At 64.1% G+C, this 57,671-nt stretch carries 43 protein-coding genes and 2 pseudogenes (2 of these 45 only partly in view); 18 read left to right on the forward strand and 27 right to left on the reverse strand.

Annotated elements, in window-relative coordinates; genetic code table 11:
• The 4 genes from JOE67_RS15760 to JOE67_RS08525 form a co-directional block, all read right to left on the reverse strand.
• On the reverse strand, positions 1-1,815 hold the 5' portion of the coding sequence (locus JOE67_RS15760) for a hypothetical protein (protein WP_338041541.1). 1,170 nt of this gene lie to the left of the window's left edge; the window shows 1,815 of its 2,985 coding nt (coding positions 1-1,815); its start codon is at positions 1,813-1,815; its stop codon lies beyond the left edge, outside the window.
• 62 nt (positions 1,816-1,877) lie between these two features.
• On the reverse strand, positions 1,878-3,899 hold the full coding sequence (locus tag JOE67_RS08515) for a hypothetical protein (protein ID WP_204975068.1): 2,022 nt from the start codon (positions 3,897-3,899) through the stop codon (positions 1,878-1,880).
• A gap of 323 nt (positions 3,900-4,222) precedes the next feature.
• The gene (locus JOE67_RS08520) at positions 4,223-5,911 is read right to left on the reverse strand and encodes a hypothetical protein (protein ID WP_204975070.1); all 1,689 of its coding nucleotides are present in this window, start codon (positions 5,909-5,911) and stop codon (positions 4,223-4,225) included.
• Positions 5,908-6,780, reverse strand: a complete 873-nt coding sequence (locus tag JOE67_RS08525; protein ID WP_204975072.1) for a site-specific integrase — start codon at positions 6,778-6,780, stop codon at positions 5,908-5,910. The genes JOE67_RS08520 and JOE67_RS08525 overlap by 4 nt, the downstream gene beginning before the upstream one ends.
• Positions 6,781-6,897: 117 nt before the next feature.
• On the opposite strand from JOE67_RS08525, the gene JOE67_RS08530 reads away from it, so the two are divergent.
• Complete coding sequence (locus tag JOE67_RS08530; RefSeq protein WP_204975074.1) at positions 6,898-7,503, forward strand: hypothetical protein; 606 nt, start codon at positions 6,898-6,900, stop codon at positions 7,501-7,503.
• 249 nt (positions 7,504-7,752) lie between these two features.
• The gene (locus tag JOE67_RS15860; RefSeq protein WP_420827642.1) at positions 7,753-8,007 is read left to right on the forward strand and encodes a helix-turn-helix domain-containing protein; all 255 of its coding nucleotides are present in this window, start codon (positions 7,753-7,755) and stop codon (positions 8,005-8,007) included.
• Between the two features lie 1,906 nt (positions 8,008-9,913).
• Here the strand turns inward: JOE67_RS15860 and JOE67_RS08540 are convergent.
• Entirely contained in the window at positions 9,914-10,264 is a 351-nt protein-coding gene (locus JOE67_RS08540) for a histone-like nucleoid-structuring protein Lsr2 (RefSeq protein WP_204975078.1), read from the reverse strand.
• A 513-nt stretch (positions 10,265-10,777) separates the two neighbouring features.
• On the opposite strand from JOE67_RS08540, the pseudogene JOE67_RS15870 reads away from it, so the two are divergent.
• Together JOE67_RS15870 and JOE67_RS08545 are read left to right on the forward strand one after the other, a co-directional pair.
• Positions 10,778-10,942, forward strand: a pseudogene (locus JOE67_RS15870) (DUF7882 family protein); the annotation flags it as partial.
• Between the two features lie 1,975 nt (positions 10,943-12,917).
• On the forward strand, positions 12,918-13,247 hold the full coding sequence (locus JOE67_RS08545) for a hypothetical protein (protein WP_239528053.1): 330 nt from the start codon (positions 12,918-12,920) through the stop codon (positions 13,245-13,247).
• Between the two features lie 4 nt (positions 13,248-13,251).
• On the opposite strand, the gene JOE67_RS08550 is transcribed toward JOE67_RS08545, so the two are convergent.
• The 3 genes from JOE67_RS08550 to JOE67_RS08560 form a co-directional block, all read right to left on the reverse strand.
• Positions 13,252-13,890 carry a hypothetical protein gene (locus tag JOE67_RS08550; RefSeq protein ID WP_204975080.1) on the reverse strand — a complete coding sequence of 213 codons (639 nt, stop codon included), beginning with the start codon at positions 13,888-13,890 and terminating at the stop codon, positions 13,252-13,254.
• Positions 13,891-14,955: 1,065 nt separating this feature from the next.
• Positions 14,956-15,234: an arginine repressor gene (locus tag JOE67_RS08555; protein WP_204975083.1), complete on the reverse strand. Its 279-nt coding sequence runs from the start codon at positions 15,232-15,234 to the stop codon at positions 14,956-14,958.
• Positions 15,235-16,632: 1,398 nt separating this feature from the next.
• Positions 16,633-17,697, reverse strand: a complete 1,065-nt coding sequence (locus JOE67_RS08560; protein ID WP_204975085.1) for a GGDEF domain-containing protein — start codon at positions 17,695-17,697, stop codon at positions 16,633-16,635.
• Positions 17,698-18,340: 643 nt separating this feature from the next.
• Here JOE67_RS08560 and JOE67_RS15515 point away from each other — a divergent pair.
• Positions 18,341-18,655, forward strand: a pseudogene (locus JOE67_RS15515) (VOC family protein); the annotation flags it as partial.
• A gap of 201 nt (positions 18,656-18,856) precedes the next feature.
• Here the strand turns inward: JOE67_RS15515 and JOE67_RS08565 are convergent.
• Genes JOE67_RS08565 through JOE67_RS08590 form a run of 6 tightly spaced genes read right to left on the reverse strand, consistent with a single transcriptional unit; the run spans position 18,857 to position 26,605 of the window.
• Complete coding sequence (locus JOE67_RS08565) at positions 18,857-19,546, reverse strand: response regulator (RefSeq protein ID WP_204975088.1); 690 nt, start codon at positions 19,544-19,546, stop codon at positions 18,857-18,859.
• Positions 19,543-22,050, reverse strand: coding sequence for a DUF4118 domain-containing protein (locus JOE67_RS08570; protein WP_204975090.1), 2,508 nt, complete (start codon positions 22,048-22,050; stop codon positions 19,543-19,545). Before JOE67_RS08570 ends, JOE67_RS08565 begins: the two co-directional genes overlap by 4 nt.
• A 2-nt stretch (positions 22,051-22,052) precedes the next feature.
• On the reverse strand, positions 22,053-22,667 hold the full coding sequence (gene kdpC, locus JOE67_RS08575) for a K(+)-transporting ATPase subunit C (RefSeq protein ID WP_204975092.1): 615 nt from the start codon (positions 22,665-22,667) through the stop codon (positions 22,053-22,055).
• A gap of 22 nt (positions 22,668-22,689) precedes the next feature.
• Positions 22,690-24,837: a potassium-transporting ATPase subunit KdpB gene (gene kdpB / locus JOE67_RS08580; protein WP_204975094.1), complete on the reverse strand. Its 2,148-nt coding sequence runs from the start codon at positions 24,835-24,837 to the stop codon at positions 22,690-22,692.
• Between the two features lie 5 nt (positions 24,838-24,842).
• Positions 24,843-26,516 carry a potassium-transporting ATPase subunit KdpA gene (gene kdpA, locus JOE67_RS08585; protein WP_204975096.1) on the reverse strand — a complete coding sequence of 558 codons (1,674 nt, stop codon included), beginning with the start codon at positions 26,514-26,516 and terminating at the stop codon, positions 24,843-24,845.
• A complete protein-coding gene (locus tag JOE67_RS08590; protein WP_204975099.1) occupies positions 26,516-26,605 on the reverse strand; it encodes a potassium-transporting ATPase subunit F in 90 nt (29 codons plus the stop codon). The genes kdpA and JOE67_RS08590 overlap by 1 nt, the downstream gene beginning before the upstream one ends.
• A 955-nt stretch (positions 26,606-27,560) precedes the next feature.
• Here JOE67_RS08590 and JOE67_RS08595 point away from each other — a divergent pair.
• Complete coding sequence (locus JOE67_RS08595; RefSeq protein WP_204975101.1) at positions 27,561-27,989, forward strand: hypothetical protein; 429 nt, start codon at positions 27,561-27,563, stop codon at positions 27,987-27,989.
• Between the two features lie 675 nt (positions 27,990-28,664).
• Here JOE67_RS08595 and JOE67_RS08600 read toward each other — a convergent pair.
• Both JOE67_RS08600 and JOE67_RS08605 read right to left on the reverse strand, forming a co-directional pair.
• Complete coding sequence (locus JOE67_RS08600; RefSeq protein WP_204975103.1) at positions 28,665-29,066, reverse strand: hypothetical protein; 402 nt, start codon at positions 29,064-29,066, stop codon at positions 28,665-28,667.
• Positions 29,060-29,875: a metallophosphoesterase family protein gene (locus JOE67_RS08605; protein WP_338041542.1), complete on the reverse strand. Its 816-nt coding sequence runs from the start codon at positions 29,873-29,875 to the stop codon at positions 29,060-29,062. The genes JOE67_RS08600 and JOE67_RS08605 overlap by 7 nt, the downstream gene beginning before the upstream one ends.
• 500 nt (positions 29,876-30,375) lie before the next feature.
• Between JOE67_RS08605 and JOE67_RS15765 the strand changes: the two genes are divergently transcribed.
• From JOE67_RS15765 to JOE67_RS08640, 7 genes are all read left to right on the forward strand, one after another.
• On the forward strand, positions 30,376-33,123 hold the full coding sequence (locus JOE67_RS15765; protein WP_204975105.1) for a LamG-like jellyroll fold domain-containing protein: 2,748 nt from the start codon (positions 30,376-30,378) through the stop codon (positions 33,121-33,123).
• A gap of 15 nt (positions 33,124-33,138) precedes the next feature.
• The gene (locus tag JOE67_RS08615) at positions 33,139-36,087 is read left to right on the forward strand and encodes a hypothetical protein (RefSeq protein ID WP_204975107.1); all 2,949 of its coding nucleotides are present in this window, start codon (positions 33,139-33,141) and stop codon (positions 36,085-36,087) included.
• Between the two features lie 261 nt (positions 36,088-36,348).
• Complete coding sequence (locus JOE67_RS08620) at positions 36,349-39,399, forward strand: RHS repeat-associated core domain-containing protein (RefSeq protein ID WP_204975109.1); 3,051 nt, start codon at positions 36,349-36,351, stop codon at positions 39,397-39,399.
• A 32-nt stretch (positions 39,400-39,431) separates the two neighbouring features.
• On the forward strand, positions 39,432-39,845 hold the full coding sequence (locus JOE67_RS08625) for a hypothetical protein (RefSeq protein WP_204975111.1): 414 nt from the start codon (positions 39,432-39,434) through the stop codon (positions 39,843-39,845).
• 1,159 nt (positions 39,846-41,004) lie between these two features.
• Positions 41,005-41,514 (forward strand): hypothetical protein, encoded by a 510-nt coding sequence (locus JOE67_RS08630; RefSeq protein ID WP_204975113.1) that lies wholly within the window; start codon positions 41,005-41,007, stop codon positions 41,512-41,514.
• Between the two features lie 94 nt (positions 41,515-41,608).
• Positions 41,609-42,019: a hypothetical protein gene (locus JOE67_RS08635; protein ID WP_204975115.1), complete on the forward strand. Its 411-nt coding sequence runs from the start codon at positions 41,609-41,611 to the stop codon at positions 42,017-42,019.
• Between the two features lie 35 nt (positions 42,020-42,054).
• Positions 42,055-43,179 (forward strand): hypothetical protein, encoded by a 1,125-nt coding sequence (locus JOE67_RS08640; RefSeq protein ID WP_204975116.1) that lies wholly within the window; start codon positions 42,055-42,057, stop codon positions 43,177-43,179.
• 219 nt (positions 43,180-43,398) lie between these two features.
• Here JOE67_RS08640 and JOE67_RS08645 read toward each other — a convergent pair whose 3' ends face one another.
• The 4 genes from JOE67_RS08645 to JOE67_RS08660 form a co-directional block, all read right to left on the reverse strand.
• The gene (locus JOE67_RS08645; RefSeq protein ID WP_204975117.1) at positions 43,399-43,833 is read right to left on the reverse strand and encodes a hypothetical protein; all 435 of its coding nucleotides are present in this window, start codon (positions 43,831-43,833) and stop codon (positions 43,399-43,401) included.
• Positions 43,833-44,339: a hypothetical protein gene (locus JOE67_RS08650; protein ID WP_204975118.1), complete on the reverse strand. Its 507-nt coding sequence runs from the start codon at positions 44,337-44,339 to the stop codon at positions 43,833-43,835. Before JOE67_RS08650 ends, JOE67_RS08645 begins: the two co-directional genes overlap by 1 nt.
• A 198-nt stretch (positions 44,340-44,537) precedes the next feature.
• Positions 44,538-46,700, reverse strand: a complete 2,163-nt coding sequence (locus JOE67_RS08655) for a P-loop NTPase fold protein (RefSeq protein ID WP_204975119.1) — start codon at positions 46,698-46,700, stop codon at positions 44,538-44,540.
• A gap of 229 nt (positions 46,701-46,929) precedes the next feature.
• Positions 46,930-47,928, reverse strand: coding sequence for a hypothetical protein (locus JOE67_RS08660; protein WP_204975120.1), 999 nt, complete (start codon positions 47,926-47,928; stop codon positions 46,930-46,932).
• Positions 47,929-48,458: 530 nt separating this feature from the next.
• Here JOE67_RS08660 and JOE67_RS08665 point away from each other — a divergent pair.
• The 4 genes from JOE67_RS08665 (at position 48,459) to JOE67_RS08680 (ending at position 51,153) form a co-directional block, all read left to right on the forward strand.
• Positions 48,459-48,863, forward strand: coding sequence for a hypothetical protein (locus tag JOE67_RS08665; RefSeq protein ID WP_204975121.1), 405 nt, complete (start codon positions 48,459-48,461; stop codon positions 48,861-48,863).
• Positions 48,860-49,933 carry a hypothetical protein gene (locus tag JOE67_RS08670; protein ID WP_204975122.1) on the forward strand — a complete coding sequence of 358 codons (1,074 nt, stop codon included), beginning with the start codon at positions 48,860-48,862 and terminating at the stop codon, positions 49,931-49,933. Before JOE67_RS08665 ends, JOE67_RS08670 begins: the two co-directional genes overlap by 4 nt.
• Positions 49,934-50,041: 108 nt before the next feature.
• Positions 50,042-50,632 carry a hypothetical protein gene (locus JOE67_RS08675; RefSeq protein ID WP_204975123.1) on the forward strand — a complete coding sequence of 197 codons (591 nt, stop codon included), beginning with the start codon at positions 50,042-50,044 and terminating at the stop codon, positions 50,630-50,632.
• A complete protein-coding gene (locus JOE67_RS08680; protein WP_204975125.1) occupies positions 50,629-51,153 on the forward strand; it encodes a hypothetical protein in 525 nt (174 codons plus the stop codon). The genes JOE67_RS08675 and JOE67_RS08680 overlap by 4 nt, the downstream gene beginning before the upstream one ends.
• 324 nt (positions 51,154-51,477) lie before the next feature.
• On the opposite strand, the gene JOE67_RS08685 is transcribed toward JOE67_RS08680, so the two are convergent.
• The 5 genes from JOE67_RS08685 to JOE67_RS08705 all read right to left on the reverse strand — a co-directional run bounded on the left by JOE67_RS08685 (position 51,478) and on the right by JOE67_RS08705 (position 55,728).
• Positions 51,478-51,795: a DUF7882 family protein gene (locus JOE67_RS08685; protein ID WP_204975127.1), complete on the reverse strand. Its 318-nt coding sequence runs from the start codon at positions 51,793-51,795 to the stop codon at positions 51,478-51,480.
• 42 nt (positions 51,796-51,837) lie between these two features.
• A complete protein-coding gene (locus JOE67_RS08690) occupies positions 51,838-52,896 on the reverse strand; it encodes a carboxylate-amine ligase (RefSeq protein ID WP_338041543.1) in 1,059 nt (352 codons plus the stop codon).
• A 102-nt stretch (positions 52,897-52,998) separates the two neighbouring features.
• Positions 52,999-53,172 carry a CsbD family protein gene (locus JOE67_RS08695; protein ID WP_204975129.1) on the reverse strand — a complete coding sequence of 58 codons (174 nt, stop codon included), beginning with the start codon at positions 53,170-53,172 and terminating at the stop codon, positions 52,999-53,001.
• Between the two features lie 151 nt (positions 53,173-53,323).
• Positions 53,324-54,772, reverse strand: a complete 1,449-nt coding sequence (locus JOE67_RS08700; protein ID WP_204975131.1) for a hypothetical protein — start codon at positions 54,770-54,772, stop codon at positions 53,324-53,326.
• Complete coding sequence (locus JOE67_RS08705; protein WP_204975133.1) at positions 54,769-55,728, reverse strand: hypothetical protein; 960 nt, start codon at positions 55,726-55,728, stop codon at positions 54,769-54,771. Before JOE67_RS08705 ends, JOE67_RS08700 begins: the two co-directional genes overlap by 4 nt.
• Before the next feature lie 550 nt (positions 55,729-56,278).
• Between JOE67_RS08705 and JOE67_RS08710 the strand changes: the two genes are divergently transcribed.
• Positions 56,279-56,485, forward strand: a complete 207-nt coding sequence (locus tag JOE67_RS08710; RefSeq protein ID WP_204975136.1) for a cold-shock protein — start codon at positions 56,279-56,281, stop codon at positions 56,483-56,485.
• Positions 56,486-56,545: 60 nt separating this feature from the next.
• Here the strand turns inward: JOE67_RS08710 and JOE67_RS08715 are convergent, their stop codons facing one another.
• Together JOE67_RS08715 and JOE67_RS08720 are read right to left on the reverse strand one after the other, a co-directional pair.
• Positions 56,546-57,214, reverse strand: a complete 669-nt coding sequence (locus JOE67_RS08715; RefSeq protein ID WP_204975139.1) for an HAD hydrolase-like protein — start codon at positions 57,212-57,214, stop codon at positions 56,546-56,548.
• 126 nt (positions 57,215-57,340) lie between these two features.
• Positions 57,341-57,671 carry the 3' portion of a hypothetical protein gene (locus JOE67_RS08720; protein ID WP_204975142.1) on the reverse strand. 116 nt of this gene lie beyond the right edge of the window, so the window shows 331 of its 447 coding nt (coding positions 117-447); its start codon lies off the right edge, out of view; its stop codon occupies positions 57,341-57,343.

Consider the following 57,671-nt stretch of genomic DNA (forward strand, 5'->3'; position numbering starts at 1 on the left):
GCGCTCAGGGGGGATCTGGTCGGTGAACGGGTCCTCCCAGAACATCGGCACGTTGTACGGGTACTGACTGTTCGGGTCCTGCAATTCCCGGGCTACGCCGAGCAGCGTGTACGTATGGGCGAGGTCCAGGGCGAGCGTTGCTTTCGCCGCATTCCTGACGATGCTGACGGCGGGCGCCTCTGTCAGGGCAGGGCTGTCAAGAACCTCCGTCGGCGGGAACAGCCATACCAGCCGCTGCAGACGACCGCTCGCGAGGATGCGGGCGAGGTGGCGTCCGACCACTCGCGTCATGTGTTCGAACGTGACGGTGTCCCAGACATAGACCTGCATCGACTGCGTGCGGTCGTGAGCGGTGCACTCGTCAATGAGTGCCGCCAGGTCGTCGAGCAGGCCGGCCAATGCGTCCCACTCTGCATCGGCGGACTTCTGATCCGTGTGGTGCACCCGAGTCCGGGAGATGCTGGAAGGTTGCCAACCTCTTTGCAGCCATGACCAGGAGAGGCCGAAAGAGAGACTGAGGGCGCTGCCTGGGTCGAAGTCTGCGGTGATGTAAATGCGAAGACGCGCCCAGGAGGGGATCGCTGCGGTCGTGTACAGAGAGGTGTCCAGGGGCACGACGCTCGTCCCGTCCAGTGCCTGCGCGCGTCGGCTGACGATCTGTCTCTGGCCTCGGAGCCGGTGATGAAGGTCGAAGGTCCCGTCAGCGGTGTCGAGGCCTGCGAGGTCGGTGACGGTGGACGTCCCGTGGGCGCGGAGCACCTGGAATGCGCCTCTTGTGAGGAAAGGGATCCGGGAGAGGTGCTGCTCTGCTTCGGCCTGCGGCAGGCAGTGCCGGGCGTCCCAGGCAGAACCGCTGGTGCCGGGGGTGGTTGAGAACTTCTGGCCGAGGTTCTCACATCCTTGGCAGGCAGGCGTGACCGACCACGGAAGATCGGCGAGTCGTTCGCCGAGTACATGCGGGATGTCGACGCGGAGCACTCTGCGGACCTGTGCGAGGAACGTCCGCATCGGAACCGTCTCCAGGTCCTCGTGGAATCCGGCGTACCGGTCCGTGGCCGCCGCCCCTGCGGCGGTCGCCGCGTGCAACGCCGATTCTGATTCGCTGCCAGGCCAAATCGCCGGGTACGCGCTCACAAAGTAGCGGTCGTCCAGGCCGATGTCCTCGAGGAAGGCAGCGAGCGTCAGTGCGTAATAGGCGAGCTCGGCGAAGTACCGCGGCCCCGGTTCGCTGGTGAGCTTCACGTCGATAACCCTCAGGCCCAGCCGCGGATCGGATGCGTCAATCGGGACGATGTCGCCGTTCACGGCGACGCCCTTGTCTCCGAGCACGGTGTCGCCGGCTTGGAGTACCTCGATGACGTCGGGGCGGACTCTCGTGAACTGCAACGGTCCGCTCGTCTCGGCGAACGTGATGGTGTCCAGTTTGTGGGCGAGGCGGAACGTGGGCGTGTCTGCGCGGAACTCCGTCTCGATGAGGAACTGCCCGGGGGTCACCCCAGCGACGAGAAACGGTTCCAGCGGTGTCGCAGAGTAGTTCAGTCCAGGCTGCGTCGTGCTGCCGGTGACGGTGAACGACCCACCTACGAGATTGCCGGCGCCGAAGGCTTCCCGCAGGTCATGAACTTTCGCCTGGCCCCACTCGTCGCCGGCGTCCTGAATACCTCGGAGCGCGGGTCGGACCTGCCGGTGTGGGAGATTCAACGCTTGACGTTCGTGGATGAACGTTCCACTCTCTGGGTGCATTGACAGTCGGAGCTGTCGTTCACAGCTTGAACCGACGAACTGAGTGATGGTCGTCTTCTCAACGCGGGGCATAGTCGTACCTTGTGGCCGGCGCAGGGCTCGTCCCCCGCGAGTGGCTCCACTCTATGCGCGCGCTATGACACGTCGACGACAGCGTGCTCGAGGGTTATCACTTCGTCATCTGTCGACGTATCGTCATCCAGAAAGGCGGCGACGGCCAGCGCGCGCCGGAAATTCGCCGTGTCCGGATCAGCGAGCTGGAGAGCTTTCGCCCATCGGCTGGATTCGGCGTGAACTGTGTCGAGTACAGATGGCGAGCGGGTGGCGTCGTGGCGAACGGGCGGTGCACCGTCTTTGGCGAGAACGAACACGGCGTCCCAGACGCTGGAGCCCTGGTGGCGGTGAAGGCTCATGTCGCTGTCTCCGCGAAGGGGGAAGACTGTAATGAAGCGCAGGCCGGTCTCTCTGAGTGCTCCACCAAGCGCGGACCAGGCGCCAGGTGCCTTGTGCTGGAAGGTAAAGATCAGGCGTCCGCCGGGCTTGAGAATACGTGCGGCTTCGCGGAAGCAATCACGCAACCCTGCCTCGAACAGCGGGGCATGGTCGGCACCGCGGCCCTTGGTCGCCAGGCTGGCTGCCGACGGGCCGCCAGGGTCGATGATAGCGCCGGCGGCAGCGAGCCAGGGAACGAAGAAGTCCGCCAGCTCCGAGTAGTCGATGTTGTCGAGGTATGGCGGGTCGGTGAGCACGATGTCCACACTCGCGTCAGGGATCTGCGTGAGAGCGCGGCTGTCGTCGTTGTGGATGTGGACTGTTCGCTCGCCGGCCGGAAGCGGGGAATCGACGAAGCCCGTCGTTGAGTACTCTCGGGGAGCCTTGGCGTAGGAGATCGCGTTGGCGACTTTTCGAAGGGCGTTCGGAAACGTGCCGCGCCCTGTGCCCCGAAGCCAAGGGTTGAGCTCCACCGGCCTTGTCGAATGGGCGAACGCCCGGAGGGAGAACAGAGGCGTCACTTGACGCCACCGTTCGGTGTAGCGGGTGAGGTTGCAGTTGGACGTGAGGTGATTGGAGAAAGCCAGAGCGTACGGCAGCCGATGCTGCTCGGGAAGGGAACCGATGGCAGCGAGGAGCCGGTTGGCGTGGAGTAGTTGACGGTCGTTGAACAATTGGGTGTACGTCGTATACCCGTAGGCGGTCAGGCGGTTGTCGCTGCGTCGGAGGTGCGGGATGGTGCGGGTCGGGAGGAGGTCTCGTTCGTTGGCGAGCTCCGCTTGCGCCGTGGCCAGATTCTCGAAGTCGAGGTCGCTCGGGCGATGGATTACGCGGTCCCGAATCGGGACCGCTCGGGTGGACGAGGAGCCTGCGGCGATGGACTCGATGGCGAACAAGCGGAATGCCGGGCGCTTGCCGGTGCGGCGGGCGTGCTCGATGAGCGCCTCGGAGTGCTGGCACTCAGGGCAGGTCGCGATTCCGCGATACACGTTGCCCTCCGCGATGACTGTGCGTTCGCCGCACGCACAGTCGAGAGTCGTGACATCGGTGCCGGCGCGGTGAATGTCACCGCAGCCCCGGCAGAGCACGACCTGGTCGTCACCGTCGAGAGCAATCCGATGGTGCGGGTGAGCGTCGAACGTGATGTCACATCTCGCACAGGTCACTTCCTGCACCCAGAAGTAGTGCAAGCCGAGGCGGTTGTCACCATCGGGCCCGATGGTGGAGTACAGAGACTGCTGCGCGTTGAGCGCACTGTTGACTTCGTCGAAAGCATCCCAAGGGTCAGGATATTTGTGTGCCGTCAGCTCGAACTCGGTGACGGCACATGCCACCGGGTCGATATCCGCTCCCACCACGTGCGCGCCCAGGCGAGACGCCTCATAGAGACTGGTGCCGCCCCCGATGAAGAGATCGGCGACGGTTGCGCCGGTCAATGGGCCGCCCTTCTCGAACATCGACCAGAACTCCTTCTCCGTGGACGTCTGAGACCCCACGAGCAGCGCCCGCATCGCGGTGCCGAACCGCCTGGCGAACCACTTGTGCGCGAGGTACACCGGGCGGGGACGGTGCGCTTCACGGCGGGCGAGCTCAGCGAGCGCGACCAGTGGCAGCGCAGCGTCGTCGAGGAGGCTCGTTGAAAAGTCGGGGGGAACAGGATTCATGGGCTACTCCATTGTGGGGGGTCTGCTCCTCCATGCGCGGCCTGCCGGAGATTCCCAGCCCTCACCGCATGAGCCCAGCATGAGGGCGCCGAGCTTTTCCTGCTCACTCGGAAATGGCCCGTAGAACTGGTCGCAGCGGAACTGTCGCAGAAGGCATCGTCGACCGAGATGGGGAAGTCGAGCAGGTCGCACAGCTGACCTTCGAGGTGCTCGGTGTCCACCTCGAGGCCGCGTAGCCGGTCTACCGCCTCGGTGAGTGCGGGACAAGCTCCGCGATGGCAGCTGGCCATACTCCTTCGGATGTGGGTTGTGCGCAGGTGGTATTACGCCGCGATGGCGTTGTGGTGTTTGAGCGGGTTGCCGTCGATGTCCACCCGCCGCCGGGTGCGTAGCGAGGACCTGCCGGCCACGGATTCTGCCTCCCCCTCAAGGTGGCTGACGATGCGACGCATGTTCGACACTGACGCGGCGGCGCCCGCTACAAGGAAGTTGTACGCGTACCCGCGAGCACGCCGCTTCTCGGGGTTACCGATGTCTGTTGCCGAGTCGCTCTTGAACCACAGGTTGTTCTCTTCGACGCGGTTGCGGAGACCGAACCAGGCGTGCCACTCCTCGGTGTAGTACTGCACGGCCGAGAGCTTCCTGATGATGCGCATGCTCTCGTCGCTGTCCGGACCAATGGTCAGCGTCTTCTTCGCAATCACTGGTGGGCGCCTCAGGCGCTTGTCGGTCACCGGGTCGAACAGCATCATGTCTTTCGTGATGCAAGGGTAGGTGAAGCGCTGGAAGCCGTCCTCGTCCGGGCGCCCCTTCTCGATGAGGGCGTACTTACGGCGGGCTTCGATTTTGGCGATGTACTCCTTCTTCGTAATCTCGTCCGCCTGGTACTGCTCCGTCGCGGTGAGGAGGTCGCGAGGCGTCCATTTCAGGTAGAGGTGCCCGTCAGCGCACACGGCGTCCTCGATGGTGCCGTGGATACCGGCGCGGCCTTTGCCGGAGAAGTTCCAGACGCCCCTGAACCCGAGCTTGCGAATCTCGTTCTGGAACCGATGAGGCTTGAAATGGTTGTACATCTGGTCCGCGATAAGCCGGTATCGCGTGTCGCGAGCGAATATCGCGCAGTGCTGTTTGACGGCGCGGAGCGGGCCGTACTTGTTGCGCCCGGGGTGCTGGAAAGAGGCCCCCGTCATGAGGACCGGAAAGCTCAGGTTGTCTCCGGGTTTGTTGGCGACGGTGACGACGGTCTCCATCTCCCACGCCGCCTCATCCGTCTGGTGTCCTTGCCCTTCGTGGTTGCCTTCGCGCGTGTAGCGCGTGCTCATCGCATCCAGGTTCTTGCGCTTCTCTTCGACGGCATGCCACTTCCAGTTCGGTCGGCCGACGAGCTTGATGGGCGTGGCGTCGATGGCGACGTTTCCCTTGTAGCGACTGTGAATATCGGCGGGGAGGCGGCGCACGGTTGCGTGCAGCAGCATGTTGACGACGTCTTCGGCGCGGTCGCGTTTCTCCTGCGAATAGGTGTCCTTGGCCTTGACGAACTCCTCGGCACTGACGTGGTGCCGCTTCGAGACTTCCCACGGCTCGAGAAGGTCGAGGATGCGGTTGAGTGAGCGGTGATAGCGCAGGTACCACTGCTTCTCGTTGCTGAGCAACGCAGGCAGCCCGAGGTACTCCCGCGTCTGAGGGGTGGTGCGGGCGAACAGGGTTTTGGCGATGGTTCCGTAACGCGCGTCGCCCCCGTCGATGTGCATCATCAGGAGGATGAGAACGGCTCGGAAGCTCAGTTGCGGCTTCCGCCCCGCTGCGGACTTCCGGTCCTCCAACTGACACTTCTCGAGGAAGTCTACGACCCCAGACTCGTCCACAAGGCGGCCGTACAGTTCCACGTGTTCCAGGCAGGAGGGGCCCGCGGCGCGGATGTACGTGTACTCGTCGAAGGTGTGTCCGGTCGCTTCACGCATGTGCTTATCGAACTGTTCGAGTGCAGCATCGACCTTCTGCTGACGGTTCATCGCTGGACCTCCGAACGGAGGATGCGGCGGTACTCGGCGTCGTCGCGGAGCTCGACGAACTCGAGCATGAGATGCAGGTGCTGCAGTTTGGATACGCCGGCCGCGCGGAAGAGGTCCTTGATGGGCACACCCTGGGTGAGGTGGTGGGTGAACCAGGTCTGGCGTAGACGGTCCGCTCGGGGAGGGTTACCGAAAGAGTTCTCGGTGAAGCTTGAGGTGAGGTTGGAGGTGTTGCGTCGGTTGATGGGTCCCCAGAGCACTTCGTCCGTCGGCCGACGCTCAAGCAGGACGAGCATCCACTCTTCCCATTCGGCAAGAAGCGGCACCTGGCGCTCCGCCACCGTTATCAGGACGCCCTCGGGGTCGACGCACACGTCGCGGTGACGCAGGAACGGCATCTCGCTCGGGCGGAGCCCAGCGCCGGCGCAGAGCGCCAACATCAGCATCGCGCGGTCGCGCTTCAGGGCGGTCACCTGGCTGCCCGCCCAATCGCGGAACTGTGCCATCTCCGGCGCGCTGTACGGCGCCGCGGTAGACCGCCGCGACAGCGGCGTGGGCCTCTCCGGGTGCTCATCGGGAACGAGAACCTCGCTGATGCGCATCAGCATCGAGCGATAGTTGCGCCGCGTGCCTTCGCTCCGGTCCTGGTTAGCGGTAGTGGAGTAGATGTCGATGGCCCGCACAGACCAGATGGTCTGAGCATCCAGTGGCCAGCCCTGCTCCAAGCACCACACGACGTAACGGGCGGTGTGCGACATCAGGAGCTTGGCTGCGTATGCAGTGCTTGGAGCGGCAAGGGTCACCGAGTCGCGGATGAACCTGTCCATCGGGGAGCCGGGCACGACTCCGCGGAGCTCATCATCCGTCACGACGCTCCTCACCTCCTCGAGGAGGCTGGGGTAGGTGTGGGCGTCGAGAACTCGAGACACACGCCGTGAAGCGGTAGCGAATCGGTAGTTGCCGAGGTGCTCGGAGAGGACGTCCGCGTGAGCGCTGGCGCCACTGTTGTCATCGAATCGGGTGATGCGGTTGAGGTACGAAAATGTCTGCACTCTCCGTCCATTAACAGCGCGCGTACCGAGCCGGTCTCATTGAGTAGGATTTTCAGTATCCGCGGAAATTGCCGAATCACTATCCATCGTGAGCAAGTCAGGCTGACCATCCGCGGCAACGAGGAGGGCACCGTCATGGCAGAGAAGCGACTCGGGATGGCGTTCGAGCCGCGGAGCGTGGTGGCTGTTCCCTTAGCGTTCGGCCGCGTGGGGACCCTCTTGCCACCAGCGGACGGAGTCGGCGCGAACGACCATCGATACCGCTCGGCAATGGTGCAGCATCTGATCGCAGACATGGTTCATGACGGGTTGCGGCTCAGGGGTGTGACGTTGCCGCAGTTCCTCGACGCAGCTCCGGATCTGCCGGGCCTCAGTCCTGACAGGCAGCGCCGACTCTTGCGCGGGGAAACCGGTGCACAGTTTGCCGACCTCGCCTTCTGGGCCTCGCAGTTCCCGGCCATCGCCACGGCGGTCGCCCGGTATATGGAGACATGGGTGCCCTCTCGTGCCGCAGGCCAGGAGGACCGGTTACCCCGTTGAAGGCGTTCGGCGCGCGCAGCGACGAGGGAGCCGGTTTCCGAGGTCATGGGCACTTCCCTTCCTGCTCGAGCGTCAATTAGCCGTGAGCATAGGGCATTTATAGATGGCCGTATACACCTTGTTTTGTCCGATCAGTGGTCAACTCGCCGCCGCTCCTGCATTGGACATGTCCAATGTAGAATAGGACATGTATAACGGGCCGGGCCCATAGGGTGTGGTTTTGCGGGTCCGTTGCACATGCTGAGAGAGATGTGGAACGAAGAAAGCGCTGCCCGGTTGGGGACCACTCTTCGGCGCATGCGCAACGACCGAGGGCTCTCACAGGAGTCACTCGCCTACCAAGCGGGGATCACGAAGAATCAGCTGCAACTGATCGAGGCAGGGCGATCCACGGGGCGACGAGAAGCCGCGGGCCCTTCAAACCCGAGGATGGCCACCCTTGTCGGGCTCGCTGACGTTCTGGGCGTCTCCGTGGCAGCGATGCTGACGGAAGCCGGCGTTTGAGGCCGGAACAGCCTCCGGCGTCGACGGGATTAGACGAGTTCCACGCCGCCGGGAAACGACCTTAGACGCGCTCGCTGAAATGAGTTCAGATGAGCGCTCCGTTGCTGTTCGATCCACTGCGTGATTTGTGGGGTTACGCCAGGGTCGCCGGATCTCGGTAATCCACCGAGCATGTGTGAGAGACGTGCGACGGTGGTGGCCATGGTGCACCAGCGCCTGGGCGCCGAGTCGGCCGGAAGGCCCTCGGTCAGGTTGACTGACGCGTAGTAAAAGTCCAACGACTCGCGTTCGTCAGTATCGAGGTCGGATAGCTCACGGTTGGCGAGTTCGGCAAAACGGATGGCGAATGGCTCCATGATTCACCTATGCGCGGTCGTCATCGATAGAAGCGTCACGCTCCAACCATGCACCGGGCGTTACCGCGCAGGACCTCGCGACCTCAGTCGACCGTTGACGTTGACGTTGACGTTGACGCGGACCGTCTGTGCTTTCTGTACGTCTACGGGTTGTTCGGGTTCTCGCCATCCAGGCGAACTAGGTACGCCTCACTGAGATCCCCTGACGTCTCCACGAAAAGCTCGTAGGTACGTCCGTGTCGATTCTCCGCTACCCACTCAATCGCTTCTCGAACGCTGGCGACATCGGACAGTAGCCAAGCATCTAGGTTCCACGCGTAGCCCGGTCCTGGCCGCTCCCAAAAATGAACCCGAAACCGAACCGGATCATCTTGGTCCAAAGAGTAGTAATCAAGTACAGGCTCTGCTTTCATAGGTTCCAATATAAGCGCTCGAACCCTAACGTCGGGATAGGAACATATGAAAACCAAGCGTTGTATCGCCATCCTCGCAATCGCATTCGTTGGGGCCATCACGGCATCATCCGCGAGCGCATCCGTAGTAGACACCATTCCACCGCCCGAATCCCAGCAATTCACTTACGGCAATCTGTCGATGGTGGTTAATGAGCCCGAGCAGGTTACCGCTCTATCTCGAGCAGATGTCGCTCTACTGGCGCCGACGATGACATGCAAACTCAACGTCCAGAACCCGCACGGCTCGACTCACGTCCAGGGCACGATAAACGTGGTCGCGGTTGTAAGTTGCGATGTTCCGGCGGGACGCATCCGACTGCAGCTATCACTGTTCCGGGTAAGCCCTTACGCGTCTTGGGCCGCACCGACACTTCAGAAGGATGGAGTCAAGGTGCTGCAGAACAACAAGGCAGTGTCGTGCTCCGAGGGCCCCGGCGACTTCAGGGGGTGGGCGGCTGGAACTCTCACGCCGCCCCCGGGCTATCAGCTCTCGGGCTCGCCCACCTATGAGAGGTACGGGAACCTAGCGTCGGTAGCGTGCGGTCTTGCGTTTTCCGCTGACACCAGCGACTATTCGGAGACGCTGACTTTCAAGTTCGTACGCACAGACTGACACTGTCTCCTCAACTGGCCAGGTTGGAGGGTCGCCCAGAAGTGGGTGGCCCTCCAACGCGCGCTGGTGGTCATCACGTGGTACGGCGCACGATGAGGCCGCGTGAGAGGTTCGTGCCCACTTGCAATACGCGAAGGTATAAGCGAGGAGAGCGTTGCAGTCAGCAGCGTCAGTACCGCCAGCGCGTCACGGAGAAGCATCACGTTGATACTCTCGTGCAGTCCGGTAGGGCTCGCTGGCGCGGCGGCACCACTAAATGGGGCGCCGCCACGCCACACGGTGTTCGGCATCAATGCTGGGACGTCGGGAAAGGTTCCATGATTGGCGCAACGAACACCTAGTACGCACAGATCGGAGTCTTCTTGCGCAAGGATCGACGACGGCACGGTTTGCGTCTTCTGGGATCTCGAACAACGACGACGCTTGCGCTGCGGTGGCGGCGCCTCGGATAAGACGGTGCTTTCGCCGCAGTGCGGCCGTGGCTACTTGGTCTTCGCGGCGTCGTAGGCGGCGACGACTGGAGCCGCAATCCGGCCGCGCGTGCTCACCTCGTGCCCGTTCGCCTGCGCCCATGCCCGAATCTCGTTGAGGTCTGAGCGAGAAGCTCGCCCGCGGCCTCCCGCGCGTGCAGCGGATGCCGCACCGTTGCGTCCCATCTTGCGGCCAGCCTCAATGAACGGCGCCAGCGCATCACGGAGCTTCGTCGCGTTCTCCGGAGACAGATCGATCTCGTAGGACTGCGCGTCCAGCGCAAATGTCAGCGACTCCCCGGCGTCCCCCAGCGGAGTACCGTCCAGGTCGTCTACGAGCTCGATGATGTGGCGCTTCGCCATGGGTAAATCCATTCGTTGAGGGGCAACGCGGATCGGACGATCCATGCACCATTATTCACCGTGCGACCCAAGATTGGTCAGATACGACGTCGGGCTGGCCTACCGTTTCGTCGGCGACCTCACGGGACTGATGCGCATTTCGCGGATGAGACCCGAAAGGACGACGCGTCTATCGCAATACACAACCTTCGCTCTCATCCGTCGACGGAAAGTTTGGCGGGCGCGGTATGTACCGGTGCTTGCGCGTATTCGCCGTCCCGGCCGCGGTGCGATCCGCTTCCCCGTCGCCAATGTCGCCCGACGTCGTCGCGTTGCCAGACTCAATCAAAGGAACGACGGCTGCCGAACGGACCTGATCGAACGGCCACATCCGCGGCTATTTCGAGCTAATTTTGGCCCCGAGACCCGTTCGTGCGACAGGGTGAGCCGGCCCGTGTGAAGGTCGCTCGGGTTCAACTGAAGCCAAGGCGATGAAGAGTAGCCCTTGCTGCGCGCCGTATCGAGCCCAATCCGATGAGCGGTCCTCTTCTGTGCGAGGATCCGCCTGGGCGCTCGACTATCTGGATCCACCCGTCGATTCCGCTCCGGTTCACCTTCGACGAGCCAGAACCCCCGCAGTTGAACATGAAGTGGATCGAGTCTCTCATGCACTCAGCGAACTCGACCGGGTGCATCATGCTCGTCGACGAGGTCATCGAAACGCCTACGGATTGTCTCTCGACCCGCGGCAGAGCTCGGGGCCGGATGGTCTGTCCCACCATTAGCCGAGGTAGTTGCGCGGTCCGACGCCGCGAAGGCACAGCGGACGCCACTGTGATGCGAAGATCGTGAGCGACGTCGTGGAGAGCGCCGCGCCGCCCGTGAGGAGGGACTCCATGGTGAGACGGCACGTTCACGTGATGGCGGAGTACGGGGATACGTTTCCTGTATGGGATCGCACTCCCGGCTCGGATGGTGGGCCCATCGACCCCGACAAGGCAGGACTGTCTCAGCAACTGGTTGGGGACCTCGTTGCTTGGAACGCGCAGTGGGAAGTCCTCGTAGTGGAATCGAGCGGCACAGTCCAGGAGCGGTCTGAGTGGGAGCGGGAAGGCAGATCGCTTGCGAAACGAGTCGCTCACGAAGTCGGTGGCGGAGTTCGTGTCACGTACCAGCCGTAGCAGTCGCGCTCGCGCGGCCAGCTACGGGCCACACTGCGGTCGACGCTTGCCACGCGAGCCACCTGTGCGGTTGTCGGCGTGAGTTCGGTGTGACGACGTCACGGATGCGGCCACATTAACTGCACCGACCACCCCAGGATTGAGGAGGCGGGGGCCTTGGTGTGAGGCTAGCGAGGCTTGAACGCGAGATTCGACGCCGGCTCGCGACGAGTGAACGCGGACCCTCCAGGGCTGACCTTGCATGCCACAGCAACACGCTTGGAGTGGCTCATTGAAGGGATGCTGGGCGAGGCTGCCTTAAGTTCAGGACTGGGAGCGAGTGTCAATCGAAGACTGGTCCGACCTTGACATCAAACCGAGTCGTCGGCACAACCACCACCCGGACATATGGGACGTTCATCGTTCTCGAGAATGGTTTGTGACGAGCCTGGCTCGACTGAATCAACTTGAGTACCTGCAAGGAGAAATGCGATCTACCTCGAGCGAGATACCCTCAGCGTTGGGTCGCAAGGATACGTTGCGGCGGCGACGCATGCCGATAATCTGAAGCGCGAGCTAGGGGGTGAGTAATGGCAGGTGGCGACCGTGTCATAGTTCGTTGGAAGCGCCTATGGTTGGCGCTCGTTCTCGCGAACTTCGGCACAGGTGCGTGTTTCGTACTTCTATACGCAGGGTATCCCTTCGAGTTGTGGGGGCGTCTGCAGTTCTTCGAAGATCCCGCCTGGCCGGTCGAGCTGGTCGCGGGCATGCTCGTCGGGGGCCTCATCGCGATTCCGCTGCCTACAGCTCTAAGCGCGTCGGCAGTTTCGAAATTGAAGGGTGTGCTCCCCTGGCCCGCATCAGTGGCTGTCGGTCCAATATTTTCGTCACTTCTCATACCGGTGTACGTGTGGTCTAGCCCGAGCAATGTGATTATGCTGGTGGCCATTCTCGTCATCGGAGTCGCTGCAAATATCGGGATGGTGAGGGCGTTGCATGCCGTCGCCGTAAGTGACGCACGCCACGTGAGAAGCTGACATCGCGCCGCATGGCGTCGCAGCCGGCGCTGCGAGCAGGCTAATGTGACGACCGCCTGAGACGGCAATGAACGCTCGTCGACATCTAGCTCGAAGGCCTCACGGTTGGCGAGCTGTGACGCGTAAAAGAGGCTGTCGAGCGTGCGGCGGACCAGCGGTCGGAGCTGTCAGCTCCCTGATGCCGGTGCCTCGACCTATTGGATTGCGCCGCTGACGCGGGTTGATCGCATGAGGCTCGGGCCTCCGAGGCCCAGCTGCCCGAGGTGCTTTGGTCGAAGGCGAACCTCAAGGGGAAGGCTGAGTACGCCCAGACGGTGAACTGACAGGTGCACTTGAACTGCGGTGACGCCCCGAAACGGAGAACCCTTGTCGCAGCGCGCCCTCGCTTCGCCGCCCGCGGGCACATGAGACCGGAGTCGCCGGTCGGCTGTCGGACGTAGAATCTACGCTCTCGGCCGGAGGAAGGACACGCCGGCCATGGGACGACCATCAGCGTTGCGCGAGGCGGCGACCGAGAAGCGCATGCAAGATCAAGCGATTGTCGCGGCCGCGAAGCATGGACCGCTGCAGTCGCTCACCGAGCGCGCGCTCGAAGAACGTACCCAACCCGTCACGATTTACCCCTGGGATGCACAACGGCGTGTACGCGCGTGGGTGCGGTTCGGGCCCGAGTCGGTGCGCGTGGACGCGAGGATTGTTCGGTCCACCGCTCTCGCGGCTGGGATCGAGTTTAAGGCTGCAGGGCAGACCTACCGCTGCTGGGTATGGGGCAACGCGGTGCAACTCGACGAAAGGTTCTTCGAGTAGGAGTTCATATTCGCGACTCGTCCATGGCCGCGAGGCGAACGTCGCCGAACATGAGGTATTCGAGCGGGCTGCCATCGATCAAGCGTAGGTCGCGCTCAACTTCGCGAGCAGTCTGAATCGGATCCAGGCCCCAGAACCGGATACGCGTCGTGGTGCGCTCGATACGCCGCTCAAGCATGTTCGCGCGGGCTGCGTTCGTCTCATCGGAGTCCTTCGTCTGTTGGGCGATGTAGAGATGAAGGTTCTCCAGGTCGAAGGTGGTGATGCGCAGCAGATCGTCCGCGCCGGGAACGAGGCTTTGCGTCAAAGCCACGCGTGCATTGATCTTGGCTTGTTCGACCGCGGACCGCTGTGAGGGGTGGTTGCGATTCCGGTTGAGCTGCGACCAGAAGAGTCCGGGCCGGGTCTGCTCGATCACCCACCGCTGGAGAACTCGTGCCTCGCCAATCGCCATCTCTATGAGGCGGCGACGCAGCTCGTCCGCTGTTCGCTCAACTTCGGCCGCTTGACGCTGTTCCTCGACCTTCTCCGCCATCCTTGTCGCTCGATGGGACACCCATAACGCGATACCGGACACGACCAGCGTCGCGGTTCCTGTGCCGGCCGGAATCCATATCTCGGCCCACCATTGGAAGTCAGTCATCGCAACATCATCGATGCGGCCTCCGACATCCGAGGACAGACCAACTTGCTTACCGCCAAGCCGCTGTTCACGCGCCACCCCATGCCAACGATCAAGCAGCGGCGGCGTAGCACCATACCGATGCGCTTCGACGAACACGGCCGAGGAGCGGTGAACCGGGGGAACTCCTCGCGTGGCCGCGAGCCGGATGACCGCCCACCCTGTTCATCAAAGACGTTGTGACGCTCTTAAATTTCCCGGATTCTGCACATTGTTGACGCGAATGCTCGAAGCTTCAATCTCGGGTTGAAGTCAATTTGTGTCCACACCTGGCGGGTGCACGGTTCTGCGCGGAACTACAGGGATGTGAGTCCTTCTTCACACCCTGTGCACAACCTTATCCACAGTTCTTCTCCACTCAACACGCGGCGTTGTTCGCAGGTTGTCCACACCATTCTCCACAGGGTCGGTTGCGTGATGCCGCGACAGGTCCCACTCTGGGACTGTCGGGGAGGTCCCCCGCAGCCGGTACAACAAAGGGGCGGCTCCGAGAGTCCAATCACGGGAGCCGCCCCAACACCACCCGGCCCGAGGAGGAAACAGATGGACAATACCCAGCCTAACGAGAGGCAGGCAGGAGCGCTGGCACTCGCTGAAGCTGTGCGGAGACGGGGAAGGGAACATCGCCTTGGACAGGCGCGATACGCACGCCTCCTGGCTGATACCTACGGGCGACCCATCGCTCGGATTGCCGAGATGCTAGATGTGGCGCTCGACGCCCTCGAGCGGATTCTTGCGGTCGATGGGGTGTTCCGATGCGTCGAGTGCTGCCACCGCTTTCACCGCTCCTGCATGCGCGAGCTGACCTTCGAGCCGCAGGGGATCCCCATCCCGTGCGAGTGCAGCTGCCCTGATCCTACCGACCGTCGCGCACCTGCCTGACAACATGCGGGTCCCCATCCTTCGGGCGGCCGGCAGATCCCGAACCGTTCACCCGCCTGAGTCACGGTTGCGGCGGCGCACGGCGTCGATCATCTCGCGTATTGCGCTGTTGGTGCGCTCGGCGCCTCATGCAACCTCCACTGGTCAGTCGTCGCAGTTCTTCCAGCACACTTTCGCTGGCCCCCATCCCACGCAGACCGTGATGCATCCCTTGCCGTCGCCTGGGCGCTTCTTCAAGGTGCCAACCTCATCGACATCGGTGACGAACTCGATGGTCACTGCGTCCGCGCCCGTGAGGTCGACTCCTGCCTCTGCGAGCATCGCATTGAAGTCGACCCGTTCCAGGATGAGCCTGGCGGCTCGTTCCACAGCGGGTGCCTGGCCGTTCGCGAACGTGTTGATCTGATCGGTTGAAGCGGACATGACAGTTCCTTTCCCCAGCGGATACTTCCGATGCGCGAATTTTCGTCCCGCCGCGGTCGTGCGTCAATAGGAATGTCTCTCCTCGTGAACCGGGCGGAGACCTTGGTGATGCTCGAGCACACCTCACCGGATGTCGCAGCCAGCCCGGAAGCCTCAGCCGACCGCAAGCTCAACAACTCCCGCCCTGTCGACGCCACTGACTCAACGCGCCTGCAGCGAACCTCCCGAGCGACTGTTGCTTGGTCGGGCTGGCCGGGGAACTCAGTCCCCGGCTCGACCGCGTGAAGTTGTTGAGGAGGCCTCCGGCGGTCCCATGAGGGGCTGTGAGGGCCCGGTTTCTGCCAAGTGCGGCAAGGTTTGCCAAGGTGGCCTTGGCTGGAGGGAGCCTTACTCTCGCTTGGGATTGGGGGCCTCTGCCAAGGTTGCCAAGTAGTAGATCTGTTGTATGAGAAGAAAAAGAGAGAAGTAAGAGAGATAGGCCTAACTTCACTCTGAAATCACCTATATAGGACATCCCGCACTTGGCAACCTTGGCTGGAGGGGTGTTTTCTCGCCCCTGGCCTGGGAAAAGTCATGCTTTTCGGACTTGGCTGGAGCTTGGCAGCTGCCAGATTCCGGCGGATCTATGTTTGAGGGTGCTGATGTGCCGCAGGGTATCCGGTGAGAGAGTGTCGCGGAGAGTACATCCCCGGTCGAGCAGTCAGTGAGCTGCCGAGCGTGCCGCGGCCGTTGCAGGGAGGCGAAGCCTTCTGCCGGGGCCAGTACCCACCCATGGCAACTCCACAGCGATACACATGAGGTGCGGCTCGAGCATCGGCAGCAAGCCTACGCGGCCCACACACCCCGAGCGCGCGACCACGTAAGTCGCCGCCTGCGCAGGCGCGCGATGCACCGGGGCGCAGGACGTGGCCCGCGCCGGTGCTCCGGACCATCCGGCGTCAGCCTCACGCCTATGAGGGCGACGGCGTGGGGCAGCGGATGTCACGGGTGAGGCGGCCGTCATTTCTCCAACGATGCGTTGGAGAATTCGGATTCGGGCAGTCCCACGCGCCCGGCCAGACCTCCGCTCGCCACGTTGCGGTGTCGTTGGCGGGTCATGGGAACATCGGCGTGCAGGCGAAGCGGCCATCTTCGGAGGCCGCGCCGTCAGGCTCCAGGTTGCGGTTTCGCTTTCGGGTTCACCGAGAACGCCGGCGAGCAAGCCGAGCGGAGACCTGTGGAGACGGGGTGGTTGGTTCGCCAACGGTCCGTTGCCGAACTGACGATGAGTGCTTTGGGCGGGCTGCTCTGAATCGTGCAACGAGCTACTGCAGAATTTGGGCGAGGTATCAGCGCCGGTCCTGTGTCGTTGCTTGTGCCGTGGACGCCGGAAGCCGCATGTCTTGGCGGCGAGCTCGTTTACGCGGAGAGGAGCGTGACCGTCTCGGATTCCTGCCGCCGACTCTGCGTATCGGTCGCCGAGCCCTTTTCGGCGTACATGGCTCTGTCGGCGCGGTCGAGCGCGCCCTCGATGGTGTCGCCGGGGTGCACCTGCGTGACGCCCCACGACCACGAGTGGCTCGCGTACTCACGCAGCCGGGCCATCACGACCCGCGCCTCGTCCTCATCGGTCTCGGGCATCAGCATGGCGAACTCGTCACCACCGAGACGGCCGACGATGTCGGTCTGGCGCGACAGCGACATCCACTGCGCGGTGAGCGACCGCAGCACGTAGTCGCCGGCGGCGTGACCTCCGCCGTCGTTGATCGACTTGAACTTGTCGAGGTCGAGCACGGCGATGGCGAGCGGCCGCTGATGGCGGGTCGCGCGGCGCATCTCGAGCTCGGCCTTGGCGATGAACCCTCGACGGTTCAGCGCACCGGTCAGAGGGTCGGAGTGCGATTCCAGCCGGATGCGGTGCCGCACGAAGAGCCCCGCTTCGAGGCACAGCCAGGTGAACAGAGCCGCACCGATGATGTTCGCGGGGCCGAGCACGCTGCCCGCCCCCGGCGCGAACGGGCCGAAAGCCATCGCGGCGCCGAGGGCGACGAGGATGGCGAACTCACCCGCGCGGGCGACCCTCGCGCCGTAGAACCAGGAGAAGAACATGGCGATGAGCGGCAGCTCCTGCAGCACCGCGATGGCGTTCTGCCGCTCGTCGGAGAAACCGAGGTAGTACACCGAGACAAGGGCGTGCGCGACGACGAGCGCCATGCCGACCCAGCGCGGCAGTTCGATGCCGACGAGCGCGACGAGCGCGAAGACCCCCAGGCCGACCAGCGCCGTCCCACCCGAGAGCACCTGCTCCCACAGAGTGATGTCGGTCTCGAAGAGCTCGATGATGCCGAGCACGCCGAACAGCAGGAAGATGCTCGCGGTGACGACAGAGTATGTCGACGTGCGCTCGCGGACGTGCTTCAGCCAGCCGGCACGCAGCCAGCGCAGCTCTTCCGCATCCTCGACATGGATCGCTTGAGTGACCATGGTTCCCTCCCGTTCGTCCCGCCGTCGGTCCCGGGCGCGTTCGACGCTCCGGGTTCCGATGAAGGTGGCTGTGCTTGACTGCGCCGCCGGGGCGGCGCTCATTTCCGTTCACAACGACCGCCCCCAGGGACGCGGTTTCCCCAAGCCGCATCCCCGAGGCGGTGACATCACTGGGGGGAGTGATGTCCTGTCCTCAGCTCGTCGCGGTCCCCCATGTCCCGTCGAGCCGAGTTCCCCAGGTACCTAAGCAATATATCAGGATTCCGTCCCTTTTGTCCCCCTTTTGGGGGACAAGATTGTGGACAGGATTCCGGTGTCGCTCAGCGCGTGCGCCCGGCCGACAAGAAGTGTCGGGAACGGAGCCCAGTGACACTGAATGTCGCCCAAGAACCGCGGTCCCGGGCGAGACGGCGCGTCTTTGACACGACACTTTTCCGAGCGGGCTCAGGGGCCGCGGTGGACTCTACTCTCGGCGCCCTGGAGCATCCTCGCCTGCTGTCGGGTCCCGAAGCCCGTTCGGAAGGTGTTGTGACGCGCGCAGCATTACCGCGGGTCAGGACCGGCGCCTCAGTCTGATGGCGAGTAGGCGGGACTAGGACGTGTCGCCCAATGCGCTGTCGGCGGTATTGAGAGACTGTAGGTCGTGGCGGGGTTTCATCATGTCGAGGTGTGGATCGTGAATCTTGCGGAGGCTCCAGCTGAATCGGGCTGGCTGCTTCGCGAGCTCGGCTTCGAGCGCGAGGGCGAGTGGCCCGAGGGCGAGTCGTGGGCCGCTGGCGGAGCGTATCTGACGCTCACAATCTCCCCAAACCTGTCCACCGCCTCGCATGATCGCAGGGCACCAGGCGTGAACCATCTCGCGTGCAAGGCGGGTGCGCCCTCCCGTGTCGACGCGATCATGGCTCGGGCGGACCAGCACGGCTGGCAACCGTTGTATCGGGAGCGGTATCCGCAGGCGCGACGGTCGCGACCATGCCTGCACCAGCGTCGCGGCTCTGAATCCGCTGGATAGCCCTCGGATAGGTTTGGGATGACGCCCGAGCTGGCGCGCGCAGCTCGGGCCGCGAGCCCGTACGGGCTGGACCGGCGCTCTATGCGGTCGAGTTGTGCCGGGTTGGGTAGATCGCGGATCAGTCCCCATGGAGTACGGCCGCCATCCTTACGAGGCGCCGTCCAATCGGTAGCCCATTCCCGGCTCGGTGATGAGGTGGGTTGGCTGGGACGGATCAGATTCCAGCTTCCGGCGCAGCTGTGAGAGGTACAGCCGCAGGTAGCCGGTGTCCTCAACGTGCTCTGAACCCCAGATGGTGGTCAGCATCGTCTGCCGCGTGACGAGCCTGCCGGGGTTGCGCACCAGGATCTCGAGCACCTGCCATTCGGTGGGGGTGAGACGCACCTGCCGCGTGCCTTCCGCCGTCGAGCGGGTGACGCTGCGAGCGACGAGATCCACGGTCACATCTCCGAAGCGCACGCTCGGCTGCGAGTCGTCCTGCCCAGCGCGGCGAGTGAGCGCACGGATCCGCGCGAGCAGTTCTTCGACAGCGAAAGGCTTCGTCAGGTAGTCGTCGGCACCCGCGTCGAGCGCTTCGACTTTGTCGCTTGCTCCGGCGCGGCCGGAGACGACGAGGATCGGGGACTGAGACCATCCCCGGACCGCGGTGATCACCTCGAGGCCGTCGAGCTGAGGCATTCCGAGGTCGAGCAGGAAGAGGTCGGGGCGTTGGTCGACCGCTGCAGCAATCGCCTGTGAGCCGTCCGCAGCCGTGACAATCTGGTATCCCTTAGCTATCAGCGTGATACGCAGCGCCCGCACGATCTGCGAATCGTCGTCGGCGATGAGGATCTTCACGGCGTCTCCTGTTCGGTTGCCTGTTTCGCCACGATGGCTGCGAGCGAGATCACCATCGTGAGACCGCCCGCGGGAGTGACCTCGGGAGTGAGAGTACCGTGCATGGCCTCGACGAAGCCTCGCGAGAGGGCGAGCCCGAGGCCGAGACCGGTGGTGTTGTCGGTGTCGCCGAGTCGCTGGAAGGGCAAGAACATCTCCTGCCGCTTCTCTTGGGGAATGCCGGGTCCGCGGTCGATGATTCGGATCTCGAGCGCGTCGGCGAAGGTGCTCGTACTGATATGCACGGGCACCCCCGCTGGACTGTATCGCAGCGCATTGGTGAGCAGGTTCACGATCACCCGCTGGAGCAGCACTGGATCGGCGCGGGCGAGTACGTCCTCGTGGTTTAAGGCGAGCGTGACATCGCCGGGGCCGAGGTCCAGTTCGTCGAGGGCTGCGGCGACCGCGCCGCCGGGGTCGGTCGGGATGTCGTTGATGCTGATCGCCCCTGCCTGCAGTCGGCTGACGTCGAGCAGGTCGGTGACCAGGGCGGACAGCGCGGTCAGGCTTTCGTCGGCCGTGTCGAGCAGCTCTTCGCGATCCGCTGCGGCCATCTCCGCGCCGGCGGTTTTCAGCCCGCCGACAGCAGCGGCCGCAGCGGCAAGAGGGCGCCGTAGGTCGTGGCTGAGCGCCGAGAGAAGGGCACCGCGGACGCGGTCGGATGCGGCGATGGGCTCCATCTCCTTCGCAGCGCGCTCGAGATGCTCGTGCTCGAGGGCCGCCTGCAGTTGCGCCGTGACGACAGCGAGCAGCCTACGCTCCGAGGCGGCGAGATCGGTGCCGTGCAGTTCGAGGACGACATCGTCGATGATGGTGATCACGGTGTGCCGGTTGTCAGCCAGAGGCTCACCCGAGCGGGCGAGCACGTCCTCGCCGGCGAGCAGGCGGACGCCTGACAGGTGGAACGCCTCTCGCGTGCGGTCGACGAGCGCCTGAATCGCGCTCTCGCCGCGCAGCACGCTGCCAGCGATGGTCTGGATCAGCTCGGCCTCGGCCGCCGAGCGGCGTGCGGCGCGCGTGTACCGGGCGGCGCGGTCGACGATGAAGCTGACGAGACCGGCGATCACGACGTACAGCACGAGTGCGAGGAGGTGGTGTGGCTCGTGGATGTGCACGGTGAAGAGCGGTTCGATGAACAGGAAGTCGAGGGTGATCCCAGACAGGACGGCGGCGAACAGCGCCGGCCAGAACCCGCCAACGAGGGCGACGATCACGACGAGCAGCTGGAAGCTCAGCACGTCCGTGGTGATGGAGTCGTCGCTGCGGGTGAGGAAGAGTGCCCCGGTCAGGATGGGGCCGGCGATGAGCGCGAGCGAGAGACCGAGGATTCGCCTCTTGAGGCTGAGCGCGCCGGTGAGGGGTGGGAGCGTCATCCGGCGTCCGGCCGCGGCGTGATTCACCATGTGCACGTCGATGTCGCCGGACTCCCGCACCACGGTGGCCCCGATGCCGGGGCCGGTCAGCGCGGACGCGAAGCGGCCCCTGCGGCTCGCACCGAGCACCAGCTGCGTCGCGTTCACCGAGCGGGCGAACTCGACGAGAGCGGTGGGGATGTCCTCTCCGACGACCTGGTGGTACGCGCCGTTGAGCTTCTCGACCAGCGCCCGCTGCTGCGCGAGCGCGCCCGGGTCTGCGCTCTTCAGGCCATCTTGACTGGTGACGTGCACCGCGACGAGCTCGCCGCCCGCGGATCGCGCCGCGATGCGCGCACCGCGCCGGAGAAGCGTTTCACCCTCCGGCCCCCCGGTGAGGGCGACCACGACCCGTTCCCGTGCCTCCCACGTCGAGTCGATGCCGTGGGCCTTCCGGTATCCGTTCAGTGCCTGATCTACTTCGTCTGCGAGCCAGATGAGGGCCAGCTCCCTCAGCGCGGTCAGGTTGCCGAGCCGGAAGTAGTTCGACAGGGCTGCGTCGATGCGCTCTGCCGGATAGACCAGGCCGGTGCTGAGACGGTCGCGCAGGGCCTGCGGCGCCAGGTCGACCAGCTCGATCTGATCCGCACTGCGCAGGAAGTTGTCCGGCACGGTCTCGCGCTGCGGTGCTCCGGTGATTTGCTCGACCACGTCGTGCAGTGATTCCACGTGCTGGATGTTCACTGTCGAGATCACGTCAATGCCCGAAGCGAGAAGCTCCTGTACGTCCTGCCAGCGCTTGTCGTTCACCGAGCCCGCCGCGTTCGTATGCGCCAGCTCATCGACCAGCGCCACCGCAGGTCGGCGAGCGAGAACCGCGTGGAGGTCCATCTCCTCCAGGGCGACGCCGCGGTGGGTGACTCGAGCGCGCGGAACCGACGGCAGGTTCTCAGTCAGGGCGGCGGTCGCCCGTCGGCCGTGGGTCTCGACGACCGCGATGACGACGTCGATGCCCTCGGCCTGCAGTCGTCGCCCCTCCTCCAGCATCGCGAATGTCTTGCCGACGCCGGGGGCGGCGCCGAGCAGCACTCTGAGCCGCCCTCGTCGTGACATGGTCATCCCCTCGCAGAATCCAGTGCGACGTTCAACTCCAGCACGTTGACCGTCGGCGAGCCCAGGAAGCCGAACTCGCGACCCCTAGTGTGGGCGTCCAGCAGGGTGCGTACATCCGTGACCGACAGGCTACGCGCATCCGCGATCCGCGCCACCTGGATGGCTGCGTACTCCGGGCTGATGTGCGGGTCGAGGCCGGACGACGACGCGGTGACCGCGTCGGCAGGGACAGCTGACTCCGCCACACCGTTGAACCGGGAGATTTGCGTCCTGCGCTCGGTGATCATCGCGATCAGCTCCTCGTTCTCGGGTCCGTAGTTGGAACCCGACGACGCGCCGCCGTCGTAGCCGTCGCCGGCTGCGGAGGGACGCGGCTGGAAGTACTCCGGCAGCGGAGCGCCATCGGCGTCCGCGAAGTTCTGGCCGATCAGCGCCGAGCCTGCGACCTGACCGTCGTCGTCGCGCACGAGGGACCCGTTCGCCTGGGCGGGGAGCAAGAGCTGCCCGATCAGGGTGATCGTCACGGTGTACACGACGCCGAGCAGGATGGTCAGCAGGGCCATCGAGCGCAGCGCGACCCAGGTGGTGCGCGCGGATTGGCGGGTGAGGGTGCTCATTCTGCAGTCTTCTTTCGTCAGCTCAGAAGCCCGGGATGAGGCGCACGACGAGGTCGATCAGCCAGATCCCGATGAAGGGGGTGATGACGCCGCCGAGGCCGTAGACGGCGAGGTTGCGGCCAAGGATCTGCGAGGCGCCACCAGGGCGGTACCGCACACCGCGCAGCGCGAGCGGGATGAGAAACACGATCACAATCGCGTTGAAGATCACTGCCGACAGCACGGCGGATGAGGGCGAGTGCAACCCCATCACATTCAGCGCACCGAGCTGTGGGAAGACCCCCATGAACATCGCAGGAATGATCGCGAAGTACTTCGCGATGTCGTTCGAGATCGAGAACGTCGTCAGCGCTCCTCTGGTGATAAGCAGCTGCTTGCCGACCCGGACGATGTCGATGAGCTTCGACGGGTCGGAGTCGAGGTCGACCATGTTGCCGGCCTCCTTCGCCGCCGACGTGCCCGAGTTCATCGCGACACCGACATCCGCCTGGGCGAGAGCGGGCGCATCGTTCGTGCCGTCGCCGGTCATGGCAACGAGGTTGCCGCCCTCCTGCTCCTTGCGGATGTAAGCGAGCTTGTCCTCCGGGGTGGCCTCCGCGAGGAAGTCATCGACGCCGGCCTCGGCGGCAATTGCCGCAGCGGTGAGGGGGTTGTCGCCCGTGATCATCACGGTGCGGATGCCCATGGCGCGCATCTCCGAGAACTTCGCGGGCAGGCCTTCCTTGACGATGTCCTTCAGATGCACTACTCCGAGCACCCGCCCCGTGCCCTGGGCGTCGCGGACGGCGACGACGAGGGGAGTGCCACCGGTCTGCGAGATCTGCTCGACCGCAGCCTCGACCTCGGCGAGCCGATCCGGCGTCAGAGCTGAGCCGGTGTCTGCAAGCCAGGCCACGATTGCCGAGGTCGCTCCTTTGCGGATGCTCACCCCGTCCGCGCCGTCCAGCCCGGACATGCGGGTTTGCGCGGTGAACGGCACGATCTCGCCGGGGATCGCCGATCCCACCTCCACGCCCTTATCGAGCGCGAGTTCGACGATGGATGAGCCTTCCGGCGTGGGGTCGGCGAGCGACGACATGGCTGCGCAGCGCATGAGTTCGTCGTGGTGTGCCCCGGTGACCGGGATGAATGCGGTGGCGCGCCGGTTGCCGTACGTGATCGTTCCGGTTTTGTCGAGCAGAAGCGTGGTCACATCTCCCGCCGCCTCGACGGCCCGCCCCGACATCGCGAGCACGTTGCGCTGCACGAGCCTGTCCATCCCGGCGATGCCGATTGCACTGAGCAGCGCCCCGATGGTTGTCGGGATCAGGCAAACGAGCAAGGCGACGAGCACGGCGACACTCACCGGCGCTGCCGCATACGACGCGATGGGGTTGAGGGTGAGGCCGACGACGACGAAGACGATTGACAGGCTGGCGAGCAGGATGTTAAGGGCGACCTCGTTGGGTGTCTTCTGCCGGGCCGCGCCCTCGACGAGCGCGATCATACGGTCGACGAACGTTTCGCCCGGCCGGGACGTCACGCGCACGACGATCCGGTCGCTGAGCACCCGGGTACCACCTGTCACCGCCGAGCGGTCACCGCCGGACTCGCGCACCACAGGCGCCGACTCCCCCGTAATCGCGGACTCGTCCACGGACGCGATGCCGGCGACGATATCGCCGTCGGCGGGGATGAGCTCGCCGGCGCTGACGATCACAATGTCGCCGAGGGTGAGTTGCGACGACGCCATCGCTGACACTGTGGCGCGTTCGGCTGCCGGATCGCCATCCGCGTCGTAGCGGTCGACTCGGTGCGCGGTGGTGCTTTGCCGCGTTCTCCGCAGCGTCTCCGCCTGCGCCTTTCCGCGACCCTCGGCGACCGACTCCGCGAAGTTCGCAAAGAGCACGGTCAGCCAGAGGCAGAGCGTGATCGCGCCGGTAAACGACCAGGGCACCTCAGTGCCGCCGGACGCGGCCGGGCCGCCGATGAGCGGCTCCGCCACGGCGAGAACGGTGGTGAGGAGCGCGCCGACCCAGACGATGAACATCACCGGGTTTCGCCACTGTTCGCGCGGGTGGAGCTTGCGCAGCGCCTCGGGAAGGGCGGCGCGCACCTGCTGCCCCGAGAACGAGCTGCGTGTCGGGGGTGTGCTCGTCGGTTCGGGACGAGGAGTAGTGAGTGCAGACATCGTGGTTACATCAGCCCTTCCGCCAGGGGACCCAGCGCGAGAACGGGGAAGAAGGTCAGCGCCGTCACCAGCACGGTGACCGCTGCGAGCAGTCCGACGAACAGCGGACGATGAGTCGGGAGCGTGCCCACGGTCGCGGGCACCTTGCCCTGCGCCGCGAGAGATCCAGCTAGCGCCAGGACGAACACGATTGGAACGAACCGTCCGAGCAGGATGGTGAGGCCGAGCGCGGTGTTCAGCCAGGGGGTGTTCGCCGTGAGGCCCGCGAAGGCGGAGCCATTGTTGTTGGCTGCCGACGTGAACGCATAGAGCACCTCCGACATGCCGTGGATGCCCGGGTTCCAGATCGAGGTGTTCTCCACGTCCTCCCGGATGCCGGGGATGGCAAAGCTCAGCGCCGTCCCGGTGAGCACGAGGGTGGGCATCACGAGAATGTACAGCGCGGCGAGTTTGATCTCGCGGGGGCCGATCTTCTTCCCCAGGTATTCGGGGGTGCGACCGATCAGCAGCCCTGAAATGAAGACCGCGATGATCGCGAGCACGAGCATCGCGTACACGCCCGACCCGACTCCGCCCGGGGTCACCTCGCCGAGCATCATGTTGATCATCGGCATCATTCCGCCGAGGGCGGTGTACGAGTCGTGCATCGAGTTCACCGCGCCGGTCGAGGTGCCGGTGCTGGTCGTGGCGAACAGCGTGGATCCGATGATCCCGAACCGCTGCTCCTTGCCTTCCATCGCGCCGCCGGCGAGCTCGGGCGCGGTGCCGCGCCCCGCGGTGTCGAGGGCGGTGAGGATGGCGAAGGAAGCCGTGTACAGCCCGCCCATGACGGCGAGGATCGCGTACCCCTGGCGGTTGTCGCCGACGATGCGGCCGAAGACGCGAGGCAGTGCGAACGGGATGATCAGCATGAGCAGGATCTCGAAGAGGTTCGTCCACGCCGTGGGGTTCTCGAACGGGTGCGACGAGTTGGCGTTGAAGAACCCGCCGCCGTTGGTGCCGAGCAGCTTGATGACCTCCTGAGAGGCGGTCGGGCCGCCGGGGATGCTCTGCGCTGCTCCGGCGACGGTGTTGATCTCGGTGAACCCGTTGAAGTTCTGAATTACGCCGCCGATCATCAGCACGACCGCGCCGAGCACGGAGAGCGGCAGCAGGATGCGCAGGATGCCGCGGGTCAGATCCACCCAGAAGTTGCCGATGGTCCCGGAGTGCCGGTATGCGAATCCGCGGATGAGGGCCACGGCGACGGCCATGCCGACTGCGGCTGAGACGAAGTTCTGCACCGCGAGGCCTGCCAGCTGCACGGTGTACCCGAGGGTGAGCTCGGGCGAGTACGACTGCCAGTTCGTGTTGCCGACGAAGGACGCGGCCGTGTTGAAGGAAAGGTGCTCTGACGGCGCGGGGAGCCCAAGCGAGTACGGCAGCCACTGCTGAAGCCGCTGGAAGCCGTAGACCATCAGCAGACCGACGGCTGACACGGCGAGAACCGAGCCGACGTAGGAGCGCCAGGTCTGCTCGGAGCGAGAATCGACGCCGATGAGGCGGTAGAAGCCGCGCTCGATCCTCCAGTCCTTGCCGGTCGTGTAGACCCAAGCCATGTAGTCGCCGAACGGTCGGTAGAGCACGGCGATGACGGCGGCGACGGTGAGCAGGGCGAGCCCCGCGTACAGCCAGGTCATCAGAAATGCTCCGGTTTCACGAGGGCGAACACGAGATACGCAATCGCCACGACGGCCAGAACGGCGGCGAGGAGCTCGAAGACGATCACAGCTTCTCCACCGCCTTTCCCAGCAGTCCGACGGCGACGAACAGGGCGATCACACCCAGTACGTAGACGAGGTCAAGCACAACAGGCTCCATTCGGGTGATAGCGGCAGCATGAGCTGTCCACGCGCCGTGAGCCGGCGCAACACCTGATCCAACACCGGCCATGAGGGCGGCCCCCGCCGTTCTAACGAAACCCATACGAGACCAGCGGTACTCCTGACGTAGTTCTGACACCTATCGGGTTCGTGTCCGCACACGACCGCCCAAAGGTACGCACACTGACAGGGCCCGCGCCGCCGCACAGTGGTGCTTGCACAACTGAGTGCTCGAGGCGGTCCGCCATCGCACCTGTGGCCGCTTGGGCGTGGAGACGGACCTCGGATACCCACGATCTGCTGTGGCGTCCAGGTGATGCGATGTTCCGCCAGCAGAGTGACCGGTGGAACATCGCGGGTGCTAGAACTGCGCGACCTCCTCAGCTGGAACGTCCGTCGCTGCGCCTCCTTCCTGCCGATGGGTTGTGCTGGGTGCCTCCTCCACGTAGGTGCTCGGGTGGTCGTCGCCCCATAGCTCGTACTTGGCTTCATCTCGGCCGGGCAGGGAGTATGACCAGTCCAACCATCGCCGCGGGCGTGCGCCCACACGGCCGAATGCAGTGCGGCGCGCGCGTAGCCAACGGCAGCGATGACGGAGGCGACGAAGCACCTCCAATATCGCCGGTCGGAGGTGAAACCACCCCCTCGTCCCACTTGCGGTCGTCGTCGATGCAGGCGACTCGTTGCGTTGGGAATGCTTGCGGAGGTCCTTACGAGCCGGTCCGCTTCGACAAGGTGGGGGAAGGTCGCGAAGCGTCCCTCGTCTGTGCCGTTTGGTCACCAAGCCCGACCGACCCTCCATTGGTAACGATGTCTGCGGCGGGCAATACGCTCTTGCCACTATCTCGAAAGGACACCTAGATGAATTTTGATGAGAGCGACCTCGTCACATCGGCCTATGGCCAGTACGGCGACTTCGCCGGCACAGCTGCATCGGACACGCACGGCGGCGGTACCCGGGAACTGGCCGCCAAGATCGGGCTGGACGATGATCGGTACTGGATCGTTGGGATCGATGTGTGGGGAAACGACCTCGCCACCGCGCGGTTGAACATCCTCGCGGTTGACCGCCAGGAGACGGGCATCGACAGTTACAAGACGCTCGAGGCCCATCATCGAGAGAGCGGCGCTATCCCCGTGGTGGAGTTCCTCGTGCACGAGATGTCCGCAGTCGATGTGCTTCGAGTGGGGCTCAAGCGCCTGAACTTTCAGCTGCTGTCGCGAAGCCTTCCTGACGGCGCTCATCTCTACGTACACGAGCGCAGCGACTTGAACTACCAGGGCGACTGAGTGTGTCGCTGAGCATCAGCACATGCGCGCCCAACTGATGTGATCGCCTTCGCGGGGTATTGTGAAGGCCCAGATTGGCGGGCTTTCCACCGCGCTTCTGCCAAGTCGGGCAAGGCCTGCCAAAGGCGACCTTGGCTGGAGAGATTCCAGTGGTAGAGCGGATTTTCAGGGGGTTGCCAAGGTTGCCAAGTAGTAGATCTCTTACGTCAGAGAAAAGCGGGGCCGGCGGCCTACGCCTGTGGACGGAACATGAGACTAGAGCTTGCTGCAGCCGTTCCGGATGAAGCAGGAAGCCACCGATCCGAGGCTATTCCTCGCCGACGGAAGCGTGCCGCCAGTCGGCGCGTGCAGGCAAGTTCAGATCCCCGGCAACTCAAGGGTTCTCGGGAACTCGTGGAATATCGGAGCGCTTAGCGTGGAAAGCGCTGAAGCCCCCCTTCTGCGAGCCATGCTCCCGACTGGGATCAGGGAAAAGCGGAACCACCCACACCGCCGATGTTCCTCGACAAGGGCCTGCTGCTGCGCGACCGCGACATCCGCATCCTGTGAGCGACGAACTGTGGCTCGGGCCGCAGTGCTGAGGCGCCGGTCCGTTGATGCACCCTCACCTCCGTTTGCACCTCAGGCGCCACCCCTCAACTATCCGAAGATTTCGGTGAGTTGACGGTCAGCCGATCAGCTGCGCCATACAGCGGCGTCGTGCTTCGCTTCGCGCAGCACATCGGCTAGCTGCCCCTCGCGGAGCCGCTGGACGTTGGTCGGCTGCTCAACGCCGTCCTCATCGGTAAGCGGCGTATTCAACCACTGAGCCCACGTCCACGGGGCATCGGCGCCGGAGCGCAGCGTTCGGAGGACGTCAGCAAGACCGACCACCGGTTTGCCGTCCAACAACTGGAACGCCGGGTACAGCTCGACCCCATCAGAAGTGGTCACCCTGAGTAGCGAGAGCGAATCTGCGGCCTCGCTCACCATCGCCTCCGTCCACCCGAGCGTGCGTGCGAGAGACGCGGTGGTGTAACAGGGGCCGACGATATCGGCCCAGGGGCTGTTGGGGTTTGGAGTCTTCCAGTTCACCATCGTCGCGCTGCGTTCCGGATCGCGTTGAGGCTTGGGGTTTCCAGGGTCAGCGTGGTCATGTCCAGGATGGCGAGATTGTCCTCTTGAACGTCGCGCCCGAGGCTCACGACCCGTCGCCCGTCCTCAGCCGTCCCCCCGCCCGGCGTGTGCATATGCCCGTGCATCAACAGCTCCGGGCGAACGGCGTCCCACACCTCGCTGACTCGCGCTCGTGACTTCGCCGATTCCTCGAGCGCTTCCGTGGGAAACCGATTTGGGTTAGTGCCCAGCAGCTCACGCACCGCTCGAACCGGGGTGGCGGCCGGCGACTCGTGCGTCAGCATCACGTCCGCGGGCCCACCGGCGATAGCCGCCGCGACCTGCGCGTCGGTGATGGCCTCGTCGGGCCACCAGCCGCGCCCTTCGGTGCGCCAGATTCTGTCCACGGAGGCGGCGCCGCCGAGCGAGAGGACGGTTCTACCGCCGATGGTGAGGCGAGCCGGCCGAGGAAGAATCCAAGTGATGTCGGAGACTCGCACCGCAGCGCCGGGATGCTCCGCAAGCAACGGGCTGATCAGATCAAAGGCCTCGTGATTCCCAACCGAGACGAGGACGCGCTCGATGCCTGCAGCGGCGAAGAGAGGTTCTGTCTCAAGTGGGTCCATCCCCCAATCACCAAGTTGCAGGATGGTCGTCACGTCGTATGCGAGATTCGGCAGCGCTCGGGTGAGCATCCGCAGCCAACCGAGATTGCCATGCCAGTCTCCGCAGACAGCCACGCGTTCGTCTGTCAGCGCGATGCGGGTCGCATGTTCGAGTGCTTTCACCACGGTCCCTTCCAACGCGGAGCATGTGGCGGACACCTGCACCTGCACCTGCACCTGTAGACACCGTCTACACGGCCCTTTCGCAGGGCTCGAGGATTCTTTTCGTGAATTCGCCAGCTCTGAGTCTTAGACCATGTATATATGGTTTCTGGTCCAAATGCGATGGGGAAACCGTGGTCGATTCGCACGGCGATCCCCCGCTGTTCTCCCCCTGCTCTGCAGGACCGTGCGACGATGCTGATCAAGATCGGGGTCTTGCGGCCCCCAGGCGGAAGTTCCCCGCGTAGATTTTTCTTGCCTGAGAGTTTCCTGAACAGTAGTGTGCGGCTATGCCCATTGTTTTCGCGCACATCTCCGCGCGTAGATCCATGCTTGAATCCTCTGTCAAAGCGCGCGCCGGTCTCGCCCCTATGCGTTCCGCCTTGCGTGTCGCGTTAGGCATGACCTGCGTCACCGCATTGCTCTGTGGCGGCGCCTCTGCTGCGAACGCGAGCACATCGGCGGTGGCAAGCACCCGCACGTCACTACTCTCGGTGCCTGAGCCAGACGAATCGGCGGCTGACGCAGCCATAGAGGCTGCGCAGACGTCGGCGGCCGAGACGGGCCAAGCGGTTGTGGTTGAAGACCTGACCACGCCGACCGAACAGTACAGGGCGCTGCCCGATGGCTCGATTGAGCGTGAGGTATCGAGTCGACCAGTGCGCGTTGAGAAGTCAGGCGCCTGGGTCCCCGTCGACCTGACTCTGTCGCGAGAAGGCGATTGGGTCACGCCTGTCGCGTCGGCGGTTCCGGTGCGGTTCGCAGCTGGAGGATCCAGTGAGCTGGCGCAGGTGCAGACGGAGTCGGGTGAGTGGGTCACCGAGGTCTGGCCTCACGGGGATCTCCCCGCCGCACTGATTGAAAAGGACACTGCGACCTATCCGGATGTCTTCCCCGGAGTGGATCTCAAGCTTGTGGCGACGAAGACCGGCATGGCGTCCGTGTACGTGGTCGAATCGGAAAAGGCGGCTCAGTCGCTTGCACTTTCGGACCTTCACATCTTGGTGGAGGGCGCGGAACTCAGCAGCACAAGCGTCGGCGGTGTCGTCGCTGAGACCAGCGATGGAGCTGAGCTCGTGGCTGGCCAGCCGCTGTGGTGGGATTCGTCGCAAGGAGGCACCTTCCGGGAGCCGGGTGGCGATGAAGCGCCCGTACCCGTTGCGCATGACGTTGCCGTAGACCGCATCACTCTTGACGTTGGCGAATCCGTTGATGTTGAGGAGCGACGGTCGGGGGAGGACGTGGAGTATCCGATCTTCGTCGACCCGGACTGGAGCAAGGGAGAAGCCGCTGCTTGGTACACGGATGCGGCCTTCCCGAACGTTTCATACCTGAGCGCAGGGGCGTCAAATGTTCTGCGCGTGGGTATCTCAGAGCCGTACCGCTCGGACATGTTCTTCCAGTTCCCGCTCAGCGAACTGAAGGGCAAGCAGATAACTGCCGCGCGCTTGAACACCACGCTCGTGAAGGTGATGTCGTGTAACCCGCAACCCATCGGTGTTCACACCTTCGGGCCCAAGACTGCTGGTTTCACCTGGGCACAGGAGCAGTCCTGGAACAGCGCCGGCACTGCAGGGTGGAGCGGACTCCTGCAGTCCGCCTGGACCGGTCCCAACTGCGGAGCGCCTGCAACGACTGTCGGGTGGAACGTCACCTCAGGTGTGAAAGCCAAACTGGCTGCCGGGTTGGTGCAGTTCGCGTTCACATATGAGAATCCTTCAGCTGAGTCGCGCCGCCACTTCAGCCGCGACGCTTCGCTGATTGTCACCTACAACTCCTATCCCGACACGCCCACTGATCTTAAGATCACGTCGCCCCCGCGCACCTGTGGGAGCGCGACCGCACCTGCAGTGCTCGGGTCCAGCACCGTGGCAGTGAGCGTCGACCAGAGAGACCCTGACCCCGGAAACGTCGGCACGGCCTTTTATCTGGCGAAGGCCGACGCTCTGGGCACCGTGGTTTCTAGCCAATCTTCTGGACTCGGAGCGAAGGGCACGAAGACGGCGCAATTCACCGGCTTGGCGGAAGGAAAGTACGCGTGGCGCGCTCGTGGATATGACGGTGTTGCCAACAGCTTGGCCTACTCCGCATGGTGCTATTTCACCGTGGACACAACCGACCCCGTAGTGCCTACACTTTCGAGCGCAGCATCGACCTTCACCGTGGGGCATCCGGTGAGCGTGAATGCAGCTGGCGCGGCGGATGTCGCCGGGTACGTCTACTGGATCACGCCGGTCGCGACTCAGGGTGCGACTCCGCCCCCGGTTCCGGTCGACGGTGTCGTGAGCACCTCAGGACAGCTTCCGACGTGCAGCGCTACGACGAAGAGCGTCCGCTGGGCTTGCGCAACAGCGGGGTCCGCAACCGCTCTGACGGTCGCACCCGTTGATTCGCTCTCGACGCTGTGGGTTTCCGCTTATGACAAGGCGGGTAACCAGTCCCTGGCGAAGGGGTTCCCCCTTTACGCCAATGGCAACACCGGCACCCCTGCGTCCGCGGCCAACGTTGACTCCGGTCATGGTTGGCACGTGACATCTCTGATGTCTCCGCTACCAGCGACGGTGCCCGACTCGAACCCCTGGATTGGCGCGAACGGCATCGCCCTCGTCATTCCGGAGAACGCATCAACCACAACTGTGGATCTCCCGGACGCGCCGTTCGAAAGCCCGGTACTGGACACCAATGTGGGGACTGCGGAGGAGGTCCACACGGAGTCCGCACCGATTGACGTCACAAAGAGCTTCACGCTGAGCATGTGGGTGAAGGCCGGACACGTTCCCACGACGAACAGTGAGGTCATCGCCATGCAGGACGGGAGCACATTGGGGCATATCCAGCTTCAGGTCACCAGCACGGGCAAGTTCGCCTTCTGCCTGGGCGACGCGTTCGCCAACATGAGCTCGACTGCCTTGACCAGCAACTGCGCGACGGGTGGGACTGTCACGCCCGGAACCTGGCAGATGGTCACAGGGATCTGGGACGCGGTGAACCAGCAGCTGCGGATTCATGTGGGGAACGACATCACCCCGGTCGGGTCGGTGAGCCACGTGCCTGGGGCCGGAGTCGCGTCAGGAGGGTCGGCGTTGTACTTCGGTCCCAATCCTGACACGGGGAGATTCCGGGGTCTGATTGCTAACCCCATGGCTCTTCCGGGAGTGGCCAACAGCAACCAGCTCGGCCAGATGGCCGGCTTCTTCTTGCCTTTCAGCTGACGAGAGACCTCGACTATGCGTACCGCTACCCGTTTTCTGGCTGCCTTCACCGCGATCACAGCCCTCGTCCTCACATGCAGCATGTCGGTGGCTTCGGCCGAGGCCAGCACGAGCGAGGATGCGCCGACCGTTGAGGTGCCGGTTTTCGAGGATCCGGTTCCCGGTGACGTCTTAGCCGAGCTACCGAAGCAGCGCTCGACTCCGTCATCTCGCACGGCACCGCTGGTGGCTCCGACGACCATCGATACAGCAAGTATCGAGCTGGATCTGTCGGACACTTCGTCAAAGCCTGGTGGTCGCACGAAGGGCAACGACAAGACCACCCCGGCAAAGATCATCGGTGAATGGCGCGAAGTTGGAGACTCCGGCGTCAAGTTGGCGCAGGCATCTCCCACAGAGAAGAAGCGCGGCGGTGAGCAACCGACAGAGGCGGTGGTGCGCGTCGCTACTGGCAAGGCGGCGCTGAAAGTGGGCGCCGACAGCATCGCTATAACGCTGACGTCGGCTGAGGACGGTGCGACCGGCCCGGTCGGCGTCACCGTCCCGGACGCCGTTCTCAACGGCTTCGGTGGGGACTACGCGGCGCGGTTGCGGTGGGTCCAAGTCCCAGCGGCTGGGACGCTTGATGACGCGAAGGCAATCCCGGTCGCGTCCGCGAGAACGAAGGACGCGACCCTGCTCAGCCCAACCATCACTGCTGAGCCGACCACTCTGATGGCGCTCGCAGGAACGTCGTCTACCAGCGGGACGGGGTCGTACTCCGCCACGCCGTTGAAGTCGGCCTCGACGTGGGACGTGACGGAGCAGACTGGAGCGTTCGGCTGGAGCTACGACATGGCTGTGCCCGATCCGGGTGTGGGGCCGACGCCCGACATCGGGCTCTCTTACAACTCACAGGTTGTCGACGGGGCTACAGCCTCAACGAACAACCAGCCATCCGCAGTGGGCGAAGGATGGAGCCTGAACGCCACGGGGTTCATCGAGCGCAGCTTTATCCCTTGCGCGAAGGACGATGGGGCAAGCGGTGCAGTCACGACCTCGGGCGACCTGTGCTGGCGCACCGACAACGCGACGGTGTCCCTCGCCGGGCACTCGGGCGCGCTCATCAAGGACACCGCTTCTGGGAAGTGGCGGTTGCAGGACGACGACGGCACACGCTTTGAGCACCTCACGGGAACAGCACAGGGCTGCGCTGCAAACGGCACGGCCTCCACCGACTGCTGGCGCATGACAACCACGGACGGAACCCAGTATTACTTTGGGCTGAACCGCCTTCCCGGGTGGGCATCCGGCAAAGCGGAGACAAAGTCCACCTGGACCGTTCCGGTCTTCGGCAACGACGTCGGTGAACCGTGCCACGCTTCTACGTTCGCGACGTCCTCGTGCATGCAGGCCTGGAGATGGAATCTCGACTATGTCGTAGACGTCAAGGGCAACGCGCAGGCCCTGTACTACACCGCAGAGACGAACAAGTACGCGAAGAACCGGACGGGCGCGACCGCCTACCAGCGCGGCGGAGTGCTCTCCCGCATCGAATACGGGCTTCGGTCGAACCAGGTCTACGCGTCCAACGCAGCCGGCTACCGTGTGGAGTTCACCTACGACGCCCGCGGGCGATGCAGCGATTCCACAGGTGCGCAATGCACGACAGGCACTCTGGACAGCGCAGTCGTCCCTGCGCACCCGACCGCTTATCCTGACGTGCCATTTGACCAGCTATGCACCGGGACGTCGTGCACCGCGGCGCAGATCGCTCCCTCCTTCTTCACCAACGCGCGCCTGTCGAAGGTGACAGCGAAAGTGCTCGTCGCGGGAGCGTACAGCGCCGCGGATTCATGGACACTGTCACATTCGTTCCCTGCGCCGGGCGACGGGACGTCACCTGCCCTGTGGATGACGAAGGTGCAGCGCACAGGCTCGGCGGCAGGCCAAACCGCCATCACTGAACCGGCGACGATCTTCAACGGCGTCACCATGCAGAACCGCGTGTGGGAAGTCGACGGGCTGGCGCCCCTCGACAAGTGGCGGCTGAGCTCCATCAAGACGAGTCTCGGCGGTGTGATCAGCGTCAACTACCAAGGTCAGCAGTGCACAGCTGCCGAGGCGGAGACGATCCTGGCAAACCTCAACACGAACACCAAGTGGTGCTTCCCGGAATGGTGGGTTCCCGAGGCTTCGGTGCCGCTCGGCGGAAGATGGGATCTCTTCCACAAGTACCCCGTCAAGTCGATCATCGTCGACGGCGCCACGGATGGGCCCCTGAGCGCCACCCAGCAGACGCAATACATCTACGGCACACCACGGTGGCGCTACAACGATTCGCCACTCACCGTGGCCGGCTCCCGCTCCTGGAACATCTTCGCGGGCGTCAACACCGTCGAGGTTCGTGAGGGCGACCCCGCAGCCAGCGCGGCGCAGAAGGTCACTCAGTACACCTATTACCAAGGCATGAACGGCGACCGCGCGAACTCTTCCGGCGGCACCAAGGCGATCAACGTGACTGGGACGACCATCCCCGATGATCGCTGGTTCGCAGGCCAGCTGTACCGACAGCGCACCATCAATGGGGTCGGCGGTGCCCAGATCTCCGACGAGGTCCGGACTCCGTGGGCATCCGCCATCACGGCGAACGACGGTACCCGTCAGGCGCGCTTCACCGACATCCAGAAGACCGTAGTCACCGAGCCGCTCTCCGTGGGCGGCAACCGTACGCTCGAGACGAGGACGACCTTCCACGCCACCTATGGCTACCCGCTGACTGTCTCAACGATTCCGTCCGACGCCGCCGGAACCTGCCTAACGACCGACTACGCAGCGCCGAACACCACAGCGTGGATCAGTGGTCTGCCCAGCCGAGTTCGCACCGTGGCGAAGGCCTGCGCGGATCTGAGCACGGCACAGTATCCCGCCGACCTCGTCAGCGACGCGAAGACTCTTTACGACAATGCGTCGTGGGGGGCGTAAGCGACCAAGGGACTAGCAACATCCACCCAGGCAGTTGACGGGTACGACGCTGGCGTGGCGCATTGGGTGACGACAGGATCGGTCACATACGACGCCCTCGGCCGTCCGTTGACAACCACTGATGCCCTCGGGCGCACGAGCTCGACCGCGTACTCGCCCGCGGCGACGCTTCCGGCCCTGAGCGCCGTCTCTACGAATCCCGCGCCGTTTTCGTGGCAGACCACGACGACCTACGAGCCGACGACAGGTAGCGTCGCGTCGGTGACTGATCCCAACGGGTCGCTGACCACCGTGTCAGTGGACGCCTTGGGTCGAACCAGCAGCGTGTGGTTGCCATTGCGACCGCAGCTGAGCAACCCAGATTCACCGTCGATGTCGTTCACTTACACGCTTTCTCAGACCGCGCCCAACAAGGTGGAGACCAAGAAGTTTACGGGCGGTGGGATCGTGTCTGAGTTCCAGTTCTTCGACGGTCTCGGCCGGCTCGTACAAACGCAGCGCGCGGCAGCGGGCGGAGGCGCGGTGGTCAAGACGACGAACTACGATCACCAGGGACGCGAGTACTTCGTTGACAGCGACTATTGGACGGACTCAATGACTCCGGGGGCGGGCTTCTTCACACCCGTTACAGAAGACAACATTCCCTCGCAGACCATCACGTCATACGACGCGGTTGGACGCGCAACCAAGACCGTGCTCAAGACCACCGGCACTGTGCGCTCACAGACACTAACCAGCTACACAGGAGCCGACCGCGTTGACTCCACTCCTCCCACCGGCGGCACAGCCACGAGCGTCTTCACCGACTCGCTTGGGCAGAAGACGAAACTGACGCAGTACCTCGGCGGGACACCCACGGGAACCGGTCAGTCGACAACTTACGCCTACGACGGCGGCGGCCGAATGACCCAGATGACCGATCCCGCTGGAAACACGTGGACCTGGTCTTTCGATTTGCTCGGAAACCGCACCGGCCAGTCGGACCCTGACTCCGGCACCTCTACCGCAACCTATGATCTGGTCGGGAACATGACCTCGACGACGGACGCACGCGGGAAGCTCGTAACGACCACCTTCGATGAACTGAATCGGAAGACAGCGATGTACGCTGGCACAGCGAGCGGGTCGAAGCTGGCGGCGTGGGTGTATGACACCGTGAAGAAGGGGCTGGTGACCAGTTCCACCTCGTACGTCGGCTCTACGCCGAGTTCCGTCGGGCTCGCCTACACGAGCAGTGTTGGTTCGTACGATGCTGCGGACAACCCGCTCCAGCAGACCGTCAGCATTCCCGCAGGTGCGCCCGCGTTCGCCGGTACGACGTACACGACGACCTCCTACTATCACCCGGATTCAACGCTCCTTGGGAAAGCGGTACCAGCAGCTGGCGGCCTGCCCAGCGAGACCATCCGCTATACCTACGACAGCCGAGGAGCGCTTTCAGGCATCCGTGGTGCCTCAATGGTCCTGGCAAATACGGTGTACACACCGCTTGGTCAACTCAGCCAGTTCAATCGCTACAACGGTACGAACAACGGCTATTCAACCTACGGATACGATGTGGCGACCGGGGCAGTACTCACGGTCACTGACAACGCTGTGTTCAACGGATCGGGTCATTACGTCGCGGACCGCGCTTACTCGCGCGACGACGCAGGCAACGTCACGTCCTCAACGACGGTTGCTACTCATCCCACGGCGCAGACTCAGAAGGTTTGTTACACCTATGATGGCCTGCGACAGCTCACCCGAGCATGGACGCCGAACACTACGACGGCCTGCTCCGCCACCCCGTCTGCATCGGCGATGGGGGGTCCGGCGCCTTACTGGTTGGAGTACGCGTATGACAACGCGACCGGGAATCGCAAGAGCGTGACGTCCAAGACCGCTGCAGGCACATCGACAACGAGCACGTTCACCTACCCCGATGCGGGGTCGGCGCGTCCACACGGTGTGTCGGCGGTCTCGGGGGGTGCCGGTGCCGGCTCATACGGGTACGACGCGGCCGGCAACCAGACCGCGCGCCCTGGTCAGACGGTAACGTATGGCGATACAGGGAAGGTGGTGAAGGTGATTGCTGGGTCAGAGGCTCAAGCGAACATCTTCGACGCTGACGGCAACCTCCTCGTTCGAACGTCATCGACGGGCGGGTCGGCGCTGTTCCTAGGGGACATGACGATGACCCAGGCTGCCGGTTCCACAGTCGTCGCAGGGTTCCGTACATACGTGGGCGCGGAAGGCAAGCCGGTGGCCCAACGCTCCGCGAAGACCGGGACAGCGGGGTCGACGCTGTCGTGGCTGTTTACCACGCTCGAGGGCACGGTCGACGTCCAGACGGACGCTGTGACGGGCACGACCGTCAGGCAGCATCGCGACCCGTTCGGGGCTCCCGTCGGGGCCAGCTCACAGGGATGGCCGAATGGCGCCGGGTACATGAACAAACAGGTCGCTGACAAGACCAAGCTAACCAACGTGGGTGCCCGCACCTACGACCCGGTGCTCGGCAAGTTCCTCTCTGTAGATCCCGTGATCGATACCAATCTTCCCCAGCAGAACACCGGATACACGTATTCCGGTAACAACCCGACAACCTACTCTGATCCGTCGGGATTGAAGTTCTACATCGAAGGATATAAGCCCCCGTCGAGCTATTCGAAGCCACCAGGCTTCTATAGCATCAAGGCGCGAGGGAAGGCGTACATCGCCGCTGGGGCGAAGAAGATGAAGAAGAACGCGTATAATATCCTGACCGAGCCGTGGGCAAAGATTGGGAAGAAGAACGAGGCGCGCGCTCAGGGCTACGCCCTGTACAACTACGGCCAGGCACTCACCAGCGAGCAAGGCGCGCTGGTATATCAGTGGATCCGCGGCAATCTCCCCCAGCGCATCGCTTTCAACGACAAGTCGGAGATCACTCGTGGGCTAAGAGCAAGTCCCGCTGCGACGGAGTATCGCTCCTATCTTCGGGCGTCACTTCGCTCGGGTGCACCGCTTCAGGATCACTACTATCGTGCCGGAGACTTTACGCTCAAGAATCCCAATGTGGTCAGAGATATTAAGACCACGACATTCTGGGAGCAGGCATCCAACGCGGACCGCTCTCTGGCTATTCTTGGGTCACACAACTACTCGTCGCGCCTCGTCACGCGGTTGACGGACTCCTCCGCAGTGGTTCAAATCACCGCGGAGAATCCGATGACGCTAGGTTCGGCTCTGTCCCCTGTGAGAGAACTCGCCGACTCTATTCCGGCCGCTACCGGACCGCTCTCCGCCGTGACTATGACGTTCACCTGGACGGAGACAGTGTCTTGGTGAGGCGGAGCACGGCTGCCCTCGCCGGGTCACTGATGATTCTTCTTGCCCTAGTAGGGTGCGCTTCCGAGGACCTGGACTGGGATATGACTCCAGCTGATGCGGTGGGGCTGTGGAAGGTAGTGGAACCGGGCGGCGACGGGAAGCTGCGGTTGAACTCAGACGGCACCTTTTCGGCGACGGACTGGCCCAAGGATCTTTGTGCGCCCGCCGTGTCGACGCTCGACCAGCTGGATCCCGCCACAAAAGTCAGCTTCTCGGGCGAGTACGGATTCATGGATGGTGCCCCCTATTCCGCGTATCTGCTTCCAGGCGACCGCAGCTGCGAGGGCATCACCTTCTATTTCTGGAAGGGTCCAGATTCGCAACGCAGAATCCAGGTCGACCTGATTCCGGCCGATGGGTCGGAGCCAACCGAGTTCGTTCGTCTAGAGCCGGCAAAAGAATGATCGTGGCCGGCCGCGGGTGTGACGTCAACATCGCCAGTGCGGGGCTTGTTGTTCGCGGCCTCATCGGGCGACCCGGGACAATCACAACAGGGGCCGCGACTGCACGCGGCATCGGAGCAACTGCCATCGCCACGGCGCCCCATGCGCATGGCTGAGTCGTGGAGATTCGGCGGCTTCCTCCCGGCCGCCGCCGTAATGACATTGCTTCTCGCGGCGACGGGGTGTAGTTCAATTATCCCAGATGGAACGCCCGGTGACCCGGTCGGGACATGGGTATCAAATGATGGCTTGTCCTTTCTGCGGCTCGATTCTGGCGGCAAGGGGCGTTTCACTCTCTGCCGTCAAGAGGGCGCCTCTTCTGAGGGTCTCAAGTACAGGTACTCTGCGAGAGAATGGCCATCGTCGATCCCTGTGACTTGGGAGACCGAGAACGACACCGAATACGCGGGCAATGTAGTGCGAATCTTCCAAGATTGGAGCGAACACGAATCGACCGGTGTGGGCTTCAGTACCATTGACCGCGTGCTTACCTGGGTAAATGGAGAGCTGGAGATGAGTCCCGATTTCAACCTGGTCTATGTGCGAACTTCTCCCTCTCAGGCCAGTTGTGAGTAGCCTCAGTCGCTTGTACATTGTCGGGTCGCCGGGTCTCGGCCGTTCCCAGGATGCAGACGGCGTTCAACTGGATTGAGGGGGTCTTTTGGTGACAAAGACCGGGAGATGGGCCCGAGCCCACGGAGTCTGTCCGCCTAGAGCGGGCAGAAGGGATTAGCCGGATCGGATCGAGCTGGTGAGCTTGCGCCAGTCGTTCTCATCCGACGAGCACCTTGGCAGTCACGGCGCCGAACGCCAGGAACGGCTACATGACTACGTGTCATCGCTCACGCCTTAGGTTGCTCTTCTTGAGGTGCGCCTGATATCTGAGACGGGGGTGGTTGGGATCGTTCTAGCAGACGATGTCCTGCAACGTGTGGCCAGCTCGGTTGAGGTGCTGCGTTTTAGTGCTTCGCCAAGGGGGCGAGGCGGAAGCTGATAGACATTTCCGGCTACACCGTTCTTATCATTTTTGGATACGATCAACCGAAGCGTCACACAGCGACTCACCTGGACGGAGCTTACGCATGGCAGAGTCTCCGGGGTCGGGAGAATGACCGCGGCCATGGTGATTATCGCGATGATTGGGATCCTGCTGATCATCGGCGGCATCGGTGTGATTATCGCTCGGGGCACTCTCGGATCAAACATCACGCATGCCGGGCTTGCGTTTCCTCCCACGGCGAGTCCATCCGTTATGGCGGCCACTCTTGGTGCGGGTCAGTTTCTTCTCGGCGTGCTCCTCGTTGCACTCTCGTACCTCTTGCCACGCCGTCTTGGAATCGTCAGTATCGATGCAATCTTTGTCGGAGTGGCGGGAGTGCTGCGGCAGTGGACGATACCGCTTGCCCTTGTTGCTCTCGCCGTCGCCGGCGCGGGAATGGTTCTGGGCGTCCGTGCCGTAGTGCACATATGGGAACGTAGGAGCGCATGGTCGGAGGACGGCGGGGACATGCATATTCCGGGGAGGGAACGACGCGGGATCTTGGCGAACACTCTTCTCACCGCGTCCTCTGGGGTCGGCTTCGCTGTCGGTCTGCTCACCTTCGTATCCGGGCGGAATTGGGCACTGTGACTCTTGAGATTCTGGGGATCATCCGAGGGCGCCAGCAGTGAAGCTCCGGTCGAGTACTCTTTTGCGTCGAGGCTACATCGGCATCGTCGGGCTGATGGCGCTTGCCGTCGCGGTTGCTGGGTTCTTCATCGTGTCATCGAAGAAGATCGACGAGGAGACGCTTGGGTTGCCGGCGACATGGACCGCAACGATGCCGAGCCACGGCGAACTGTGGGAGAACGCGGAGATCAATCTGAATCCGGGCGGTAAGGCGTCGCTCACTGCGGTCCCGGTCGGAGAGATCGCGAAGCGCGACGGGCGCACCTGCCTGAGGCAGTCGAGCAAGCTCTACTCGGGCGAGGCCGAGTGGGTGATGGGAGATGAGTCGTCAGTGATCCTGGTCAAGTATCCCGAAGGCGGCTTCCCGCTGGTCGCGGATGCTGGCAAGTTCGGTTCCGTCGATTGGTTGGACGCGGCTACGCCGTTCTGCGACGGCAGCTCCACCGCAACGTACGGCCGTCGTTAGCGCACCTGACGTGAGGGCGAGGATACGGTGACTGCATGAGACGGTTAGGGCGGGAAGACGAGGCCGTAATCAAGGCCTCGCGCTCCGTGTGGGAGTCTCTTGTCGAGGTGGCATCCTTCTGCTCGCTGACCTTCAGCATCGGGTTCATGACCCTATGGCTCATCTCGAGCGGCGACCCCGCGTCCCTCTGGAACGTTTCGGTGGACGCCGGAGCGGTCGTGCTCGACCACCTGGGATGGGCGTTCGGCGTGTACGTGCCCACCTTGCTTGGCTTCTACGTGCTCGTCACCGGCGAGCAGCTCGGTTCCGGCGACGACGCTGGTCGACTACGCCGCCTCCTAGGCGGCGTCGCGGAACTCAGCTTTGCCGCCTTATTGCCTGGGGTGGCGCTGGTGGCCCTCTATTGCCTTAGCGATCCTCGTCACATAGGTGCACTCTTCGTCGTTCTCCCGGCCACGCTTATGCTCGGCTTTCTTGCCGTCGAATTGGGCGTGTTCGTCGTGTTCGACACGCATGTTCAGTTGGCGGACGCGACTCGCTTGCGCAACGAAGCCGCAACGCGTCTGCGGCGGTTGAAGCGCCGTTCACGGCAGCCCGCGACGCTGGTGGTGTTGGGTACGGTGCTGACGCTGACGGCAGTCGGCGCCTTTGTCCTGAGCGCGACCAACGAGTGGGCGTGGATCTGGCAGTGGCAGGCCTACGCAATCACCGGATTCTGGGCACTGTACGCATCAGGGGGAGGCTTGCTTGTGGCTCTCGCGCGTACCAAGTCGTTAGTACTGACCCGCGTGCTCGTGGTATCTGGTGTAGTTCTGGCGTGGGCATGGCCGGTGGGCCTAGCGCTGATCCAGACCGGAACTGCCTTGTTACCCATCGTCCCCGCCGCCGCGACGGTGGCAGCTCTGGCGGCCGCCTCCGCGTTCTGGCCGACGCGCAGGGGTTCGCGGCGTGTCATCGAATGGTCGCTCGCGGGCGTAGGGGCGTTGGTGGCATCGCGAGGTGCGGCGCGTCAATATCGGCGGAGCGCTCGCCGGATCGTGGAGCTCAAACAGATTCTTGATATTGAAGAACGGCCTTCGCGCAGCCGCCGATGGGCCTCGCTTCGCGCGCTGTTCGACCCCACTGCGGTACAACGATGCCGCTCCCGGAGCCGACGCTGACCTCAGTTCTCGTTCCATCCAGAACCGGCGTTTACGTGATCGAGGCAGCGACTCTGCATCTGGGCCGGGGCGACTGTGAGGCGTGGATGTCGGACCGCGGCGTCTAGTCCGCGGATGCCCGTACGGAGAGTATTGGTGCCTGTGGAGACGAGCCCGAGACGTGCGTGGTCGGTTTCGCGCTCTCGGATCGTCGCCGTTCGGGCTCGATAAGGGAGTCTGCTAGCCGGCTTCCTCAGGGGCCCAGGTCATCAGGCGGCGGCGGTCAGTGAGTATGAGGCGGAGGTCCTGTTCGTGATCCAGAACCCCAAGGACGACATCCTGTCGGTCAATCGTCTGCTTCTCACTAGCAGGGAGGTCCTCCCGGAATTCCATGACAATGGCGGGGGCACCGTAGTCCGGAAACTCCGCATTGCGCAAGAAGGTCTTCCACTGCACGAGACCTCCGACTGTGAGGTCAGGGGCGTCGGCGAACGACTCGAACGCGGACCGGAGGTGCTTCGCATACCTCTCACTACCCGCATATGCGCGATAGGCCTCGAATTGCTCTTCGCGGGCACGTTCCATGGCCGCGTACAGGTCTTCGATCCGTGCGCCCGTGTCGAGCGCCTGGTCGCTCTCTACAGCGGACGTGTCATCGTCGAATGCTTGAGACATCACACCTTCTCGCCGTCTTCCAGCTGCTGCTTCAACGGGTTCATCCAATTGAGCGACGCGAACATACTGTTCGTCTCGCCGTCTTCCAGCTGCTGCTTCAACGAGTGCACCCAATTGAGCGACGCGAACATACTGTTCGAGGTTCTGAAATTGCCCCGGACGGCGCTGTAGACAGTCTCTCTGATCTCGTCGACCCGTTCGCGAGAGGGAGCGGGGGCGGCTGGGAGTGGTGTCCCGAGCGCACGCTCACCAACTCGGCTCCTACTTAGGCGCTCGCGCTTGGCCTCTAGCTGAGCCTCGAACTCTTCCTCGGATCCGACGAGCTCGGATCCTGGTGGCACCACCTCGATTCGACATGGATCGTGCGCAGCAGCCTCACCGCGAAAGAGTTTCGCGACCGCCTCAAACCGCACCTGGATCAGGACGATGAGCTGCTCGTCGTTGACGTCAGCGGTCGCGCGCGAGCATGGACCGGCTTCAACGAGAGGGGCAGCGCCTGGCTTCATAAGACCTGGAACTGACCCGTCGCACCGCTCGAGGACTGCAGGAGGCGGGTTACGGCGAGGGGGCACCGGTGAGGGCGAGGCCCTCGATCAGGTCCTCTTAAACGGCGGACAGGTGCCATCCCTGATTCGCGGGCGGCCAAGCAGCTCGTCGAGTTGTCGGCAACGAGTGTCGAACTCGCTGATTTCGAGAAGATCGGACTACTCCGGGCCGTCGTTCGAGTGAAACGGAACCTCTCGCTTCAGCGTTGCTAGAGCCATGAGGCGACGGTTGTCAGGCGTATCCTTGAGGCGAGTCGCGGAGCTGCTCACCTCTGTGTCAGCAGCGTCGACCTTGTCCGAGTATTCGCGTCGTATTTCGGCCAGATTGAAGTGTCGGGCGGCTTCGGCGGTATCGAATCCGCTGATCTGTGTGTCTGCGGCGCGCCCGACAGCGGTCGTAGTCCTCACAAAATAGCCGAGCGCACGAAGTTCGCCGTGCTCGAGCGCGTTCTCTGCCATCCACGTCGCAAAGGCTTCGGGGTCAACCTCGCTCCACGCCCACGTGACGTAGCGCTCTTCACCATTGACGTTGGTGACGTCTAGCTTCCGAGCTGCTAGCGCCGCGCGCATACTGGCGGTGATGAAGGCACGGTGTTCGTCCGTCAATTGGAGTACTGGACCTTCGTCGGTCTCTGACCGCGAGGCAGTGTGGGCTGCCTGCGTGAGGAGCATTGCGCCGTTCGCCTGCTGCATCGCGACGAGGGCCGGTAAGACCTCGTCGGACTCGAGGTGGCGCAGGCGCTGGCTAACGACGTTTTCAATTTGACGGACTGCCGACAACACGGAATCCCAGCTCTTCGGCGATAGGTAGATCTCCGTCAGCCAGCGGAACATCGCCGGGCTCGTGACCTCCGCTCTCGCGGCTTCGCGGATGAGTTTGCTCGCGGCGCGGGCGGGATCCTGATTCAGGCTGCGCTTGCATTGCTCGACCGCCGCTGAGTTCGGGCGGCCGGCTTCAACGTCGGCCACGGCACTGCGAACGGTGAAGTCGGCGATGTCCCCCTCGGGGATACCTGCACTGAAGTACCGGTCGAAGTACTCTTCGTGGGCGATGCGAGGCGGCTCTGATGAGCCAGACTTCCGCCGTTGCTCGGTCGCCGCTGCGAACTTGGGAAACAGGGACGCGACCGCACGGTGGACACCTTGTCGGTCATCCTTGCGAGTGCCGGCATCGCCGAACAGGCGATCCCACTCGTTGCGAGTGCTGAGCACAGCTTGCTGTTGCAGCTTCGGGTCTTTAGTACCCGGAGGGTCATAGTTTCCGAGCAGGTGCGCGCGTCGTCGCTGCAGCAGCGAGTACACCCCCGGCTCGAAGGTCCTGATCCACGTGAGACTGAGAAAGTCCGCGAAGTCGACCTCGTCCTTGAAGCGTGGTGCGAGAAGACGCACTTGGGCGAAGTAGCGGCGCAGGGCCCGCGGCGTGTTCAAGCGAGGCGCCATGAACTGAAAATATGCGTCTGTGAAGCGCATCGTGGCGTCGGTGCTGAGGCGGAGATCGGTCTCCTCGCCCAAACTGTTCAGGGCCTCATTCACGAGGGCGATGGCATCTGCTGGCCGAAGACTTGGCACGTCGAAACGGACCTGGACGACCTTCTCCATGTAGTCACGAGCGCGTCCGTTATCGCTCTCACCGATGAGGTTCGTTTGAGTCAAGACGTCCAGGATGGTCGCCTCATCGTATGAGAGGAGGTAGTGCACGTAGGGTAGGCGTCCAAGCTGCCGGATCAGCTTCAGGGTGATGAGCAGCTCGTCCGCGGAGATCCGGTCGATATCGTCCAGCACTATGAGGACGGGACGACCGGCCGCTTCAAGTTTCCGAATGAGTTTTGCTCGTGCAGCTTCTGCGCTTCCACCGTTGTCGAGTAGCTTCGCGGCCCCCTCAAGAGGCTTGCTCGGATCGAACATCCCAAATGCGGCTGCGACGGACGTCACGGGCGCGACCGCGACACCGAAGTCGCGGATCCGCTTGCTGGCCTTCGCCCACTTGTCTTCCCCGAAACTGTTCCGGAGCGAAGCGAAAAACCCCAGCTGGAGCGACTCCGAATCGGGATAATCCCATGGATTGAACTGGATCACGCTCCACGGCGTGCCATCGGATTCACCCGTGGCTTTGTCCCGGAGCCAATCCAACATCGAAGTCTTCCCCGAGCCCCAGGCACCGACCAAAGCGAACACGGTCGATGAACTGTGATCCCGAGCCTCGTCGACAAGCTCCCACACCCGTTGTAGGAAGTCAGCGCGACCCAGACTGGTCGCCAACCCTGCATCAGGATCGTCAGAGAACCATGTGACGTCGGAAGTCTTGTCGGGCGGATTGCTCACGAGTCGAGCATGGCGGAACTTGTCCGGTCATGCGACGAGCCCGGCCTTCGATGCAGCTTTGATGAGAGCGCAGAACATGGTGGGCTGGCTCCACGCCAGGCAGACAGAGGAAAGACATCAAGCACGCGTACCGCTCGGACAACGATCCGGGCTGGGCGACGGTTTCCAAGCGGGCGTGACCGTATCAGTCCCACCGGCCGGCGAGAACGGCGGTGCCGAGGGGTGCTCCTTAACGGGACTCGGCCGCGAACCACCGTCCGAAAACTTCGACAGTGATGACTGCGAGATCGTCCAACCTTTCCAATGGGACGGGTAGGGTCTTCGGCCCGATGGCCCAGTCGACGTAGCCCTTCGCGAGGTGGGCATCGCGCCCGAGATGTTTTGAAGCTAGAGCCTTCTTCCACTGCCCTGGATTCCGCAAACTGTTTCCGGGAGCCCGCCGGCTGATCAGCAAGCGCTCCTCGTGCCCATCGAGAACCTCGCGCTGAAGCGTCTTGAGGCTCTCAATCCACGCGGGGACCGTCGGCGACTGTGCCGGATCGAAGAAGTTAGAGTCGTCTTCGATGACAGATATGCCCATGTGACCTTCAAGTCGAACGTCCTCGGTGCGCCGTTGCATCCCTCGTCCCGCCACCTGGATCTGTCCCCGAAGAGTGCGACCGTCAGGCAACTTCGGCGACTCGAACACGATGGACGGGTTGCCGCTACCGTTTCGTCGCGACTCGATGCTCCAACCTTTCAGTTGTTCATCGAGGCGAAGACGGTGAAATCGCGCTTCGACGGCAGCCTTCGGTGTGCGAATGGAATCCAGATCATTCATCGTGATCCGCGAAGCGGGAAAGCACCCAAGCACGTCGTGCCAACTGACCACAGGCACCGTGGGAAACTCTTCGGCGAGCCAACGAGGCGCGCAGTCAGGGTCCTGAAGGATGACGAAAAGTCGCTGTACCGCGTCATTCTCCCGGAGAAGCTGTTCGCGGCTGAGCTCGTGGTCGAACTTCGCTTCCAGGCCCACCAAGAACAGCTGCCCGTCCGCCCGTTCAAATTCGAGCAGGACGTCCACTCGGGCGGGTGTCGCCTCACACTGCACGCGGCGCAGAGTTCCAAACGACTCCATGCCGCTGCGGCTCTCCAGCAGGGCCTGCAGCTGTTCGCCGTAATGGCGAACCTCAGCGGCAAGGGCGCGAGTCACCATCGGCTCGCTCGTGAAGATGGGAGAGGTGTACACCCGCCCAGTATGGCCGACCGTCCTAGCGCCCCCGGAGCGCCTACCCGGAGACCGAAACAATGACCATCGCCGACGGACACTCCCCCGAAAGGCCCGGCCAGTCGCGACGAACGAGGGAATCACGGTCTCCTCATGCGTCTCCATGGTGGGCGCCTGCTGGCTTCACCCGCAACGAACACGCCAAGGGTGGTGCCCGTCGCTCCCGATGCCCGATCTATCCTCGCTCGCAAGATTCCGCTGCAGGTGCAAGTGCACCTGCAACGTGACCTGCGGGAGATGGCGTCGAGGTACCGGACACTTCGTTCACCGATGAGGATTTCGACTTGCTCCAAACGAGCGCGGTGGAACTCGCGGCCGGCTGGGCTACGCAGGCCAGGGCCGAGCAGTACGGGGAGTCCTCCGCTGGGATTCCCTGAACATGAGCGATACAGCCCGCTGAAGCCCGTGACCGCCTTCCAGGTGAACTACGTTCGCGCTTACCTTCGTTTGCGCCGCCGAGCGCCGTCGGAGGGTTCCTCTAGGGTCAAGTCATGCGTCAGACGAAAGACCAGCAGATCAAGGCCGTCGTGGTGGGTGTGGCGTTGGGTGTTCTTGCTCAGGGGGTCACGGCCGTGACGAGCGGAAAGATGGCTCTTGAGTTCGCCTTCAATCATGCATGGCGTCGGTGGCGTCTAGCGTCCGAGTTCCCGAGCATTGCCGGCCATGATCCCGGAAACCTGTTCTGGATCGGAATGGGGAAATCCGAGGGTCGGCAAGTCGCGTGCGCTGCATGGGGTGACGAGGACTGGGCTGTCCCCTACGTTCGCTATGAGGGATGGTCGGTGAGCGAGGCGTTGGATCATCATGCATCCAGGGAGGTAACAGCCGAAGACTGGGTAGAGCTCGGCCGTCTCTTCGTGGAGTACTTCGACGAGGATGAGGTACGACGCGAGTGACGCTCATCGAGAGGAACGACGGCTTCGACTACGACCTCAGAATGCTGTGCAGTTGCGGCCTGCCGTCTCCCGTCTCCGCTGCCGACTACGTAGATGGCGCTCACGGATCGCACATGCCGTGCGTGCATTGCGGAGAGAGCCTTCACTACGGACCGGCAGTGGCTGCTCTCCGGGACCCTGACGACCCCGCACTCGACGACAGCGCGCTAAACACACTCGCCTGGTACCACACGAGCACTCAGCCTGATTGGCCGTCCCCGAACTTCAGCGCCGATTTCGTGGCGGGGCTCGATGAACGTGATGTGCTGATGCCGAGCCGCGAGGCGTTCATCGCGGAGCACACATCCAAAGCGCTTCATGTCGGTACCTACGAAGCGGCCATTGAGAACATGCTGCGACGGATGAACGATGAACTCGACTCGCACGCCCAGTTCTACCTGTACCGAGTGAAGCTGGACCTAGATCCGAGGAAGATCAACCCGGGGTTCCGTGATGAGAATCATGAGATCGCGTCGGACATCAGCACCCTCGAACTGGAGAAGGACGAACTCGATGCGGTGCGTTATCTGAACGTGCACGAGGCCATCGGCACGCTGTCCCTGGCCATCCCGCCGCAAGCAATTCGTGCCGTGCAGCGAATCCACCTCCCAGTCCCAGATCTCACGATGCCCGCGGACGCGAACGACGACCTATTCATTCGGGGGGTCGTTGACGCCGCCCGCCGGGTTTCGGATGCAGCGAGTGAGCTTCGCGTCACCCCGGGGGAACGACGGAGGATGGAACTGGGGATTCTCCCAGACCCTACAGGGGCGGCTAAACGCCATCACGAGCTGCGCCATTCCTCCTACGAGGCCGTACGACGGCTGGAGCGCCACCTCGAAGATCAGTACCTCCCTCACGCGTCTGCCGTACTGCGTCGTGTATTCACTCAGGCCGCGGCGCATTGGCAGGAGGACTGTATCGACGAGTACGTGTGGCGGTACCGCGCGCTTGCAGCGCTGGTGGAGATGCCGGCGCATGTGCGTGCCAACGTCGGTGCAGCGGCCTGGCGACAGGTGGCCGCAATCTGAGTCGCTATGTCAGTGGGGTTCACTGTTGCGTTCGGGGAGATGGACTTCAGCGGGAGTGCGGATGTTGGTATGAGCCCCATGCGCCCGCGTCCCGATATGCTCCGATGCATGACCTGGGCTGACACCAAGAAAGCTGTACGTCATTGCCTCCGCCAGAAAGCCGTGTCAACCGAGCCGGAGTGGAAGGCGGGAGAGCGAGCGCAGTGGCTGGAATTCGCTGTCGCCTCGGGGATCGCGGAGATCCAGGGTCAGACCGAGGAGCTGTTTCGCATCCGAGATCGGGCGGTCACGTTCGTCGCCTTCATTGGGGCATCGGTGGCGTTTCTGGTCGGCGCAGGTCTCGGCATCAAGCCCAAGCCTTGGGGCTTTTTCGTCTTATCTGGTGTGGGAACTGTCGGCTTGGTGCTCCTTGCTCTCTTTCTCTACCTGGTTGTCTCCGCCCGGCGGTCGTTCAGGAACGTGATCCGCTCAAACGCGATGGTGAGGCTCATGGACGGCGAACTGAAGGACGGCCAGGGACAGGCCATCGAAAGTCTCGAACAAGCGCGTCGTCATCTTGCGAGCGTGACAATCGTGAAGATGTCCGACACCAATGAGACGGCACTCAAACCAGTTCGAAAGTGGTACAACGCTCTCTTGTGGACGGGGCTGCTCACGCTTGTTGTGTGGTCTTCGCTGATCTGGGCGTTCGCATCATGACACCCGACATCGACGGGGAGAAGGCCCCGGAGCCGGACATCGATGAAGAGCTCGCACCGAGCCGCACGATGGGAACCAGAGCGCCTCGTAAGGGGTCGCGTCACTTCACCGTGCTGGCGCTCTTGCCAGCGAACAGATCTGAGCAGCAGATATTCACCTTCGCGCACACCGTCCTTGACCGCGGCGGTGGGGGCGCGAAGATGAGCGTGTTTCACCTCGAAAGTCCAAAATCAGTGCACGTTCAAGATCTTTGGGCGGCGATGTTCACGGTGAAGGCCGGCGCTGTCCAGCATGTGCTGAGAGAGCTTCGGAACGTAGCCATCACCGTCAGCATGCACAGCGACCCCGAGTCAGCTCGCAAGGCGGTGACGGCTTATCAGAACCGACGTGTGAGCAAGGAGCTCAACCGCCAGGGGCACGCACACGGGCAGGCCGCTCGCGAGGGCACCGAGGCCAAAGAGAAGAAGCGCAAGAAAGCTGACAAGGCAAAGGTCAAGCGCGTGCGTTTCTGGGACGCCTAGGGCGAAAGCACTCTTGAGCCGACGCCCACGGAACTGGTCCCCTCGCTGCGGTATCACCGTCAACAGGAGCCCTCGGTCGCGGACGCACCATAGCGGGATGTTCGTCCAGCAGTCGGGTGCTCGCGTGCGTTGATGGACACGCTGAAATGATCATCTGACCTGGAGAAAGAGCATGACCATGGAAGTACGCGAGGCTTAGCGTGGAATCGCCGTGGAAGTGGCAGCCTGAGAGGCCTTGAGGCTCAGAGGCGCGGGGGATAAACGAACACACCCACAGATGGTCCCGGATCACAGATCCGGGACCTTTTTGTTTCTGCGACCGCGTCAGATGGCTTTGGCGGGTGCGGGCAGGTACTCGTCGAGTACGAGCTCACCGCTCGCGTTGAGCGCCGTCATGATCGCCGAGATGCGCTCCGGCTCGATCGGCGGCAGCGTAGACACGTCGAAGCCGAACTGCAGCGGGATCGCCGGATGCACCCAGATGGTAGTGCGCGCATCCACCGCGTCGTCGGTGCGCAGCCATGTCATGAGGAAGCTCTCGTTGCGGCGAAGCTTCGTGCCAATGATGATCTTCAGGTGCGCCAGCGTCGCATCATCGATCGCGATCGGCTCCGCAGTGCCGTCGTACCTCAGTCGTCCCATACTGGATGATAAGCCGCCAGGGCCCCAGTCGGGAGCCGCGTGTCACCAGTCGCGGTACAGATCGCCCAGCGCCTGCGCCCCGCCCGACTCGAACGCCCGCAGCTGACGCTCCGATCCGGTGCCCTCGCTGCGGATGCGGCCGAGATGCTCGTCGACGAACGCCGCGTCTCCGAGCTGGTCCAGAGCGTCCCGGATGCCCTCGAGCATCCTCTCCGTCGCAGCCCAGGCGTCTTCGATCTCGCCGTCCGGGGTGAACAGCCGCGCGTCCATGCCGTGACGGGCTGCCAGCCACAGCGCCGCATCCAACTCAGCCGCCGGCGGTGCGGCATCCGGAAGGTCGGCCGAGACGACGATCGCCCGCATGAGCGACGCGAGCAGCAGCGCGTCATCGACCCGCAGCTGCGCATCGGCCACCCGCACCTCGACGGTGTCGAACCTCTCAGACAGACGAACGGCCCATGAGGTCGACCCGCGAGACGGCAGCAGCCCGACCGTGACCAGCTGCTCGACCGTGCGGTGGTACTCGTCGGCGTCGCAGAAGGCCGGCGGAGCCCACGAGACGGGCAGCCGGCGGATCAGCACGCTGCGCCAGCTCGCCAGCCCCGATGCCACTCCGTAGGTGAACGGGGAGTTGGCGCTCAGCGCGAGCAGTACAGGCAGCCACGCACGCACGCGCCGCAGGGCGCGGACGCGCTCTTCATCGCCGAATACCTCGACGTGCACATGCAGCCCGTTCACGGCGTGCTGCCTGGTGAGCTGACCGAGCAGCGTCTGCACGTCGTCGTAGTGCTTCGACGCGGAGATCAGCGGCGCACCCCACTGCGCGAGCGGGGCTCCCGTCGCCGCGACGATCGCGTTCTCGGGGGCGAGGCCCGCAAGCGTCCGGCGCATGCCGCCGAGCTGCTGCCCCGCCTCGGCGAGGGTGCGGACCGGGTCGGTGGCGCACTCGAACTGGCAGGTGAGGTACTCCGACGTGATCATGCCGCCACCGGCGGCCGGACCCTTCACACGCTCGACGATGCCGCTGCCGGACAGCGGCACGAGCGCCGACGCGTCGAGCAGCAGGAACTCCTCTTCCATACCGAACCGCGTGGCATCCACCGGCGCCTCCTCTTGTCTCCAGGCCGCGTCGGGCCGCTGATACGACAAGCGCCGCCGACCCGTGGGTCGACGGCGCGCTGTCGGGCACGATGGCCGCGAAGATTACTTGTCGAACGCGTCCTTGACGTCGTCGCCGATCTTCTTGGCGTCGGCCTTCACCTGGTCGCGCTTGCCTTCGGCTTCGAGGCGCTCGTTGTCGGTGGCATCGCCGATGCCCTCCTTGGCCTTGCCCACAGCCTTCTCGGTGTTGTGCTTGGCGTCGTCCATGATTCCCATGTCGTTTCCCTCCGTTAGGGGCGGAAGCACCGCCCTGGCTGACGTGGAGATGCCAGCGTGTCATCCGTGCACTGGTTCGTGCCAAGGGATTGACAGGCGCCCCGGCTCGCGTTAGCGGCCGATCCCCAGGTGGATGGCCCGATTCCGGATGCTATTGCCGCGCCATCCAGTCCTTCCAGGCCTGCTCGCTGAAGCGGGGGTCGTCGACGATCTGGACCAGGTTCTCATCGAGCGCCCGTGCGCCGGCAAGCGCGAGCTGCCACGGGTCGCCGCCGTTCTCGGCCAGGAACAGGTAGTACGACCCGGCCGCGACATACGACAGCCAGGCGTCCTCCTCAGAGAAGGTCTCGTCGTCGAGGGCCGCCGCCCCCTGCTCGGCGACGAGGTCCTGCACCTCCCAGTAACCCAGCCAGTCGCGCTCGGTGAGCCCTGTGCGCAGCTCGATATAGGTGGCGAAGCCCTCGTACACGGCGATGGGCGGCTCATCGGATGACGTGAGCGGGGCGGCCGCGTAGTGCAGCCCGTGCGCGAACTCGTGAGTGAACGTCGCCAGCCGGGTGTCGGCGCTGAGCGGGCCCATCACGACCTGCACGCCTGACGACGATCCGCCGATGGCGATGTCGGGCTCGAACAGATCCGATCGGGCGGCCGGCCGCTCGGTGGCCTGGGCGTAAGCGGCGACCTCGAGCTCGTCAGCCTTCCCCTCTCCCCCGTACCAGCGGTTCATCCGGTCGGCCGACGCCGTGATCCCTGAGACGAAGCCCTTCATCGGCACCGCTCCTCCCAGGTCGGCGATGGCGTCGATCGCCTTGACCGCGGCCTTCTCGGCGGTGTCGGCCGTGGCATCCACGAGAGCTTTCTCGTCCTGCATCCCGTACAGCACGACATGGTCGCGCTTGACGACGTGGATCGGACCCTCGTCCCACGGCATCGACGTCCACGGCTCGAACGACGAGATGCGCAGATCCTCGCCCGAGCCGGTGGTGGTGATGTCGTAGCCGTAGCCCTGCGTGAGCCGGTAGCCGGCATCGGCATCGCCGCTACCACGCACCGGCCTGGCCGAGAACGCGAGCTCGGCGCCGAGGAACGCGCCCTCTCCCCCGCTGCTGCCCAGGGCGGGCACGATGTACGCGGTCGTCCATCCGATCCTCGTGGTGTTGTCCCACCACAGCGCGAGCTGGTCGCGCGCGCCGTCGGTCGCGTACGAGAGGAAGCGCTCGCGGTCCTTCTCGCGCAGCGCCTCGTTCATCGAGACCCAGGCGTGCGGCAGACGCGCCGAGTCGGGAACGTAGTCGGGTAGCCACGGCGACTGCGCATCGGGTTCTGCGAAGTCCGCCGCGGCGCCGGATGCCGGTACCTCCGGCCACCGCGTGGCGGCCCACCCCGCGCTCGCCGCGACCACCATCGCAGTGGCGATGGCGATCGTCAGCCGTGCGCGACGCCGGGCACGCGCCGGCTCGTGTGCCGGTTGCGGTACCTGGGCCGGTTCGGGCGCTGGCGCCGGATCGGATGCCACGGTCGGTTCGGGCGCCGGCGCCGGATCGGATGCCACGGTCGGTTTGGGCGCCTGAACCGGATCGCGTGGGTGCTGATCGGTCATCCCTCACCTCGATCCTCGATGCGCACCAGGCGCGTCGCCGTCTCGTCGTCGTCGGTGGTCACCGCTGCGAAAGTCACGACGTAGCGGTCGGCGACCAGATACTGCGTGAACGGAGGGCGCAGGGCGCGCATCGCATCACCCTCGACCCTTGTGAGCTCCGCCGGGATGGACGAGGGGTCTGCGGCGTCGACAGCGGGGAACTCCGCGACCAGGGCATCCGGATCCACGTCGTCGGCCAGCACCTCTGCTCCGTCGTCCCCGCCGAAGAAGCAGCTCGACGTCAGCGTTGCGTCGATGCGGGCCGCGTCGGCGAGCTGGGCGAGGGCGTTCGCCGGCGTCTCGCACGCGAAGTCGTCGGCGGAGCCGCGCGGGTCGGAGGCGAGGGTCGACTCGGCGCGCGCGGCGCGGTCGCCTGCGGCCGGAAGAGTGATCCCGGTGACTCGCCACGGCCCGACAGCCGTGGGCGCCTTCTTCGCGTCGGCCCGCTGCGGAACCGTCGACCCGTAATAGAAGGGCCTGGTGAGCCAGATCCTCTGCGGGATCGCGGCCGTGCCGCGCTTGCCGCCGATCCGGTGGCGATAGCGGATGGTCACGACCGCGCTCGCCGTATCGCTGCGCTCCAGAGAGGCGCCGTCGAACGTCAGGCCGCCTGCGGTGTACGAGGCGGTCAGGTGCAGCGCATCCGCCGTCTGCTCATCGCCTATGACCGGCGCTCCGACCGGCACCGCCTCCGCCAGCAGAGGGCTCGCAGCGTCTCGCCAGTCGGACTCGCCCTGCGTCGCGGCGTCGAGAAAGCTGCGCAGCGTCGCCTCGGCCTCGCGCCTCGTGCCGTCGCGGATGTAGTCCGGCAGCACGGCAGCTGCGGTGATCGCGAGACCGGCGACGATGATGCAGACGACCAGCAGCGCCATCGTGCCCCGCGTGCTGGCACGCGGGCGCGGGTGATCGGTGGGCATCGCACTCCTCGGCCGAACGGGTGAAGTCAGCGTACTTCGCCCGTGGGCCGACGAGGACATATGCCGACATGATGCGGCTCGGAGAGGGTGTCGGCCTCGCTGTGCTGACGAACCTCTCCGAGCCTGCTATCCCCATGAGGTCCTTCAGGACGTATCCTGAAGGAGCGTGCGGTGGGACCTGATCGCTTCTCCGAAATCCCCCTTCGGTGACGGCTACTCCCCAGTTTCCGACGATCTCCGCATGCAGCTGGCCACTTGCCTGTACCTCCCCAGAAGGTAAGGCGAGGGTGCCGGTATCATCATGACACTGTTTCGAGGTTTTGTCCCCCATATGGGGGACAAATTTTTAAAAAAGTGTGTATGCTGAATCTGACGCACCCTCCGGTCGTCTTCGGCCCTCACCGCTCCCCCCGCGGTGGGGGCCTTCCACGTTTCATGCAACATTTGCATCACCTTCCGTTCGGACCTGTTGACGAACGGGTCGCCTGGGATAGCGTTAGCGCAGTCGGGGCGTCCTGCGTCGGCATAGCAATCAGCAGAACGGCAGTAAATGAGCACCCAGGGCACGGTCAAGTGGTTCAACTCGGAGAAGGGCTTCGGCTTCATCTCCCCCGATGACGGAGGCGCCGACGTGTTCGCGCACTACTCCGCGATCCAGTCCAACGGTTACCGCTCGCTCGAGGAGAACCAGCGCGTCGAGTTCGATGTGGCGCAGGGTCCCAAGGGCCTGCAGGCCGAGAACATCCGCCCTCTCTGAGGCGGGTTCCGAACTCCCCGGTGCTGAACGGCACCGGGGAGTTCTGCGTCTCGAGGGCGTTCAGCCCAGCAGGAGCGCGTGCAGCTCGGCCGTGTCGGCCGCGCGGGCCTTCGCGCCCTCGGCCTCGGAAGGACGGCCGAAGCCCCACTCGGAGAAGATCACCGGGATGCCGTGCTCGGCCGCGCCGTCGACGTCGTGATGGCGGTCGCCGATGAGCACCGGGCGCGAGACGTCGACTCCGGCGGCCTTCAGGCGATCGAGCGCCTGGCCGACGACGAAGGCCTTGCCGTCATGGTTGCCGACCGTGCCGACGCGAGCACCCGAGACCGCGGTGAACAGCGGCGTCAGCTCGTAGTGGTCGAGGATCGCCCGCACCTGGTTCTCGGGCTTCGTGCTGGCGGTCGCCTGCGGGATGCCGGCGGCGTGCACCGCGCGAAGCACGTCAGCGACGCCGGGGTAGAGGTCGACCGATGCCGCGTATCCGTCTGCGGCCGCCAGTGCGCGGTACCGCTGCACGGCCTCCTCGGCCTGCACCGCGTTCATCCCCGCACGCAGCTGGAAGGACTCGAGCATGGGCGGCCCGATCCAGAGCGACAGGGCATCGGCATCGGGCTCGGGCAGACCGTACGAGGCGAACACCTGCTGCAGGCGGGGGAGGATGCCCGCAGACGCGTCGGCGATGGTGCCGTCGACGTCCCAGAGTATGCAGGTGTAGGTCGATTCGGGCATGCATCCAGCCTATGGTGCGGCCTGCCGGTGCTCGTAACTCAGGAGACATGCCATGGACCGGCTGCTGAGCCGTGGCGCGGGCGTCCTGCTCGGCTGTCCTTCCTGAGCTGTGAACAGCGCGGCGGCTCAGCTGCCAGGGGACTCGGCGGCCTCGTCGGGGGAGTTCGGCGTCCAGCCGAGCCAGCCGTCATCGGTGCGAGCGACCGACCACGATCCGCAGGCGAAGACCGTGTCGATCTTGTACACGTCCGGTGCACCCGAGACCACGTAGTTCGGCGGCGATCGGCGGGACGTCTCGGCGCACACCGCGGGATCGAGATCCTTCGAGCTGCGCAGCAGGAGCACGGTGTCCGATGCCGTGGTCGAGGCGGTGCCCTCGATCTCCGTCGCGTCGGCGGGTATCCAGTTCTGCTCGCCGTCCCAGCCTTCCTCCAAGGCTGCGCGGTCTGCGAACGAG

This window comes from Microbacterium esteraromaticum, assembly GCF_016907315.1.
Classification (GTDB): domain Bacteria; phylum Actinomycetota; class Actinomycetes; order Actinomycetales; family Microbacteriaceae; genus Microbacterium; species Microbacterium esteraromaticum.

What these genes read in the sequence shown, in the direction of transcription:
- JOE67_RS08515 (WP_204975068.1), bottom strand. Translation starts at nt 3,899, where the DNA reads ATGAATCCTGTTCCCCCCGACTTTTCAACGAGCCTCCTCGACGACGCT.
- JOE67_RS08520 (WP_204975070.1), bottom strand. Translation starts at nt 5,911, where the DNA reads ATGAACCGTCAGCAGAAGGTCGATGCTGCACTCGAACAGTTCGATAAG.
- JOE67_RS15860 (WP_420827642.1), top strand. Translation starts at nt 7,753, where the DNA reads ATGTGGAACGAAGAAAGCGCTGCCCGGTTGGGGACCACTCTTCGGCGC.
- JOE67_RS08540 (WP_204975078.1), bottom strand. Translation starts at nt 10,264, where the DNA reads ATGGCGAAGCGCCACATCATCGAGCTCGTAGACGACCTGGACGGTACT.
- JOE67_RS08545 (WP_239528053.1), top strand. Translation starts at nt 12,918, where the DNA reads ATGGGACGACCATCAGCGTTGCGCGAGGCGGCGACCGAGAAGCGCATG.
- JOE67_RS08550 (WP_204975080.1), bottom strand. Translation starts at nt 13,890, where the DNA reads ATGACTGACTTCCAATGGTGGGCCGAGATATGGATTCCGGCCGGCACA.
- JOE67_RS08555 (WP_204975083.1), bottom strand. Translation starts at nt 15,234, where the DNA reads ATGTCCGCTTCAACCGATCAGATCAACACGTTCGCGAACGGCCAGGCA.
- JOE67_RS08560 (WP_204975085.1), bottom strand. Translation starts at nt 17,697, where the DNA reads ATGGTCACTCAAGCGATCCATGTCGAGGATGCGGAAGAGCTGCGCTGG.
- JOE67_RS08570 (WP_204975090.1), bottom strand. Translation starts at nt 22,050, where the DNA reads ATGTCACGACGAGGGCGGCTCAGAGTGCTGCTCGGCGCCGCCCCCGGC.
- kdpC (WP_204975092.1), bottom strand. Translation starts at nt 22,667, where the DNA reads ATGAGCACCCTCACCCGCCAATCCGCGCGCACCACCTGGGTCGCGCTG.
- kdpB (WP_204975094.1), bottom strand. Translation starts at nt 24,837, where the DNA reads ATGTCTGCACTCACTACTCCTCGTCCCGAACCGACGAGCACACCCCCG.
- kdpA (WP_204975096.1), bottom strand. Translation starts at nt 26,516, where the DNA reads ATGACCTGGCTGTACGCGGGGCTCGCCCTGCTCACCGTCGCCGCCGTC.
- JOE67_RS08595 (WP_204975101.1), top strand. Translation starts at nt 27,561, where the DNA reads ATGAATTTTGATGAGAGCGACCTCGTCACATCGGCCTATGGCCAGTAC.
- JOE67_RS08600 (WP_204975103.1), bottom strand. Translation starts at nt 29,066, where the DNA reads ATGGTGAACTGGAAGACTCCAAACCCCAACAGCCCCTGGGCCGATATC.
- JOE67_RS08615 (WP_204975107.1), top strand. Translation starts at nt 33,139, where the DNA reads ATGCGTACCGCTACCCGTTTTCTGGCTGCCTTCACCGCGATCACAGCC.
- JOE67_RS08625 (WP_204975111.1), top strand. Translation starts at nt 39,432, where the DNA reads ATGATTCTTCTTGCCCTAGTAGGGTGCGCTTCCGAGGACCTGGACTGG.
- JOE67_RS08630 (WP_204975113.1), top strand. Translation starts at nt 41,005, where the DNA reads ATGGTGATTATCGCGATGATTGGGATCCTGCTGATCATCGGCGGCATC.
- JOE67_RS08635 (WP_204975115.1), top strand. Translation starts at nt 41,609, where the DNA reads ATGGCGCTTGCCGTCGCGGTTGCTGGGTTCTTCATCGTGTCATCGAAG.
- JOE67_RS08640 (WP_204975116.1), top strand. Translation starts at nt 42,055, where the DNA reads ATGAGACGGTTAGGGCGGGAAGACGAGGCCGTAATCAAGGCCTCGCGC.
- JOE67_RS08645 (WP_204975117.1), bottom strand. Translation starts at nt 43,833, where the DNA reads ATGTCTCAAGCATTCGACGATGACACGTCCGCTGTAGAGAGCGACCAG.
- JOE67_RS08650 (WP_204975118.1), bottom strand. Translation starts at nt 44,339, where the DNA reads ATGAAGCCAGGCGCTGCCCCTCTCGTTGAAGCCGGTCCATGCTCGCGC.
- JOE67_RS08665 (WP_204975121.1), top strand. Translation starts at nt 48,459, where the DNA reads ATGCGTCAGACGAAAGACCAGCAGATCAAGGCCGTCGTGGTGGGTGTG.
- JOE67_RS08675 (WP_204975123.1), top strand. Translation starts at nt 50,042, where the DNA reads ATGACCTGGGCTGACACCAAGAAAGCTGTACGTCATTGCCTCCGCCAG.
- JOE67_RS08680 (WP_204975125.1), top strand. Translation starts at nt 50,629, where the DNA reads ATGACACCCGACATCGACGGGGAGAAGGCCCCGGAGCCGGACATCGAT.
- JOE67_RS08685 (WP_204975127.1), bottom strand. Translation starts at nt 51,795, where the DNA reads ATGGGACGACTGAGGTACGACGGCACTGCGGAGCCGATCGCGATCGAT.
- JOE67_RS08695 (WP_204975129.1), bottom strand. Translation starts at nt 53,172, where the DNA reads ATGGGAATCATGGACGACGCCAAGCACAACACCGAGAAGGCTGTGGGC.
- JOE67_RS08700 (WP_204975131.1), bottom strand. Translation starts at nt 54,772, where the DNA reads ATGACCGATCAGCACCCACGCGATCCGGTTCAGGCGCCCAAACCGACC.
- JOE67_RS08705 (WP_204975133.1), bottom strand. Translation starts at nt 55,728, where the DNA reads ATGCCCACCGATCACCCGCGCCCGCGTGCCAGCACGCGGGGCACGATG.
- JOE67_RS08710 (WP_204975136.1), top strand. Translation starts at nt 56,279, where the DNA reads ATGAGCACCCAGGGCACGGTCAAGTGGTTCAACTCGGAGAAGGGCTTC.
- JOE67_RS08715 (WP_204975139.1), bottom strand. Translation starts at nt 57,214, where the DNA reads ATGCCCGAATCGACCTACACCTGCATACTCTGGGACGTCGACGGCACC.